Genomic DNA, 57,671 nt, shown 5'->3' with positions numbered 1-57,671 from the left:
GGTACGGCATAACGGCAGTTGCCCCTGGCATCCGCAGCCTTATGGCCACGTTCCTGATTGCCAATAACGCAGATTGTAGAGTTTCACGGATACCGGAAGCAACCATGCGCGGTCAGCGAGCACCAGAATAGCAGAAGACCGGACACAAATAGGTACTTACCGATAAGGCATCACTATAACACTTTGTACCGTATTACCAATGCCATCAGGCCGAATTAATCCTGCTCAAGGACGTAGGCTGAGGCATCCAGCCCTTCCTGGTTGAGCAGCCGAACCAACTCGTCACGGGGCATTCGTATCTCCAGCAATGGCTGTCCGTTGTCATCATACGACTCGGACTGAACCACGCCCATGGCATACAAGCGCGCACGTAACCGCCCATTACCAAAACCCAGTGGAACACAGTCATGAACAATATCACCGGCTAAGAGTTCAGCAACGGCCTGGTGCACCAACTCCAATCCCTGCCCATTCATCGCAGAGATCCAGACACGACGCGGTCGCCCCTGTTCATCCCGGTCAATGTGAGGTTCAACGCCCGGCATCAGGTCAATTTTGTTGTAGACATCCAGACGTGGCAGTTCATGGGCACCAATTTCTTCCAGCACCAGAGACACCTGATCCATGTTCTCCTGCCGCTCCGGATCATGACTGTCGATCACGTGCAGCAGCAGATCAGCACCGGCTGATTCTTCCAGAGTTGCCCGGAAAGCCTGCACCAATTTATGAGGCAAATGACGTATAAAACCTACCGTATCGGCCAGAATGACAGAACCAAAATCCGCCATCTGAATCTTACGCAGTGTTGGATCAAGGGTGGCAAACAGCTGATCCGCAGCATAGACATCGGATGCGGTCAGCACATTAAAGAGTGTCGACTTGCCCGCGTTGGTATAACCCACCAGTGACACCAAAGGTATCTCTGCCCGCTTACGGGAACGCCGGCTTTGATCCCGCTGACTCTTTACCTTCTCCAGTCGGCGATGAATCGATTTGATTCGAGCCCGCAGCAATCGCCGATCCGATTCCAGCTGGGTTTCACCGGGTCCACGCAGACCTATCCCACCTTTCTGACGTTCCAGGTGAGTCCATCCACGTACCAACCGGGTACTCATGTGTTCCAGCTGTGCCAGTTCGACCTGCAACTTACCTTCATGGGTGCGGGCCCGCTGGGCAAAGATATCGAGGATAAGCCCTGTCCGGTCAACCACCCGACATTTCAGCTCACGCTCCAGGTTACGTTCCTGGCTGGGACTCAGTGCGTGGTTAAACAGGACAACATCCGCCTCAGTCGCAATCACATACTGACGGATCTCTTCCAGTTTACCGATACCGACAAAATAGCGGGGGCTGATGTTACCACCCGGTACCGTTAAAAATGCGGCTTCTTCAACACCGGAGGAACGCACCAGTTCACGAAATTCGGAAGGATCTTCCCTGTCCTGGTCGTTGTAGCATTCAGGGTGCACCAGGACCGCTTTTTCACCACCTTCATGGCGCTCGAAAAACAAACTACAGCTCCTGATTAATCAATGGGTAGGCGCAATATGCACGCACTGACCGGTACTCGGCAACAACAAAAAACCGGATACCGTAAGAAACGGTATCCGGTTTTTTGTAAATCCTGTTAGGAGAGGTACGGAACTCGCCCGGGCGATTGGTTGGAAACAGCTCGAGATTCAGAGAGCACCAGACCTCAGGATTCAGTCCTGAACGTCTTGTCCGGGTTCCTGCATGGGCAGACGAACGGGACGACCGGGAACCACAGTGGAAACTGCGTGCTTGTAGACCATCTGGCTGACAGTGTTCTTCAGCAGGATAACGAACTGATCGAAAGACTCAATCTGACCCTGCAACTTGATGCCGTTAACCAGGTAAATGGATACGGGTACTCGCTCTTTGCGAAGAACGTTGAGGTAAGGGTCTTGTAGGGAATGCCCTTTTGACATTTCCGTACTCCTTCTTATTTATCGAATTATTTAAAGCCTGTGCTCTAGTCCGGTAAGACTGTATACCTAGAGTAGCATGTTCTTCCTGTTCAGACAGGAAATTGATTACGCTACATACAGTCTGCAAGGGTCGAGCAACCTTAGGTCAGGCACCTTATACGTACAATAAGTAATACTAGCTACTGCATGGCTACCTTGCAGAGGACATCCAATAGCACGTAAGCTGCCAGCCCTTCAGCTGATCAACCTTCCGAAAAAACCTTATCCTCTATGTGAGGTTAGGGGTGATGACTTTCAAGGCGTCATCCACCAGATTCGGTGACAGGCTGTCGAGCCAATGAAGATCAGGCCAGCTCCGCAACCAGGTCAGCTGACGTTTGGCCAGTTGCCGTGTTGCGATCACACTACGTTCGACCATCTCTTCGAATGTTAGTTCCCCTGCCAGATGCTCCCATGCCTGCCGGTAGCCGACAGAGCGAATCGCTGGCAGCTTGCTGTCCAGGTCACCGCGGGCATATAAATGCTGCACTTCTTCCATAAAGCCCTGTTCAAGCATCTGGTGAAAACGCAGCGCTATCCGTTCATGTAAAACCTTGCGTTCTTCAGGGGCAACCGCCAGATTGACCAGGCGATAGGGGAAACCTTCATGCGTCTCCTTATTATCAGCCTGCTCGGCACGCAGCTCTGTCATCGTCCGGCCACTGACCAGATACACTTCCAGTGCACGGGACAACCGTTGCGGATCTGTCGGGTGAATCCTTGCCGCCGAGACAGGATCAACCTCTGCCAGCCTCGCATGCACAGCAGGCCAGCCCTTGCGTTCTGCCTGTGCATAAATATCCTGACGAACCTGTTCATCCGCCCCCGGCAACTCCGCCAAACCATCCCGCAAGGTTTTGAAATACAACATCGTGCCGCCGACCAACAACGGAATACGCCCTCGCCCGGTAATCTCTTCGATCTCTCTCAACGCATCCTGGCGGAACTCTGCGGCAGAATACGGCTCGGACGGATCACGAATATCTATCAGCCGATGAGGTGCCTTGGCTAACAATTCGGCATCCGGCTTGGCAGACCCGATATCCATTCCGCGATACACCAGGGCGGAGTCAACGCTGATGATGTCACAAGGCAGCTGTTGCGCGAGCGATACCGCCAGATCCGTTTTCCCGGAAGCGGTTGGCCCCATGAGGAAGATGGCGAAAGGTTTACAACGTTTAATCATGAACAATAAACAGCATATATGCCGAACTTACAAAAACAGCTGGCAGTATAAATAAAAAAACGTCGCCCTACACCCAAAAAAATCCAGAAAAACACTATAAAGCATCACATTAAAAAAACGCTCCCCCATAACAAACAACCCACAAACTTTTGTAATAAATACTGCCGTTTTTGTCATTTATTCGATCATATGATCTTTATATTATGAAAGCATGCAGTAATGTTAACGATTAATTCAAGGATAAATATGGACAAGATAAGCACGGGACAGCAGGATATAAGACCTGAAAAAACACCAAAAAAACAATATCAGGAACAAGCAGGAATCCTTTACACCAGTACAGCCCCCAAAAAAGCCCCTCAGAAATATCTTTTAGATAGAAAAATACATGACACCTTTATTAAGGAAATCACTGAGGCAGTGCTAACAGATGAGGTGCTTTTGGGATTTATGGACGCCTACCACTTGGAACTGCCTGATTCTATTCACCAAAAAATAGTAGAACTTAATAAAGACGCATTAAAGGTTGTACGCTGTAAATCCCCGTCAGTAGAGTCCATTGTCCAGATAACAGACCAGATCACGAAATCGATCACCGAGGCATTAAGGCCTGAGCATGCACAAGAAGATTGGCTTACTGGCTTTCTGGCCATAACCGACAAGTTTATTGAACTCATACCATCACCCGAAAATACAAAAGTCGTTCATCCAACACTCTGTCTCCTGAAATACATGATAGAAAAAGGTGACATAGATTCTTCTGCCGCGTTAGTAGAACTCTACAAAACCCGTGGAGACTTACTACAGATGCATGCTGACCAACAGCTATTCCTCAATCTGTTAAACATACCAGCAGCCACTCGTGATAACGGAACACAAACGAGTGCTGAACTGCCCCATACCGCCGCCAGAGCACAAACTTTTTCACACATAGCTGTTGGAGATAGAGAAAGTCAGCCTTCATTACCGCCAGATACAACAGATGCATCAGCACCCCCTATGCTCGATAGCAAAATACATGACACCTTTATTAAGGAAATCACTGCGGCAGCGTTAACAGATGAAGTGCTTTTGGAATTCATGAACACCTACCACTTGGAACTGCCTGATTCTATTCACCAAAAAATAGTAGAACTTAACAAAGACGCATTAAAGGTTGTACGTTGTAAATCCCCGTCAGTAGAGTCCATTATCCAGATAACAGACCAGATCACGAAATTGATCACCGAGGCATTAAGGCCTGAGCATACACAGGAAGATTGGCTTACTGGCTTGCTGGCCATAGCCGACAAGTTTATTGAACTGATACCATCAACCGAGTATAAAAAAGTCGTTCATCCAACACTCTGTGTCTTGAAAAACATGAAAGAAAGCGGTGACACTGACTCTTATACCGCGTTACTAGAACTCTACAAAACCCGTGGACACATACTACAGATGCATGCAGACGAACAGCTATTCCTCAATCTGCTAAACAGACCAGCCGTCACTCGTGATAACGAAACACAAACGAGTACTGAACTGCACCATACCGCCGCCAGAGTACAAACTTTTTCACACATTGCTGCTGGAGATAGAGGAAGTCAGCCTTCATTACCGCCAGAGACAACAGTTATTACCATTAAAGAAAAAACAACCTCTGCGATGCCAGACAGCAATACCCAAAAAGAGAGTATCACAGAAGAAATACCGAAAACCAAAGCCTCCTCAGACGTAGATATAACCGCTCTCCCCATGTCCACAAATGAGCCTCTCCCTGTTCATTCTGAAATCCATATGAAAGAAGAAGAACAACCTGTGGTGAGAAAAAAGACCAAACAAACACCTCAAAAACCAAAATCAAAACCGATACCAGAAGAGATTATACCTTGGCTACCACCTGGTACACTCGGTGTCAGCGAAGTGCCCGCCCAAAAAAAATTACTAGAAGAAAAGGTGCAATCAACTGCACCAGAGAATCCAAGCAAAGGCGCCTTCAGGTATCACTTAGCCCAAAACAACGTGCTCAAGGCCATTAAAACCCTGAAACAAAATGATATAAACAAGCCAGTGGATGATGGCAACGAGCCAGAGCTACCACCACTATTTTATTTGATAAAAAACAAACCAGCCGATTTAACCAAAAAAAACTTAGACGCTTTAAAATTAAAAGGAGTAAATCTAGACACCCCAACTCCAATAACTCTTGAGGGGCAGAAGGTTTTGATAACTCCACTAATGTTTGCAATTTTTTGCACTACGGATTTGACCTACAAAGATGATGATAAGTATCGTAATCTTATAAACGCGATCATAAACCTCCTTTTCGCTAACGCCTCACCCAATGTAAAATCAGAATGTCCAACAAGCGGTTCTACATTCAATTTTTTGGAGCCAGAGATGAGCAAACAGATCTTGAAGTTTGAATTACCACCTTTAACGCTGGCAATATTAATAGGAGAAAGAACCATAAAAACACTGATGGGGCCATTGCTCAAAGCAGGCGCAAATCCTAATGAAGTATCATCTACCGGCATCTATCCATTGCTTGCTTTGTGCCATAGGCTGGAAGCAGACACTATTAAAATGCTGTTTGAAGAACATCCTGATCCAAATAAAATAAACGTCAATCAGGTATCGACAATGGATGAGAACGCACCTACAGCGCTACACATTCTGGTCGACTCCATATCTAGAGAATTAAAAAACAACGAATCATTTGAAAAACTATTTATCGACAGCTGGAATATTATTGGCACCCTTCATCGCTACGGCATAAATTTCGACACACACGCACAAGATGGCAAAACAGCCTCTCAACTGATGCAATATAAAATCGAAAGTCCTGAACTTCAACTGAAAGAGCATCAAACGCAACAACTTCAATTACTATTTAAACCAGAAACATACACATCCGAAAAAAAATCAGCCACTAAACTAACCTTCTCCACTACGACGTTTATTCAACAGCAACGACAAACACCATCAGTGTTAGAGACAGAAAGAACAACATCCAAAAAAACCCGGGAAGTAACATTACATCAAGACAGTATCACATTCGCAAAAAAACTAAAAAGAGGAGAAACACATGCTGCCATTAAACGGTTAAGCAAAAAGCATTTGCATGCACCGGTTGAAACAGAATATTGGCTACCGCCCTTGTTCGCAGTGATCACTAGCGAGAAAGGACTTAAAGAAAGCGATCTTGATTTATTCATTAATAAAGGAGTGGACATTAATAAAACTGCAACTGTCTTTTTATCCGGGTGCGAAGTCACCATCACTCCACTTATGTATACGATCTATTGTATCCATTTTTTAACGGTGGCGCATACTGGGCAAAGTAAAGCACTGCTCGAAGCCATCCCCCTTCTACTAAAGAAGGGGGCTGACCCAAACCAAATTTCCCAGTGTCCAGGGCAAGAAATATTAAGTTACAACGCCCCTTGCTCTCTAACACCGATACTGCTTGCATTTATAATAGGTCACAGAGACATTATAGAAATTTTATTATTACACGGTGCAGACATTAATGTAACCTCATTCGAAGAAAGTGCCCCCATACATTACCTTTGCGAAACACTCAGCGCCGACCTCACTGAAGATTTCTGTAAAATATATGAAAAAATAAAAGATGAAAAGGGAGTAAAAACAGAAGCGATTGATACAAAACTACCAAAACAAGATGGGGATGAATTACTCACCCCTATTCATCTTATAATAGATCGCTTATCAAGCGACATTAATAAAAACCAAAACAATATTGATACTTATATTTATCTGGCTGAAAGAATGATCAACAGTCTTAAACCGTATGGACTGGATCTTACTATCAAAACAAAAAAAGGTAGAACAATAGCCGAGTGCGCCCACATCTGTTTTGATGAAAAAACGTATATCTCAGCGGATCAATGGAAAAGAATATGCAGAATGCTGGAACTTAAAGACACAAGCCGACCAGCCGCTGAGCAGCCACTTAAAACTGAAGCCAAAAAAGATACAACCACAGATACAGGACCCACGAAAAAGTAGTCACCCTTTGTACGGGACAAAAAAACAACGATGCCAAAAATAGTATGGAGAAATGACGCTCACTACCGGTAAAGCGTATAGCCCCTAACCTCCGCACAGCTCCCTGAGTGATTTGACGCCATGGGAATATCTGGCTAAATCCGTGCAGCCGGAAAACTCTAATTTAAGGTGCCACTAAAAAAGGGATGTTTACACCACCCCTTTGCAAAAACAGAGTCAGACCAAAACCATATTCTCTCTGGCTCTAAGAAATCTTGAGCTTTGGCATACTACTGGCGCACATCAATAACTATAAAGGTCATATTCGTGGGTTTCTTTAAAACCCACGTCTCTTAAATAAAATATGATTGTCCTGTTGTTTCTCCTCAACGGTCCTCTAAAATCGCCTCCCATTTCAACAGGAGAGGCCATGGCCAACTTCAATACACACCTCAGTCTTGCCGGCATTGGCAGTGGTTTACTCGCCAGTGCAACGATAGCGGCCGGGGTATCGACAACCAGTGAAGGCATGGTGCTCTGGCTTACAGGCACCCTTGGTGGCCTTCTGCCAGATGTCGATGCTGATAATTCCTCGTCCCTGAAAGTGGTGTTTAACTGTATTGCCCTGCTGTTGACGGTGGTGATTATTATGCGTCTCAGTCACACCCAACCTTTGACACAGGTCTGGTTGATCATCGCAGGCGTCTATCTCTGCCTGCGCTGGCTCGCATTACCGCTATTTAAACAATTCACGGTACACCGCGGCAGTTGGCATTCGCTGTTAACAGGGCTGACGCTCAGTTTACTGGTGACGGATATCGCCTGGCATGTGATCGGTGTCAGCGCCACCTTTGCCTGGCTACTGGGCATTTTTCTGGGAATTGGTTTCCTGATTCATCTACTGCTGGATGAGATCTACGCGTTTGATATTTCCGGCACCCGATTCAAACGTTCTTTCGGATCCGCCTGTAAACCGATCCCAATCAGTCAGCCCATTGTCTCGGGTGTTTTATTGTTATTCTGTGCAGTACTGACAGCATGGCTTCCACCACTTGCCGTGCTGAAAGCCAGTCTGGCCACGTTCAAAGCGATTCCACTTTAGCGTCCACGCAGAAACAGTTTGTCCAGTTCATCCAGAGAGAGTTGCGTCCAGGTCGGGCGCCCATGGTTGCACTGGCCACTGCGTTCTGTATGTTCCATATCCCGTAGCAGTGCATTCATTTCCGGCACCGTTAGACGACGATTTGCCCGTACAGAACCATGGCAGGCCATTGTCGCCAGCAACTCATTGATATGGGCATCGATCCGATCACTGGAACCATGCGCAGTGAAGTCTGCAATCACATCACGCACCAGCTTTTCGACATCAGCACCGCGCAACAATGCAGGTATCTGTCGCACGACCAATGTTTCAGGCCCCATACGCTCAAGCACAAAACCGAGACGACGAATCTGTTCGTCATGCTCTTCCGCGGCATCCGCTTCCCGACTGCTGACGGCCAGCGAATCCGGCACCAGCAACGGCTGTGTTTTAATTCCCTGCTCATGCCAGGCCGTTTTCATACGCTCATAGGTGATGCGTTCATGGGCAGCATGCATGTCTACCAGTACCAGACCATGCTGGTTCTCAGAAAGGATATAAATACCTTTCAGCTGGGCAACAGCAAACCCTAACGGCGGAATATCCTCATCATCACCAGCAGGCAGTGAAACTGAAGTTTGTCCAATCACGGGATCACTGGATGCTTCAGCAGGCTCATGCAGATTACGGTAGGCATTCAATTGCTCACGCACCGGCATCGATTCAGGTTTACGCTCTGCTGAAAAGCTGTAACTCTGGCGCGCAGGCGAAGCACTTCCACCAGCAGACAACGAAGACGAAGCAAAAGAAGAGGCACCAGAAGACGGTTGCTGCAACACCATCCGTTCCTGTCCACTGAATTCACCGGCATCAATCCCACTGATCGTTGCCGACGGGGACTGCACAACCGGAGGCAACTGATCTTCCGGACGCACTTCCGCCAGCACCCGGTTAAGCGTGCTGTAAAGGAAGTTATGCACCATACGCCCATCACGGAAACGCACTTCATGTTTTGTGGGATGGACGTTGACATCGACCTGCGCCGGATCCAGTTCCAGAAAGAGAACAAACACCGGATGACGACCGCCGTACAACACATCACGATACGCCTGTCGTACGGCATGGGCGACCAGCTTATCCTTAACCGTACGACCATTGACGTAAAAATACTGCAGATCGGCCTGAGCACGGGAAAACGTCGGCAGGCCTACCCATCCCCAGAGACGCAGGCCCGAGGCTTCAATATCGACCGCCACAGCATTCTCGATAAACTTTGCCCCGAAAATACTGGCAACGCGCCGTTCTTTTTCTGCCTGGGTTTTCGCCGGTCGTAGCTGGTGAATCACACGCTGGTTATGGCGCAGGGTGAACCCGACATCGTAGCGGCTCAGCGCCAACCGGCGTATGACTTCCTCCAGATGGCTGAACTCCGTTTTTTCAGTACGCAAAAACTTACGTCGCGCCGGCGTATTAAAAAACAGGTCACGGACTTCAACGGTAGTACCTACCGGATGCGGCGCAGGCTTCTGGATCGTTTCCATGTCACGGCCTTCGGCAAACACCTGCCAGCCGGATTCCTGCCCTTCAACACTGGATGTCAGGGTCAAACGAGCCACGGAACTGATACTGGCAAGTGCTTCCCCTCGGAACCCCAACGTTCCTACGGCTTCCAGGTCTTCCAGTGCGCTGATCTTGCTGGTCGCATGTCGACTTAGCGCAAGCGCCAGATCATCCTGGGGAATACCGTGACCGTTGTCGCGAATCTTGATTTGTTTAACACCACCGGCTTCCACATCCACTTCCAGACGGTCAGCCCCTGCATCCAGGCTGTTCTCCAGCAATTCCTTAACCACGGAGGCCGGACGCTCCACCACCTCACCGGCGGCGATCTGGTTGGCCAGGCGGGGGCTTAACAAATGGATTCTGCGCATGATACTCGGCAACGGAAGCACTCTATGAATTCAGCCCAACATTATGCACCACTGATGGCGGGAGTCGTAGCGCAAGCCGGAAAATTTCCTGACCGTTCAGCGCCCGAGGTATTTGTCCTCATTGAAGGTTCGCACAATATCAGGCGCAAATACGGTAGCAGCTGTTACTACAGTGCCATTCAGGAATCCTTCAGGGAAAGCCAGCATAAAAAGGTATGGGGTTATATTTGCCAATGAGGTATGCAGTAATTCGGCGCCCGGCCAGAATGACAATCCGATCAACACGGTGGCACTGACGATAACCGACAAGATCGCACCGATAAAACCACCGCCTAACATGTAGGCATACAGATTCGCAGACGGCAGTTGATCAATGATCCAGAGTATCAGACGACTGATGGTTGCCGGCAGAATGACAATTAACAACAGGTTAACGCCCTGTACATACCCATCAGACAACCCCAGCAATAGCAGACCGAACTGGGCAATACTTCCGGCAATCACCGCAAGACTCCAGCCAAACAGCACAACAACCGCCGTGATCCCCAACATGTGAATGGTAATGCCCGACCCCGATAATCTGACACCCAGTATCCAACACCCGAGCAATAACAGCATGGCGGCATAAAGACAGTGTTGTCTTGATGCTTTTGCCTGCAGTGCGCGCCATGGAGCAAACCTGAGAGCCAGCAACAAAGCAGCCACGACAGGCATCATGGCACCGTAAGCCAGGCTCCCTGGAATCAGCGTTTCATCAACCAGCATGTTTAATCCATTTAATGGTCTCTACAACCATCCTACAGGCATACAACGGTCATTCTCCTGACAGCATTCTCGTTTTGATGCAGCACTCTATCAGCCCATCAACCCAACGCCATGCCACACCAGACAGCATGAATCATCATAACGTTACTATGCCTGACCGGGCTGTCATGAATTTTTTAAGGAAATAGCTCACTAACCAGATAGACCCACTATCTTGTTGTCTCAACAAGGGCAATCTGCCTTAAGAACATTAGAGCACCGTTTTTAGCGTAAAAAACGGGTCACGTTCATTACCCCGGAAAGGAGGTGAGCCTTATGATATTCCGTCTTTTACGGCCAGAAACGCTATTGCTTGTTTTAGTTTTTTCTCTCACTGGCAACGTGAACGCTAACCTCGTCATCCTGCCACCCGGAGGCAGCCTTTCACTGGATGAAGTCCATGGCAACCAGATACAAACAACCACCATTTACTGCAATGCTGATGATCTTAATGAGCGTAATCGTTTTTCCATTCGCCAGGAGGGATCCCACTACCTGGTATTGATGGACAATGAGATCGCCGAAACCTGCTATTTCTTCAGCGATGCTCTGAAAACAGTCAATAAACTAACAGCCCATATGAATTCATGGGACATTGAGCCAGCACGTTGCAGCATCAAACAGGAAGGCAGCCACTACCTCATCATGATTGACAAGAATGCGGCAGAAACCGTCTATTTCTTTAATGATGCATCTAAAACACTGCAGAAATTACGTGAAACCGGCATCTGTCGTTGAGACTCTTTTTTGCGCATAAACCAGGCATTCAAACCTGTAATTCAGCTTATTGGTTAGCTCGTCCAACAAGCAGTACAAAACACCAGAATACGAATATTAAATAGCATTAATCACTGCAATAAAAAACCGGAAACAGAATACTCACCAAATAATTCAAAGTAGTCATAAATACTCATTACTCCGATTAGAAGTGACTTGATAACCTGCCCGCACAGGTAAAATACCGTTGTCAGCCATTGCCTGCGGCGGATCGAATCATACCAACCGATATTCCGAACCAGACACGATCAATACCAGCCCCAATCAAGGCTGGCGGTCGTGTATACGTCGTTATGATCGGCTCAAATCAGACATTGCCAAATTGCCATGAAAAAACAGAGCTTTTTTGAAGTGCTGTTGGTCATACTGCTCATCACCGCTGTCGGGCAGATGACCAATACGATCTATGTACCGGCACTGCCCATGATGGCCAATGACCTGCAGGTGCTTCCATCGCAGGTACAGGCGGTTATGGCGTTCTATTTGATTCCTTACGGGCTGTCGCAGTTTATTTATGGGCCGTTGTCTGATCGCCTGGGCCGTAAACCCGTTATGTTGATGGGACTGATTGTCTTTCTGGCAGGTTCGATCATGGCCGTCATGTCGAGCCGGTTTGAGTTCCTGCTCGCCGCCAGTTTTATCCAGGGCATGGGCACTGGCACCGGTGGCGTCATGGCACGTACCGTTATGCGTGATCTGTATTCCGGCCGCGACCTTCAGATGGCGAACAGCTACGTGAGTATGGGTCTTATCTTTACACCGCTGGTTGCACCACTGCTCGGTGGTTGGCTGACCGAAAGCTGGGACTGGAAAGCAAACTTTGTATTTCTCACACTGTTCGGCGCTGCAGTCTGGATTGCGGTCGCAGTGATGTTCCGGGAAACCTGCCCGAAGCAACCTGCCCGTACCGGGGTTATCCGCAGTTACAGGATCGTCCTTGGGCATGAGCAATTCCAGGGTTTCATCCTGTGCCTGATTGCGACCTTTGCCGGTATTGCCGTGTTTGAAGCCGCCTCCGGCGTCCTGTTTGGCAATGTTCTCGGCTACGATGCCAGAACAACGTCACTGTTGTTTATTGTCCCGATTCCGGGTTACCTGCTGGGTTCCTGGCTGGCGGGCAAACTGGCGGACCGACTCAATATGAGTCAGGTCATGCTACGTGGCATTCTGTTACTGCTGGCCGGTGCTGTTGGTCTGTTATTGCCGGGGCTGTTTGGTCATATCAGCGCGGTTGCCCTGCTGATTCCCGGTTTTCTTTATTTCATGGGTACAGGCATCGTTTTCCCAACTGCTACAACCGGTGCGATTGAACCCTTCCCGACCATGGCGGGTGTCGCCGGCGCGGTGTTGGGCGGTCTGCAGAACCTGGGGGCGGGACTGGTTACCCTGGCGGCCTCAATGGTGCCGATGCACAACCAGGTACCGCTGGGCATTATCCTGCTGGTCCTGAGCCTGATGGTAACGTCCGTGTACCTGCTGAGACTGCGAAGTTCCGACAACAACCTCCCTATGGCTGCCGGCGGTTAAGCGTTCGATCACGATAGCCTTGCCAATAGGCAAGGCTATCTTCATGCAATGTTTCCGTCAGGACTGGGTCTGTAGCAGCAACTTTCGGCTGAATAGCCAGTGCAGCGCCTGCACCACCAAAGATGTCAGCATAATCATGACGGCCACCGAGGCCAGCATGGTATCCGGCCCGTACAGGAAGACCACCGCTGATACCGTTGTCATCGCATTCACGAACAGGTACATGAGATATCCAGGAAACCGGTACCGGACAAGGCCCGGTTCGGCATGACAATATGGCCTTTGTAAACCGGCCTGGTCAGCAGACAACGTCGGCTTCCTTCGGAAACCAACCGACAAAGGAAACCTGCCAATTTCTGCAAGCAATGCAGAACAGGCAAAAGAGGATTAAACCGTAGCTGGAAAAAGCGATTGGTATAACTTTGTGATGAAAGATGTCGTTGCAATGACAGTAATATGACGCCATCGTGACAACTCTGGGCAATAACCTGGGAAAATGAAGATTAATCGAGCGCCAGGCGTCCCGTTATTCCAGCTATAAAAAATACAGCCGATTTAACCATGACAGAAACTCTATTCATTAATTAGAAATGTCGTATTATGCAGTCTGCTATTTTTAATACCTTGATTCTTAATAGCCTTCCTATCTTTGGCATTCTATTTCTGGACTGGCAGAGTGCCGACCTGATCCTTCTCTATGGTATTGAAACGCTATTCATCCTGGTATTTGGGAGTATTGCTATCTGTCGATTGCCTGTTGACTGCAATGGCGCCGGTTTCCTGAAAGCGTTCGGCGTGTGTTTTTTTCTGCTCCATTTTGGCACGGGTGCAGTGATTATATTCTTTTTATCTCTCATCTTTTACGTGTCAGCAGAGAGCCAGGCTGAGTTATTGTGGTTATGGATTGCCATTGCGGCGTTGGTTTGGCATCAACTCAGCGCCATCAGGAATGCAGATCCCGGAAACCAACCCATCGTTAAAGTATTCACGATTGGACTTGTGCCATGGACGCGAATTATTGGCTTTTTGCTGGCATTTTTCTTTGTGATAGGGAAACTGGAAGAATGCAAAGTGTCCAGCTGTGCAATGCTTGAGAGCTTCATCACACCAGGACAGGAAGTCGAGTTTATCAATAATTTCTTTATGGTGACCCTTTTAACCATGAAAATCATTAATGACCTGATTGTTGATAATTACCAACAGAATAAAGTCACTAAAAGCGAAGACGTCCAGACATAACTTCCCAAAAGGACTACCGTGTTTCTCCCTGGAAAAACAATCCCAAAGGGAAACACGGTATATCACTCTCGATAATCAGGGAATTTCCAGCAATTGCCCAACCTGGATATGGTCAGCCGTCTTGATACCATTGACCCGTCTCAGGCCTGACATGGATACATTGTATTGGGTCGCAATGTCCGACAATGTATCACCGGATTTCACCCGGTGCTTACGTGGCCTGGACGATGCCACCAGCGCTCCTTTGCTTTTCTGCTGCGCAATCAGGGTTCCCAGTGGCGGCTGATGGTGGAAGAAGCTGCGAATACCGGTGTAAATGGATCGTGCAATCCGCTTGCGGTGTGTCTGGGATTTCAGCTTACGGGCATCTTCCGGATTGGTGATAAACCCGGTTTCCACCAGCATGGAGGGGATATCCGGTGATTTCAGTACCACAAACGCGGCCTGCTCAACCTGCTTCTTATGCAGACGGTTCTGCCTGCCCAATTCGCTGAGCACCATCTTGCCTGCCTTGATACTGCGTGTCTGGGTATCGGTCATGGAGAGATCCAGCAGGACACTGGCCAGCAACCCGTCCTTGTCGCCGAGGCTGACGCCTTCCTCTCCGCCGATCAGGTCGGAATTGTTTTCCTTGTTGGCCAGCCAGCGCGCTGTTTCCGAAGACGCGCCCCGCTTGGACAGGGTAAACACCGACATACCACGTGCACGGGGCTGCACAAACGCATCGGCGTGGATGGAAACAAACAGGTCAGCCCCGCTGTCCCGTGCAATTCTGGTTCGTTCCCGCAGGGAAATATAATAGTCACCGGTTCGGGTCAGCTTGGCCTTGAAGCCTTTTTCCCGGTTGAACAGTGCCGCCACCTCTTTGGCGATGGCCAGTGTGACTTCTTTCTCCCTGGCCTTGCCATGGCCAATGGCGCCGGGGTCTTCTCCGCCATGGCCGGCATCAATGGCAACAATAATATCCCGTCCCTGGACCGGCGCCGGAGCAGACTTTGCCGGCACTGCCGGTTTGGTTCCGGCCTTGCCCCTGTCGAACAGGTCTACCACCAGGCGGTGTCCATAAGTCGAGTTTGGCGTCAGGAGAAAACTTCTCGGGCTGACGGCTTCATTCAGATCCAGAACGATACGCACATCGTTATTGTTGCGTTTTGCCCATCGCACCTTGCGGATAGGGGTATTCGTGAGTGTCAGGCTTGAAAGTGACTGCTTCAGGGAGGAACCATCCACATCAATGACAAGGCGGCTCGGATTGCTGAGAGAAAAGATCTTGTGATTAACGGAACCGGTGAGATCAAACACCAGCCGTGTTTTTTCCGGTGAGCGCCACAAGCGAGCACCCTCGATGTTGGCGGCATTGGCTATACCCGCCACCAACAACAGCAAGACAATCAGGCTTGTGTTTGCCAGACGTCCTAGCATACCTCCTCCGCCAACATTCCCTGTCCGTCCGCTATCGCTTTACAGATAGTCCGCCCATGTCCGGTCTGCGGGTCTACCGTGACAATCCGCGCCTCCGGAAGGTATTCGATAGATAATATAACATCGGCGGCGGGAAGGAAGCCCTTACCACGATCCGGCCATTCAACCAGGCAAAGGGAAGGACTGTCGAAGTAGTCCCGAACGCCCAGAAAATCGAGTTCCTCCGGGTCTCCCAGGCGGTAGAGGTCAAAATGGTAAACGGATGCCTGTTCCATTTCATAAGGCTCAACCAGGGTATACGTTGGGCTTTTGACGGCGCCTTCGTAACCGAAGCCTCGCAATACGCCCCGGCAGAGTGTTGTTTTACCGGCCCCGAGATTGCCCTGCAGATAGACAGTGCCATGGCCCTGACAGGCTTCCGCCAAAAGACGGCCGAAAGCCACCATGCGAGCTTCACCGGCAAGAGTCAGTTGAATTGTCTCAGACATCGTATTCGACACGCTTCCCATACCATCACCTTAACCGGGAAGGATACCATTGGGAAACCTGTGTAAAAACGCCGTATTTGTCACGAATACCCGCCAACAGCCCACTTTTTGTTCCTGACATCAGGCATTGGCCAGCTGGTTAATTCGTCGGCGAATATAGGGCAGCAAATCCGTGGCTTTCATACCGATCTGCCCGGCATCAGCCGCACAGTCGTCTCCGGCAGCGGCATGCAGCCAGACGCCGATCTTTGCCGCCTGCGCCATGTCATAACCTTGCGCCAGCAGGCTGCCGATCACACCACTGAGGACATCGCCCATACCCGCCACAGCCATGCCGGGATTGCCGGCACCGCACAAGGATACCGTTTCACCGTCATAAACCAGCGAGCCCGCACCTTTCAACACCGCGACACCACCACATTGCTGCTGCAACTGTCGGACAGCGGCAAAGCGGTTGGCCTGTATTTCCGGAATGGGTTCCTGCAGAAGCCGACTGGCTTCGCCAGGGTGTGGCGTCATCAGTAATGAACAAGAGGGACTATCCAGAAACCGGTCATCTTCAGCCATCAGATTCAGGGCATCCGCATCGGCCAACACCGGAAGGTTGGACTGCAAAACAACAGCCAGCAGCGCTTTACTCCAATCGGATTGTCCCAGCCCCGGACCAACAACAATGGCTGACTTACCCGTCAGCAAGGCACGCAATGCATCAGCGTTGCTGATACCACGGGCCATGATTTCAGGACAGCGGGCATTGATGGCATCAACATGCTCCTCCCGTGTAGCCACCGTCACCAGACCTGCACCGGTTCTGAGTGCAGCCTCTGCGGCCATCGCAACCGCTCCCCCCATACCTTCATCACCACCGACAACCAGCAAATGGCCATGACTGCCTTTGTTGGCATCCGCCAGCCTTGGTCGTACACAGCCTGCCAGTTCCTGCTCCCTGAGCAGACGCGATGCTGGCTGTTCCTGTGTGTATATTTCATCTGGCACCGCGAGAGAAGCAAAGCAGAGAGTACCGCAATAGCGAGGCCCGGCACCTGTCAGCAGCCCCTGTTTCAGACCGATGAATGTGACTGTCATCGCAGCCTGTACAGCAGCCCCCAGGGCCGCACCGGTATCCGCTGACAGTCCTGAAGGAATATCCACGGCAAGAACGGGACGATTGGCCTGATTGATCACCTGGATGGCTTTCAGGTAATCCCCTTTAACTTCACCGTTAAGGCCAGTCCCCAGCATGGCGTCTACCAGCACGGAACCGGTGATAGTCACGTTTTCACTCCAGGACTCTACGGTTCCGCCCAGATCACGGAACCAGTGCCATGCACGCTTTGCATCACCGCCCAGGTCATCAGGGTTCTTCAGCGCAATCACCCGAACCGGAAGGTAACGCTGCCGGGCCAGACTGGCTATCACATAACCATCACCGCCATTATTACCTGCGCCACAGAAAACCTGCAGTGTTCCACCGCGAGACAAGGTCGGCCAACGTTCCAGCATACGGTCAAACGCCGCCTGTCCGGCCCGTTTCATCAGTTCAAAACCGTTGATGTGGTGATCATTGATGGCGACCGCATCAAGATGCCTGACCTGTGCGGCGGTATACAGCGCTTCTGGTAACCACTTATCCATGGGGAAACCCGCCCTTTTCGTAACCCTTTTACTCATTATATCCGTTACCGACATCTGGCAGATGTCCTGTTCATTTTTACTCAGGCTTCATCCCTGGAAACACCGGCACCGTTGCCATGCACCGGTTCCAACCTTAAGACTTGACGATAACATGTCAGCACCTCTCCCTTGACTTTCTTTAGGTGTGCATCTAAATAGCAATAAGTCTCACTAGAGAGAAGAAGCGTTGGGTAAGTGCCTCCGCAGGTGTCAGTATGGAAATTCTTTTTTTATTGTACTGAAACACTGTCTCTTGATTAATGGCTGTCTATCACATTGACAGATACTGACCTCCCATCCACACCTATTGATTCTGGTTTTTTATTCTTTTGAGCAACGGTTGTTATTCGATGCACGCTTATGTCTTCACGCACAGCGTCAAAAACGGCGTTTTCCCCATAGCCAATGATTCATCATTCTCTGTCATGATTCCTAGGCATATCCTAATGCCCTATCAAATGCAGAACGAATGGATACACATGAGATATATAAAGTTATGCTCAAATCAATTCGCTTTCTCATAACCCTATTGGTTATATTTTTTTCAAGTAACAGTTTTTCTTCTTTGTGCAGTGGAACTTATCATGCGGCCTGCATAAGACTGTGGTCTAACATGTATGGCGACAGGTATTTCCACAAACCAGGTTATTTTGACCCGGCAGCCTATCATGTGGAAGTTAAGGAAATCCGCATAAACTATGGATTCAAGGCCGTTTCACGATACAACGGCAAAGTACTGAGAAGTGGCAAGCATACCATTGATGGTACTGAGGCAAGGTATCGCTGGGACATTCAATACGACGACAATTATGATGACTTTGAATCCGTGTGTCTTTATAAAGCGAAATCCTACCAGGGCGCGCGATACTGCACGAATAACGACACCAAGAAACTGCCCGGAAATTTTCTGAACAAATCCCTGTCCATTAATATCCCCCAAGATATGGGTTACGTCGTTTATCTCTATGTGGATGACAATTACAAAGGCCATGAGACGGAATTGCAAAGCAGTCGTTCCAGCCTGCCGGCAAACATCAATTCCCTGAAGATCGATAAAAACCTTTCCAGGTATGACCTGGCCACGCCGTATTACCTGGTGCCTGTCACGGATAACTATTTATACAGTCGTCATACGCTTTCGATAGAAAACAACAATTACCGTTTGGTCGCTCACGGTGAAGATTCCAGCCTGCTGACCCTCTCCCTGCTGGATGATGGCGAAACGGCCGTATTTACTGGCGGCGACGGCAACAGGCTGTGCCGATTATCCGAGCAAATACAGGATCCGGAGTTAGCCTGTCAGTGGGAAATAAAACTCGTCAGCCCAACAATTTTCCAGTTTATCAACAGGGACAAACGGTGGTACCTGACATTAGCCAGTAATAACAAAATCACCCTGAGCCTTGACAATAACGCAGCAACACACTGGAAACTGAAACGTCCGGATGAAGTCATTTCAGCGGAGGAACGGCAGCAACAATACCATAAGAATCATATTACCACCCATCCGACCGCCCCGTTTGTCCCGGAGCATAAAAGAACCGCAGACTACCAGCCTGAAACCAGCCACCAGCTGAATCGGTTTGACTGGACGACACAGGAATACAAGTATGTTGAATATTACGGTTTGTCCAACCCGGAGGAAAAAGATCAACTGTCGCCTTTTTACCTGCACAATCTCGGGCGTTACCCTTTCGCTGCCAGCCCAATCAATCCTGACACAGTGCCTGATTTCTCGCCTGACAGCGGCTGGGAACTGGTCAAGCACCACCTCGGCTATTACCCTGACGAGGTGACGCCGGTGGAGCAGAAATCCTATGGTGTGCCTTACATCCTTCTCTACAACAAGAAAACCAGCAAATTACGGGTATTGGTCTTATATGATTACGATCCGGACATCTACAATACGGCCGTCATAGAGCTGAAACATAATGGCAGGAATGAGCGTGTCTCAACCAACCTGTTTTCCCCCTATTCACACTCGAAACTGGACGAACCGGCCAGAACCAGCATCAGCAAGATGGTGACCCTTTACAGCAATGAGGAAGTGCAATGGCTGTTTGCTGATTTTGAAATAGGCTATGATCCCTGCATATCCTGTTACGCTTCAACCCTGACGCTTGAAATATCCCCTATCGCCAAAGGCTCCAACGTACTCACTGGTCGAATGTTAGCCAATGACGTGCCCATACGAGACAGCAACGGCCTGGTTGATGCTGACTTTCTCACCGGATACACGAAAGGCACAGGCATAGACCATCAGGTCGGCGCACTCACCTATAAGAGTTATCAAGCTTTAGAGCGTGATTTCGCCAACCAGAACAGCACCTACGCCGAAGCGGTTATAAAACAGAATACCTGGCTGAATACGACGCAATCAGCCACAGCACTGCAAAAAACCGCGGAGGCGCTTGGCATTGCGGCCTCATTGGATCCGGAACCCATCACCCACGCCATGTTAACCGGCCTGGCCGGTATTGTGGATTTTGCCAATTTCAGCGTATCGCCCGAGATTATCGGCTTCAACATGCCTCCCCCCATGCCCTCTGTTATTGTCGGTGAGCTGGCCTTACGGGGTGAGACATCCTTTGAAGGGGATGTTCCGCTTGTTCATCTGGCCGTCCCTGGTTCAGCGCAGGCCATTAACGCGCACTACCTGCCAATGCCCTATGAGGACATGTATCCCGTTTATAATGAGGAACTCGGTGTGTTCGCCATGATCACTACACCCAAAATCGCGGTTTTTGAATCAACCATCAGCAATCATGGTTATAACTGCAATAGTTCCTGTCATCCGATGTATGTGATTGGCGACTTTTATTACACGATCAACCCTGCTTCAGGCTTCATGCCCGGTGACCTGGATGTCTACATCGCGATAGAACAGACCCAGGAAGGCATACGCACCGCGATAACCCCGTTCGTCCCTGTCGAGCAATGGCGGAAACTGACGGTGCCGGATAGCGTGCATCACAACATAGGCTTTAACCTGAAAGTCGTCGTTGCCCGACACGGCCTTGTGGAGCTGGATGACTTGTCAGTCGTAGACACTGACCCGGCGATAGCCAACCACCTCAGCATTTACACCTACCCCATTACCATATTCGCAGACAGGTCAGGGTCACGTTCCAGTTTCCAGGCCGGCACCCCCGTTAATTCAAGTATCTCCTATCGACAAAAACCGTTCTATTTAGATCCGGGGGATCTGAAAAATCAGTTTTGCCCGGGGAGCAAGTACAAGGCGAAATCCGTTTCACTGCCGGAGTTATGAGTTCACAGACGTAAATCACATACCAGAATCAGGCACAGTACAGGCAATCTGCAGGGTGCCCTTCACGGGTAAATCTCCAGCATCCGGTCAAACGCCGCTTGACCGGCCCTCCAGATGCCTGGCCTGTTCAGCGGTATACGATGCTTCTGGCAACCACTCAAGGTATATGAGAAATGCTCAGCGTGTGACGTTCAGCAATCCGGCTGGCGGTAAAAAAGGTAACCAATGAGCAACAGAGCAAATAACACAGTGGCAATGTAAATGAATTCTGCGCATACAAGCCGGATAACCAAATACCGAATGCCGTAAAAAGCGCAAAGCCAATATTATAGGCAAGCGCAAAACCACTGCATCGCAGATGTGTTGGGAAAGAGTCCAGAATCACACGGCCAAAAACACCGCGCCCAAACGCTGCAAAAACCACAATGGAAATAATAAACACCCAAAAAACAAGGCCAGACGGTGAAAATTTAATGAATAAACCTAAACCACTCAATGCACATGTCATCATTGCACTGACATGGATAATCCATTTTCGCCCCACCAGATCAGACAATTTCCCTCCAAGAATAATAAACGGGATACCAATCGAGAGGCCAAGCACAAAAATGCACAGGAAATCGCGTCCGGACAATCCAACAACAGAGGGGAACAATTTATAAATAGACAGCAGGCAGGCTAATGCACCGGCATCTTTCAACGAGATACCGATGCCTATCAATACCTCCCGGTAATAACGAACCAGCACTTCAATGGGGGGAGAGTTGGCTCTACGGGAATAACGAGGTGCATCAAGAAAAACACGGGATTCCAGAGTGCACAGCCGGATAGCATAGGCTATCCCCCCCATCGCTCCACCAAACAGAAACAAGAGCCACCAGCCCCCGGCGATAATATCTGCATCCGATAAAAACAATATCAAAAGATGACTACACAGAAATCCTAACAGATAGCCAAATTCACACCCTGCGGCAAACTGTGCCACCACACACCCTCTGTTGTGATGGTTACTATTCTCAGAAACAAAGACATACCCGAGGGGTATTTCTCCCCCCGCCGAGATTCCCTGCAGTACTCTGAAAGCCATGAGCCAGATGTACGACACAATGCCCTGACTACGGGCATCCGGCAGCAGGGCAATACCCAGTGTGGCCATTGACATCAACATGAGTGAATAGAGAAATGTTCTTTTACGACCCAGACAATCCCCCAAATAACCAAACATGACGCCACCCAGGGGACGCGCGATATAACCGGTCACCATCAACCCCACGGCAAGGTAGTCCCCTTGTTTGGCCAAAGGCAGAAAAACAGCGGAAAGGTAATCCGACAGAAACAGGAAAATAGAGAAATCGTACATTTCAATCGCACCGCCCGCAGCCGTGGCGATGATGGGGTAGCGGTAATCACCTTGCATTAACCCATAATTCCTGTCATTGGAAAGAATTGAGAAATATAGTCATTTTCATATTTACCCACACTGAAATAACCCAGGGATTTTTTAGGAACATTTCAAACACAATGTAGAGCCACGTATGTCGTAAAATACGAGTGTGACATGACCTCTCGAATAAAAAACACCGCAGCACAACCATCCGTCAGGCCTGCGAAAGAAAACAGCCTCTCACCCACGAACAATCTGAAACCCGATAGTGCATATTCCGGCTATTCAATCCCTCATTTAGCGCTTACCCTATATCCTTCGCTTTCATTGCATTACCGCTATCAAAACTCCGTGACCGATTCAGCCCAGCAAAACAGAACCTCCCCAGACATGCCCGACCTGGCCAATACCATCAAACAGTGGGGGCGTGAACTCGGCTTTCAGGCAGTGGGTATTACGGACGTTGACCTTGGCGAACACGAACAGCACCTGCAGTCCTGGCTAGGCCGTCATTTCCACGGCGAAATGACCTACATGGCCGACCACGGTAACAAACGCTCCCGTCCGGCTGAGCTGGTACCCGGCACCCTGCGGGTGATCAGCGTCCGGATGGATTACCTGCCGGCGGATACTGACGCCATACGCATTCTGAAAGACAGCAGTAAAGCCTACATTTCCCGCTACTCACTGGGCCGTGATTACCACAAAGTGATCCGTAAGCGCCTGCAACAGCTGGCGAGCCGTATTGAAGAGCAGGTGGGTCAATTTGGTTACCGGGCTTTTGTCGACAGTGCCCCGGTGCTGGAAAAAGCCATCGCCATGAAGGCAGGGCTGGGCTGGATTGGCAAAAACACCCTGTTGATGAATCACAAGGCAGGGTCCTGGTTCTTCCTGGGCGAACTGTTTACCGACCTGCCGTTGCCTGTGGATAAACCCCAGGAAACCACGCACTGCGGCAGCTGCTTTGCCTGCCGGGACGTTTGTCCGACAGACGCCATTGTCGGCCCTCACCAGCTGGATGCCAGACGCTGTATTTCCTATCTGACCATCGAACTGAAAGGATCAATCCCGGTTGAGTTCCGCAAGGCCATTGGCAACCGGGTCTTCGGTTGTGATGACTGCCAGCTGATCTGCCCCTGGAACAAGTTCGCCAAATCCACGACAGAAACGGATTTCCTCCCCCGTCACAAACTGGATTCAACGGATCTGGCCGATCTGTTTCTCTGGACAGAAGAAGAATTTCTGGACCGCACCGCCGGTTCCCCGATTCGCCGTACCGGGTTTGAGGGATGGCTGCGAAACCTGGCTGTCGGGCTCGGCAATGCGCCCGGCTCCGATAACGTCATAGCGGCCCTCGAAGCCCGGCTTGATTATCCTTCCGAGCTGGTTCGAGAACATGTCCAGTGGGCGCTGTCACAGCATAATACGGCCGTTGTCAGCCGGTCGGTTCCTGTGAATGCCGTGGACTTGGACGCGTGAAATAGTCGAGGAACTGTTCCCTGAGCGTGAGTTTGCTGATCTTTCCGGTCGCCGTGTAGGGCAACGCCTCTACCCAGACAATATCATCAGGAATCCACCAGTCCGCCACCTTGCCCTGGTACCAAGATGCCATTGACGCCTTGTCCGCCTGTTCCCCCTTGCCAGTCGCAACGAGCAGAGGGCGTTCGCCCCAGCGTTCGTGAGGTACTGCTATCACAGCCGCCGCGGTCACCCCTGACTGACCCATGGCAATGTTCTCCAGCTCGATGGAACAGATCCATTCCCCTCCCGACTTGATCAGATCCTTGCGCCGGTCAGTGATCATCAGGTAACCGTCGGTATCAATCGTGGCAATATCGCCAGTACGAAACCAACCGTCCCGGTCGTGGGACTCTGCCGTCGTTTCTGACAGGTAGTAGCGGGAACACACCGTCGGAGCCCGAACGCAAAGCTCACCCATCTGTTGACCATCGTGAGGCAACTCATTGCCCTGCTCATCGACTATTTTCATTTGCACACCAAACAGCGGTGTGCCCTGCTTGAGCGCCAGCGTGTCGAGTTCTGCCTGCGATTTATCACAAACCGCCGCCCTGACCCGGTTAAAAGTGCCCACCGGACTCATTTCAGTCATCCCCCAGCCCTGATTCACGGAAACGCCGTATTGCTTCATCCGCTCAAACAGACTGGCCGGACTGGCTGAGCCACCCACACCAATCTCCTGCAGACAATCAATACGCTTGCCACTGGTTTCCAGGTAATCGAGTAAAGCCAGCCATATGGTGGGCACCCCGATACTGCAGGTGACCTGTTCGGTCACAATCAGTTTCTGCAACATTTCACCGTCCGCCATCTTTGGCCCGGGCAGCACCAGTTTGGCCCCCAGCATCGGCGCGGCATGGGGCATCCCCCAGGCGTTGACATGAAACATCGGCACAACCGGCATCACCACGTCATGATCCGACAGGTTCAGGCCGTTGGACATGGCCACCATAAAACAATGCAGCAGGGTAGAACGATGACTGTAGAGCACCCCCTTGGGATTGCCGGTTGTACCCGAGGTATAACACAGGGAACTGGCGGTATTTTCATCCAGGTCCGGCCACTCGAAGTCCTCTGGCTCGTCAGCAATCAGGGTTTCATAGGCAATGGCGTTTTTCAGCGATGTGGCTGGCATGGACGACGGGCTGGTCAGCACCACATAGCCTTCTACGGCCGGTAAATCCGGCTGCAGTTTTTCCAGCAGGGGAACAAAGAGAGGGTCGATAAAAATCCAGCGGTCTTCGGCATGACGGAGAATATAAAGGATCTGCTCCTCAAACAGCCGCGGATTCACGGTATGGCAAATCGCCCCGGAGCAGGAAATCCCGTAATAAATCTCAAAATGGCGAAAATCCGTCCAGGCCAGGGTGGCAATCCGGTCGCCCTCTTTCATGCCAAGACGTTGCATCGCATTAGCCAACTGCCTGACCCGCCGGAAACAATCCCGATAGCGATAACGATGAATGCCATGATCCTGTGTCACAGAGACAATTTCCGAGGAAAGGTACACCGTTTCGGCATGCTGCATGATCATCGTTACAAGCAGCGGCTGGGCCATCATAAGACCTTTCATACAGCAGGATCCCACAGGTTAAATGCCCATAAACATAGTCTATGGGCATTGGTTTACCGGCTATTTCATCCTGCGGTTTTCAGTGATGTTCCTCGATGGCCTGTCAGTATCGTCGCACCCAGTCCAAGCACTAGTACGATCGCCACGACATAGAAGGCATCGCCGTACGCCATGATGGTTGCCTGCTCGGTCAACTGCCGGGCAATCAAACCCACCTGCTGTGAAAAACTCAGTTGTGGCATGGCAGCGGACAGCGTATCCAGCCGCTGTTGGGTCAGATCACCATACATCGGCAGGGTTTCACTGAGACGGGCAGCATGCAACGTCGTGTGCCGCTGAATGATTGTCGCCAGCAAAGCAATACCTATGGCGCCACTGAGATTCCGTGATGTATTGAACAGGCTTGAGGCCGACGGCACATCCTTCGGCAATATCTTCTCCATTGCCAGCATGGACAGGGGAATCATAATAAATGGTTGTCCCAACGCCCGGATCAAGAGGCTGAGCCGGAACTGGTCACCGGCATAATCGCCCGTCATATTGGTGTTCAGATACATGCTGAATGCCATCAGGACAAACCCGAACGTTGCCATAATCCGTGGATTGATCCGCTTCATCAGCCGGGGCACCATAGGAATCAGCAACAACTGCGGCATGCCGCCCCACATCAGCACTTCACCGATCTGCAGGGAGTTATAACCCTGCACCTGCGACAAATACAGCGGCAGGACATACACACTGCCATACATCCCCAGTCCCAGCCCCATATTGGCTAACGTGGCCATCAGGAACTGCCTTTGTCCTAGCAGGCGCAGGTTCAGCAGCGGGCGTTCACGGGTCAATTGCAGCCAGGTAAAAGTCACCAGCGAGACAGCCGCAATCAACGCCGTCCAGATAATAATGTCGGAGCCAAACCAGTCTTTACGGTTACCTTCTTCCAGGAAATATTCCAGCGTCGCCAGCCCCAGCGAGAGGGTAAAAATGCCAGGCCAGTCCGCCTCACGCAGCTTGTTCAGCTGCATCGGCTCTTTATCCAAACTGGCGCTGAGCGTGAGAAACATGATAATGCCAGGCACCAGATTAATGTAGAAAATCAGGTGCCAACTGAACGTCTCTGTTAACCAGCCTCCAAGACTGGGGCCAATAGCCGGAGCGAAAACCGCAGAAAAAGAAAACAGTGCCATTCCCTTCGCCTGCTCAGAGGCCGGCAGACGGAGCCGCACCAAACTGAAGGCCAGCGGAATCAACGGCGCCGCACCAATCCCCTGCAGTACCCGGAACAGGATCATGGATTCCAGGCTCCAGGCCAGACCGCACAACATTGATGCTGCGACAAACAGCACAATGGTAAAACGCATGTAAGTCCGGAACGACAGCACCTGCACCAGCCAGCCACTGAGCGGAATCATCACGATCTCCGCGATCATATAGGCTGTGGATATCCAGGAGCCCTCTTCTACCGACGCCGACAATGCCCCCTGGATATCCGCCAGCGAGGCATTAATGATCTGGATATCCAGAACGGCAATAAACGCACCGAGGGCAGCGCCATAAATAGCCATCCAGTCACGACGGCTGGCTTGCTCAATACCCTGCGACATGCTGCTCTACCACAGGGGCGACGTTATTGTGGACAACCTTCATTCCACGGATAGATACCGGCTTATCCTGGGTATTGAGAGACGCTACCACTGACATCCCTGCCCGCAGTTTACCGGCCAGCGGTTGATCCGCCGGAATCGCGATCTTCACCGGAATACGCTGAACAATCTTGGTGAAATTACCTGTCGCATTCTCGGGAGGAAGCAGACTGAACTTCGCACCACTGGCAGGCCACAGGCTGTCGATGTAGCCTGTCACCGGCTGGCCGGGGAAGGCATCGATTTCCAGGGAAACCGGTTGTCCCCGGGTCATGTGAGCGATCTGGGTTTCCTTGAAGTTGGCGGTTACCCAGACAGTGTCCGCGGCCACCAGCCCAAACAGTACCTGTCCCGCCTTGATCAACTGACCATCCTTGACCTGACGCTGGCCAATAATGCCATCACGCGGCGCCCGGATGATGGTTTCACTCAGCGCCTGCTGTGCCAGATCCTGCCGCACTTTGGCCTGTGCCAGTGTTGCACGGGCTTCCTGCATTTGGGTATCCAGCACGGTCAGCTGGCGACGGGACGATTCCAGTTGCGCCTGGCTTTCTGCCAATGCGGCACGGGTGCGCTCATTGGCAGTGATGGCGTTATCCAGATCATCCTGGGATGCAAACTTCTTACGATGCAATTCCTTCGCACGCTTCAGTTCAGCGGCTGCCAGCTGTTGTTCAGCCTGCGCGGCCGCAACAGATGATTCACCAGCCGTGATAACGGATTCCTGCAAATACCGTTGTGCGGCCAGCTGGTCAATGCCGGCCTTTGCCGCTGCAACTGCCGCCCGGGCTTCCGCCAGATCCAATTGAAAATCTGTGTCGTCTATTCGGGCCAATACCTCGCCCTCATGGACGGTCTGGTTATCCTGAATCCAGTCAGCCCGGGCAAAACCACTTTGCTTGGCGCTGATATAAATGATGTCTGACTGCACATACGCGTTATCAGTGGATTCCTGGTATTGACCAACCTGCCACCAGTAACCTCCACCGATGAGCAAAGCCAGCGCCATCAAAGCAATAGCCACCGACAACCGGATGTTTTTTAGCATTCAGTTCTGCCTCGGATATGAAATGTAAGGGGAGAAAAAAAACGCAGCCGCCCGGGGGGAGTAGGTGTCAAAACGCAAAGTGCGGCTGCGAATCAATGGGTAGCGGCTATCCTACCATTGTTGTTTGTCTGGGATTAGAATGCCCAAACTCAAAACAGTGTTTCCTGAATGCAACAACCCACCGACCTGAATGAAGCCCTGATTTTTGTTCGTGTCGTTGAAGCCGGCAGCCTGACTGCCGCTGCCGAACGCCTGGCCATGCAGAAATCCACCGTTAGCCGTAAATTGACGGCGATGGAGAACCGTCTGGATGTCCGGTTGATTCAACGCAGCACCCGTCGCCTGATGCTGACGGATATTGGCGCTGAACACTACGAACGCTGTCGTCAGATCGTGCAGGCGTTTGAAGAAGCGGAACAGGCCCTGCGCCGCGTGCATGAAGAACCTTCGGGAAACCTGCGACTGGTGATGCCGATTGAATTTGGCCAGCGCTTCCTCGCCCGCGTGATAGCGCGGTTTCTGAAGCGTTATCCACAGGTTACCATCAAGGCAGAACTGACCAGTCGTCGTGTGGATATCATCGAAGAAGGCATCGATCTGGCGATTCGCATCGACCCGGGGCAGGAGCCAGACCTGGTTTGCCGGAAACTGGTTTCTTCCCCCATATGCCTGCTGGCTTCACCTGCCTACCTTGCACAACACCCGCCTATTCAACACCCTGCCGAACTGGCGAAGCATAACTGCCTCCGCAACAGTTCAGCCCAGACACACCAAACCTGGCAATTCCAGCGGGGAGAAGAGCAGGTTGAGATCGTCCCAAAGGGCAACCTGATATTCAACAACATCACCGCTATCCGGGAAGCCTTGAAAGAACATGCCGGCATTGGCACTGTTCCCAGCCTGATCTGTGATGAAGCCATCCATCGTGGTGAACTGGTTGAGGTTTTGCCTGACTGGCGACTACCGGCAGGTACTATCTATGGCCTGTACATGCCACGACGATTCATACCACTTGCCCTGGAAAAACTATTGGATCATTGCATGGAAGAGATTCAGTCGTTCGATACCGTGCAGCACAACACGCGTCGACAATCAGAGCCAATCACCTGATTGCCAATAAAGGGTAGAACGTAGTGTTCTATTAACCTTGTAAAAACAACCTTTCTGAATAACTTTCCTGTCGATAAAAACATCCTCCTTTCCAATTAAAAAAGACATTATTTATCAATTTTTCTTGATGAATTTATAGATCGGAAAATTCATACGTCATTTTGTGTCTATAATTTTCCCGACTTATGGCTACTGATTGATCAGCGACCTCGTGCACGTTCAGGCCTGTCCCTGTTACGAGAAAGTCATCATCCAGCGACGCTGTTCTGTCCATTCACTGATCGCCCTCTGTTCCCATGCTTTAACCATCCCCTTTTCTGGCTGCGAGAGTAATATCATGGCCACTGCACCGACCGGCGCACCAAAACGATTGTCTATTATGTCCATCGCCCTGATGACAGCTGCCGCTGTTATCAGCCTCCGAGGGTTGCCGATGATGGCAAAAGAAGAACTGACCATGTTCTTCTATATCGGTTTTGCCACCATTATGTTCCTTTTACCTGCCGCCCTGGTGTCTGCCGAACTGGGCAGTGCGTTTTCAAGCCAGGGAGGCGGCGTCTACACCTGGGTTGAACAGGCATTCGGCCCCCGTGCCGGCTTTATTGCCATCTGGCTGCAATGGATACAGAACGTTGTCTGGTATCCCACCGTCATGTCCTTTGCGGCGGCGGGTATGGCTTATCTCATTGCCCGGCCCGATCTGGCGAACGAACGTTATTATGTCGGTATCTTCTGCATCATTTTCTACTGGCTATCGACCTGGCTGACATTCAAGGGAACCGATGTTATTGCCAAGGTCACCAGTAGTAGCTTCCTGATCGGTACTATCCTGCCAGGCATCGTCGTTATCATTCTGGCGCTGATCTGGATCGATCAGGGGAATCCCATTGCGTTCGAGCATTTGTCCGCCAGGGATGCAGGACTCATTGCACTTGAAGGTGGCAAGGTTCACCCCCGTTTCTGGCCCGAGTTCAACAGCTTCGGCAATATCGCCTTTCTTGGTGGCATCATCCTGCTGTTTGCGGGGGTTGAAGTCCATGCCGTTCACGCGAATGAGATGGCCAATCCGAAAACCGAATTTCCCCTGGCCATGCTGATTTCTGCGGTGATTATCTTTGCCCTGTTTACCCTGGGCTCACTGGCAATCGCATCTGTTATGCCTGCCAATGAAATCGACCTGCAGTCCGGTTTGATGGCCGCTACCCATATCATGCTCAGCAAAGTGGGACTGGCAGACTGGAACCGGCTGTTTTGTGCCCTGCTGGCGATTGGCGCATTGGGTGGCGTCATGTCCTGGATCAGTGGCCCCAGCAAAGGCCTGCTCTGGACGGCTCGCCTCGGTCACCTGCCACCGGCATTGGCGAAAACCAACGAGCAGGGTATTCCCAGTAATATCCTGCTACTTCAGGGCATACTGGTTACTATTCTGTCGTGTATTTACTTTGTCTTTGACAATGTCAGTGTCGCCTTCTTCCTGATCAGCGTCATGACCATCTCCCTGTATCTCATCATGTACATGATGATGTATGCAGCCGCTATCCGCCTGCGTTTCACCAGGCCGGATATGGAACGCCCTTACAAGGTACCTGGCGGCAACGGCGGCATGATCATAATTGCCGGTCTCGGATTCCTCGGCGTCCTGTTTGCCTTTATTGTCTCGTTTTTCCCACCCAATAACCTGCCCATTGGAAATCCCGACACCTATGTGATGATTGTCGTAACGGGCACAGTCGTCTTCACCGGCATGGCCTTTGTCATCGACATGTTCAAGAAACCTTCCTGGCGACAAGCGTCAGACCAATAAACACCTGTCTTTTATCGATCGCATCATTGTTCTATTTACAGGAACCTGTCATGCCTCTTCATCATCGCTCTTGTGAAGTGAATGTCTTCGCCACCAGCTTTGGTTCCAATGTCGATCTGGAGCCTTTGTCCAAATACAAGCTGCCGGAAAAGAGCACGAATTCACGTTTCATCAAAGATTTCATCCGGGATGAATTGCTGCTCGATGGTAATGCCAAAATGAACCTGGCCACCTTCTGCCAGACGGATGTCGAAGAAGAAATCCACTACCTGATGGATCTTTCCATCACCAAAAACATGATCGACAAGGATGAATACCCGCAAACGGCCGAGATTGAACAACGCTGTGTGCATATCCTGGCAGATTTATGGAACTCGCCGGAATCCGCCAGTACGATCGGTTGTTCAACAACCGGTTCCAGTGAAGCCGCCATGCTTGGCGGGCTGGCGCTGAAATGGAAGTGGCGGTTGAAACGCCAGGCCGAGGGCAAACCCGCGGACAAACCCAACCTGGTTACCGGGCCTGTCCAGATATGCTGGGACAAGTTCTGCCGCTATTTTGATGTTGAACAGCGCCAGATACCGGTTAAGAAAAACGAAGTCGGCATCACGGCGGATCAGATTGCCGATTTCTGCGATGAAAATACCATCGGTGTCGTTCCCACCCAGGGGCTGACCTACACCCTGGCGTATGAACCGGTCAAAGAAATCTGTGATGCACTGGACAGACTGCAACAGGATAAAGGTCTGGACATTCCTGTGCATGTTGATGCGGCCAGCGGCGGTTTTCTCTGCCCCTTCATTGACCCGGACCTGGTATGGGATTTCCGTCTGCCCCGGGTGAAGTCCATCAATGCTTCCGGCCACAAGTTTGGACTCAGCCCCCTGGGTGTCGGTTGGGTCGTCTGGCAACATGCAGCGGATCTTCCGAAAGAGCTGATCTTCAATGTGGACTACCTTGGCGGCAACATGCCGACCTTTGCCCTGAATTTCAGTCGTCCGGGGGGACAGATTGTTGCCCAATACTACAATTTCTTGCGGCTTGGACGGGAAGGCTATTTCAGTATCCACAACAATTGTCGTGAAGTAGCCAGGGCATTGACCAAACGAATCGAAGCAATGGGTCCCTTCACCATACTTTATGACGGCAGCAATGGTATACCCGGACTCTGCTATACATTGCAGGACGAGGCTGCCAGTCCTTTCACACTGTATGAACTAAGCGACCATATTCGCATGCGCGGCTGGCAAATTGCGTCGTATAAAATGCCTCTTGGGCGGGAAACAGAGACTATACAGCGAATTATGATCCGCAACGGCACCGGTATGGATATGGCAATGATGCTGGCAGATGATCTGGAAAGAAGTATCGCCTATCTCAACAAGCATGGCAGCAAGGCAGCGACCCACAGCACCTCATTTGCCCACTTATAATCGCCTGCCCGATGTATCGACTTTACGTGATGTATGGCTGTACAACACCAGCCATACATCACGTACTACAAAACAGCAGTATTAATTACCAAGGGACAAAATCGCCATATTGATTAAGGAACTGCCCATGATGCTCCGACTCCAAACCGGCAATGGTCGTGACCATTGCTGCAATACTTTCGCCCACTGAAAGTTCTCCATTGACACCGCCCATATCCGTGCGAACCCAACCGGGACAAAGACAAACGGCAGTGAGTTCCTGGTAGGTATAATCCAGCACAAAGCGTCTCACCGACATGTTCAATGCCGCCTTCGAGCTACGGTAATAGACACTGCCTTCTGCTGTCGCAAGCTCAATACTGCCCGCGCTGCTGCTGATAAAAACGACTTTGTGGATCGCACTGCGCTTGATCTGCGGCAGGAATGCCTGGGTCAATATCATCGGCGCAACCGCATTGGTTTCCAGTGACTTTAGCCAGGTGGCAGCGTCATAGGCCGTCTCGACTGAGACCAAAATCCCTGCGTTATTGATCAGAATATCAATACAATAATCCGCATACTTTTCTGACAGCCTGGCCACCGCGTCATAATCACAAATATCCAGCGCTTCAATAGCAATGTGTGAGAACTTTTCCGCCAGTGCCTGAAGTTCCGTTGCCTTTTCAGGTTCACGACAGGTGGCAATAATTGTCACGCCCTGTGCCGCATAATGGCGGACAAAACCCAACCCAAGTCCACGGTTTGCCCCGGTGATAAAGATAGTTTGCATGGCCAGTCCCCGTGCATTACTGCCAATCAACATCATGCATCGAGTGTAGATGGCGCGGAAAAACCCGGCCGATTTATTTCCAGCTGTCTTGCTGATTGATTCCCGTCAAGAAACAGCATTGATGGTTCTGCTATTTCTATGCAAGACAGCCTTACCCGGCTGCGCAAGCCGCGTCTTCATGCCTGCAAACACCCCTGCGGCATGAAACAGATAACACGGTTATTACAAGACCACCCGCGGCAATTCACGACTACACCCTGACTTTTCTCGTATCGTTTCGGAGGCTTCATGAAACGAGAGCAGTGGGCATCGCGCACCGGGTTTATTCTTGCCGCAGTCGGTTCCGCCATCGGGCTGGGCAATATCTGGCGTTTCCCCTATATGGCCTATGAAAATGGTGGCGGCGCCTTTCTGATTCCTTACCTGGTCGCCATGCTGGCAGCCGGTATCCCCTTTATGATTCTGGAGTTTGGCCTGGGCCATAAATACCGGGCATCTGCTCCAATGACGTTTGCACGCCTGCATCCACGTATGGAAATCCTGGGCTGGTTCCAGGTGATGGTCGCCGCCGTTATTGCCTGCTACTACATTGCGGTCATTGGCTGGTCGCTTTCCTACCTGATGTTCTCCTTTACCCAGAGCTGGGGAAATGACGCCAACGCCTTTTTCTTTAGCTCTTACCTTAAGCTGGGCAGTGATAACAGCCCGACATCGCTGGGTACACTGCAGTGGTCGATCGTCATACCGTTACTGGTCGCCTGGAGCTTCAGTTTCTTTGCAACGTTTACCGGGATTCGTGGCGGCATTGAACGACTCGGCAAAGTGATGATTCCCCTTCTGTTTATCATGGTTATCATCCTGACCGCGCGGGTACTGACACTGCCGGGCGCCGCCCATGGTGTTGACTGGCTGTTCCGGCCAGACTTCAGTGCACTGCTCAACACACGGGTCTGGGCAGACGCCTTTGGTCAGATATTTTTCACCCTGAGCGTCGGCTTCGCGATCATGATCGCCTATTCCAGTTACCTGCCGGAAAAATCCGACATCAACAACAACGCCTTCATGACGGTGTTTATCAACTGCGGCTTCTCCATGCTGGCAGGTATCATGATTTTTGCGGTACTGGGTTATATGGCCGCTGAACAGGGCAAACCGCTGACAGAGGTGGTCAGCTCCGGCGTTGGGCTTGCGTTTGTCACCATTCCTACCGCCATCAACCTGCTGCCCATGCCCTGGTTGTTGGGTCCGCTGTTCTTTGCATCATTGCTGGTTGCCGGTGTCAGCTCACATATTTCGATCATGGAAGCCATCACCTCGTCCGTTATGGACAAAACCGGCTGGAGTCGGCGTAAAACTGCCAGTCTGCTGTGTGGCGGCGGCGCGTTAATCTCCCTGGCCTATGCCACCAATGGCGGTTTGTTGTTACTGGATATTGTCGATCACTTCATTAACAACTTCGGCATATTGGGCAGCTGTCTTGCAGAATTGATCTGTCTGTCTCTTCTGTTGCGCCTTGACGGCATGCGCCACCATATCAACCGGTTGTCAGATTTTTCGATCGGCCGGTGGTGGGAATTCTGCATTCGCTATCTCTGCACTGGATTGCTTGCGGTACTGGTTATCAGCAACCTGGTCACAGACCTCACCGCCAATTACGGTGGTTATGCCGACCATGAAATCCTCTGGCTGGGATGGGGCATGCTGGGCACATTGGCGATCATCGCCATCGTACTCGCCACCCAGTTTAATGATGCAACAATGACCGCGGAGGCCTGATATGTCTGCAGCAGCCATTATCATGATGTTATTCGGCCTGGGCATTACCTGGGGCGGCGCAGCGATTTGCCTGAAACGGGCAATGGTAAAAGCTGAATAAATTCTCCTTTCCGGGGGCCCTGCGCCCCCGGGTTTGCACCAGGGTATTGTGTTGCAGTCAGCGCCATCCGCATATATGCCCCTGATTTCCATGAAAAACGGATTCATTGTCTGGCCTGCCTCGAGCACCATGGATCGGGTGACATAACGCAATGGTTATGGAAACACTGACAAGCCCCATGAACCAAGACTCACTTCAACTGTCCACCGGATAGGCAGCAATCAGGGCAACAGTAAGTAATCGAATCATGGTTCCGGGCATAGCTTCGTCACAAGCACCTTCATCATCAGTCACAACAACCACGCAGACTAACGGCAGCGCTATCACTTCTGCTGATGAGACCGTGACACCCACACTGCCCAGCGTCGCAACATCACACTATTTACCACCGACAAGCGCCAAATCTATAGGCGATTACACCATTACCCATAGCCTGGAAAATACCGGGGGAGAACCAGAAAACATAGACACCGTGGAATCCACGGACACGGCTCTTTCACTACTGGAACAGGCTCCAAAAGCGCCTGCACTTCTGCACGGATGGGAACGATTTAGTACGAATATCCAAAAAATCGGGGATCAATTTCAACGCGCCATCAACACTAGCCCCGACGTTGAGCGCGAAAAATCGCTACAAGATTGGCGTAAGAGGGCCCGGGTACTTTTGTCGATTATGGATACACAACATGAAAAGCAGACAGAGGAGGAGCAGGATCCGCAGGTTAAGGCGTCGAAAACCGAATGCTACCTGGCGATAACCCAATGGCTCAAGTCCTATCTCCTGCTCTGTAACGTCAACCTGCTTGAGCTTGAACCCTACCCGAAATCACCCGCGAAAAACCGTGACGAATACATTAAATGGTGTTTTGCAGTCGCCTCGGCAGCTAACGAGGGAACCCAAACGATTACCAAAAACCCCTCATTCGAATACCAGTGTTATATCAGGGCGCTCAATGCCGGTTGCGAAGAAGCCCGGTTATTTATTATCAGGGACCATTTGCTGGGTGAACTCTATCAGCTACCAAACCCATCGCCTCGTCGATTGCTGCCAAGGGAAGCAGAAAGGCACCTCAAAATAATCGCAAAGAGAATGTCTGAAGGGAAAGCCCCTCCGTCCAGACCCGCCGGGCTGAATGCTGAACACTATCAAGTCATCCTTGATCTGGCACGTCTTATACAAATGGATGGCAGTGAGAAGGACAACGAAAGAGAGAGACTGGCGAGCCAATGGTTGGCCCGCGAGAATGTCGAGATAAAACTACTGGTGCCCATGCTCTACCTTCGGACAACATTTGGTCGTCAGGATCTTGACAGAGTCCGTCAACATCTGGAGACCATTAGTCAGCCATGCAAAAAACCCGCCTTCTGGCCGGTCTACCAATACTGGCAGGCTGAACTTGACCTGGCGTTTGATCCGGTAACAGAGGTAGGCAGGAATCTCATGGAACAACGGACAGCAACACACGATCACCTTCCTGCGGCCATGGAGAGTCTGCTTGACCATTGTCAGTCTCAAAAGAATAGAAATCTTGCCTGTTTTTTATTGGCGCTTGAACGAACAGTGTTTGAAAAACTGACAACAAGCTTGCTGGATCAGATATATGTCACCTATCTGCAAAATGCCAAAAACCTGAAATCCGCAAAGGTCCACAGCATTAAGTTAATAACTTTATTAACCAAAAACACATACAACATTTCATTGGCATACAAATTTTATAAGTTTTGGCAAGGCATAGGTGTTGAAGGATGGCATTTGGAAGCAGGGGATGATGACCAAAGAATATATATAGCACTGGCGCATAACAGAGGTATAGCAGCAGGCGCCATCATAAAGGCTGGAAAAGTTGAGCAGGCTACCGATGTTTTGAGCGTTTTGTGCCATCAATACGAAAATGAAGACCTGCCAGGAGGCGGCGATTCCGTTTCAAACAAATGCCCCACTTCAACAGTAAACATCAATGCAGCGGGTGAAAACAGGTGCATAGTACCGAAATATGTCAATGAGCTTGGAAAGTATTTTCCTTTTGTCAGCGATCCCCAGTTACTGGTTCTCTATCATTTCGGCTGTTTCTTATTGCATGGAGAGGCTGATGACCGTCTGCTGGAGTGTGCCATGGAACAAGATCCATTGGCCGTCCGCTACATGCTTTTAGCATTGAATCACTGCTGTGAAAAGTGGGGCTATAACGCGTTAATTAATAAATTACTGGAGATTACACAGGGTAACGCCAGACTACTGGAACCCTGGCGGCGTGATGCCGGGCTTGGCACTTTTATTGATCGCATGACCGAATCCTTCAGCCTAAAATGGCCGGAAGCCTATTGTCAGTTATTACATTCTGTCTCGACATGGATTGATGATTCCAGCAAATTAATCAAAATTTACCAACAGATAGCAAAGCGGAAAGCGCTTCAGGGTAAAACGTCTGACAGTGAATGGCAGGCTCGAAAGCAGAAATGCCTGCAAAGAACCGGCCAGCCGTTACCTGAAGTGACAGATCAACACAGGGTCTTGCGTTGCAACATGCCGGATTATTATCTGGATATCTATGAGAAAGGTATCAGGTCGAACCATACAATGAATATAAGCTACGAGTTTGAGTCATTGATGACTATTGCAGACCTGCTTGAAAACAACAATGACCCTGCAACCTGGTTTGCCTACTTTTTCAGAATTTCTGTGTATCTTTCGAAAAAATATTTTATGCGTTCCTTTGATTTTCATGATGAAAATTTTAATCATGAAAGCGTCATAGCCGCGGCTACAAGAATCGTTGCTGCTTATGACATTTCAAAACATATACCTGCCAAAATCAGCAGATTGAATCAGTCACTGATGCTTACCATAGCGTCCAGGGTAGAACGTTTCCTGAGGAGTCTGCCTGACAATGAGACTCTGGCGGAGTCCAGGCAACACATAAATGAAAAAATAGAGGCTATACGAAACACGGCAAAGACAGCAATACCCCATCAATTTTCATGCCCGCCGACAGGTATTGCAGAACAGGGTATTGATACTGCAGCATCAACCCTGGCGACAGATGATCAATATCCGAACAACACATACAAAAAATCAGACTTGTTCAAGAATAGTGATTTTATTACTGAGCACTCGCTGGCTCCAAAAATACGGCAGTCCCGATCCTTTCCAGAGACCATGGCATTATTTCAGCAGCTTAACGATTCGGATAACTTCAATTCAGGAAGATTTATCACATTGTTGCTCAATATTGCGGACACTTCACCGGAAAATGAGCATATTACCCATATAATGGAAAGGCTGTGCTTTCTTCTCGACAAATTTGAAATGGATTGCAGGCGGGCCGCAACATGTTATCTCCCATATGTTGCCTCCCTTGACATACTGGACTTCATAATGACATATCGTGAATCTATACCCGAGAAAGAACAGGAACGTTTAAGCGCTGATGTAGAAGTGCTTAAAACAAAACTCTGGATCGTAAACCCCCGCATTGCTGCTGACTCTAGAATACCTGAGGCACTCTTTTATGAAGACAATAAAAAATCAGAAACGATGGTCAAGAACTGCAAACTGGAAACCTCCAATAAAAGTTTTCAGGAAATTCTGAAAGAAACAAAAATTCATACTCTAGCCAATGCAATAGCAATAATGACTTTTGTTCGTTCTTTTCAATATCTTGAGCAACCTGACACAACATTCAATCCTGACGAATTTGACAGTCATGTTGAAATCGCCACATTAATGCATTTATTGATAACCGACCAGTTCTCTGAAAAAGAACTGAAAAAAATATTTAAAAAAAAACCTGACCCAATCATTAAGACAACGTTAATATGGCTTGCTATTGAATCCAGAAAGCTATCTACAGAAAAATTACAGGCAATCATCAACGAGCAATTGGTACAGTCTCCGATAGAATCGGATTTTTTAAGTGGCCTGATAGCCACTGCCCCTGATACGACTGTCAAACTATTTTCCAGACTTCACACACATCTAAAGACGCGTATATCCTCCCACATAAGGTACGCAATGGCCTTGAAGTACTTCTCAATAAACAGGCCTGTTCTAGCTTTCTATTTGCTCGTAGTCGATTCCATGGCATCTACCGATCTCGCAGCCTTGCTGTCCTGGCGCCACCCGGATGACGAACACATCAAGACGGATATTGCTCGTATCAAGGCAGATCTGGCGTTAGAAGCCCGGGAGATTAATATTGAAGCGGCCTGCCGCCTGCTGGATTTTCTGCTGGAGCAAAAGCAGCAAACGCAGGGAGAGGTTGCCCCTGACATCACTGTGTATCAATGTTGCCGGACAATTCATGCACGGGTTTTCACCACCTCCGATGAGAAGATACTCTACCAGGGGTTCACACTCTTTCTCGGTATGGGATGTGAGAAAGACGAGAAGAAAGGAAAAGAGCTTATCAACAGAGCCCTGGCCTCAGACTCCCCGATTCCGGCGCTGCGAACAGCCTGGTACCTGTTGAAGGGATTCATCCCCGAGGAAGTTGTCGATCAGGATTGTCTGAGTCTTTTTGCCGAAAAAATGCTAGATGAACGTTGGCACAATCATCAGCAGGTTTTCTTCACAGAATTCTTGTTAAGTCTGGGGTCAGATGGTCTGAATCAGGTGATTGAGGCGCTTTCTGGCAAGTTTAAGAAGATCCCATTTAGAAATGAGAGTAATAAGTTACTCATCGCTGAACAACTGAAACAGAAACTCACGACCTGGCACAATTATTCCAAGGGAAGCGTCTTGCAGATCCAGTCTGAAGAAGGAAGAGTCACTACTGCTACCAGAACCAGCAGACCACCTCAAGCAGCCGTTAGACCCAAGACAAAGCCTCGAAAGAGCCAACCAGCACACAAAAAGGGAAAAAAGAAAAAGGGAAGAAGTGGAAGAAGTGGAAAAACAGAACAGTCCGCTATTACTGTGCAGCAAACCGAAGGAGCACAGCAGCCCCCTGCTCCAACAGATCCAACACGCACGTCCCTGAAGATATTGGAGGAGCTGGTCGGCAAGAACCAGGGAAATACTGTCAGCGAAACCGACGGTATGGAAATGACCCGTCAACTTGAAACACTTCACCAGCAAAACAGGATCAGAACGCTGGACAAAAACATGCTGTCTCGCTTGGCCGAGATGCTTCCATGGACATCGCCGAGACTGGGCGATGTGCTTGCCGCTCATCTGGAAAACATGACAGATCCGGATGCCAAAATGAAATATGCCAAAGATCGTCTTGAGCTATATGAACGCTACATCACTCAACAGCCAACGGTAACTGACGAGGATACCAGCCAGGCACAAGGCGCCATGGCTATACCACCGGCAACGGTGAACCTGCTCAAGCACCCGATGCCACCTGACATTCAGGCACTGATTCAGAACACGACACAAGATCACCTTGAAACGCTGTTTTCGAAGCACCTGCCGAACATGACAACAGATGAACTAAAAATGGCAATTCAACATTCGCCAGACTTATTTCAGCGTTACCTCATGCAGACCGAAAGACCTGATATCAGGTGTGTGAATAAAATATGGGCGTCGCTCAACCGAGACAGTCAGCCGGATCTGCTCATACGAGCAGGAAAAATAGTGATCGACAACCTTTTCAGCACCGATATGGATAGCGCCCGGAAAGCATTCGAAGACGCGAAACTGACCGATGAGAACAAGGATCAGGTTTTTGAGAAACTGACAACAACATCAAGGAAAGCATTACTCGAGGGGGGAGTACCCAACAGTCTTGTTCGCATTTATAAGAGTCGCTGTAAGCAACTCACCGTTGCCGAGAAACGGGATGAAGAAAAACATTTTTTTAATTTTGCCAGGAATGAGTTGGCCAATAGAGGTTTAAAGAAAAAGTGGACACTATCTAATAAACATTTCAATCTTCTGCTCAATTACGAGATAACCGATGGCACAGCCCAAGAGATAGAAAATAAAGAAACAAAATTTAATGACTTGAAAGACGCAATAAAAAAACAGGCAAAGATAGAAGTCAAGCTTGCAACAAGTCATGCTCAGCAAATCGGATGTATCAGAGCCCGGGCAATATTGGACAAACTCAAGGAGATGGATCCAGAGGAGATGGATTCAGAGGATGAGTAACCTGAAATCACTCAAACGTTCCACCTGGCGAGACAAAGAGTGTCCTGCCGATGAATGGCTGGTTAAGTAGCCAATCCTCTGTTTTCTCAGCTCATCGACCCACACGCTGCGAACTGCTGGCAACAATATATAAGATGACTTTTGCACACTGACTTATCAGGCAATAAACGTCAGCATACGGATTAAAAAAACAGCTATGCCAAGTGTTACCATCGATACATGACCTATCGCTTTGAGCGCTGTCTACGTCAGACAACACACAACAGGATATCAATTTAAATGACAGAAGAACTGTTTCTGGGTATTGATGGCGGCGGCACCTCCTGCCGGGCCCGTCTCTGCGACATTCACGGGCAGGTTCTGGGTGAAGGGCTGACCGGCATTGCCAATCCCCTCTATGGCCTGGATCAGGCCTGTAACAACATTCTGTCGGCTACCCGCCAGGCGCTGCAGCAGGCAGGCCTGCAAGAAAACGACATGCAACGTATTGTGGCCGGTTTCGGTCTGGCCGGCATCAACCGCAGTAATGAATGCCATGCCGTCATGCAGTGGGGGTTTCCCTTTGCATCGATCAGTATGCGCAGTGATGCCTATACCGCCTGCCTCGGCGCGTTTGACGGGGGAAATGGCGCGATACTCATCATGGGAACCGGTTCCTGTGGTTTCTGGATTCGTGATGAGGCATCAGGCAGTGTAGGCGGCTGGGGATTTCCGGTGTCGGATCATGCCAGTGGTGCCCGGCTGGGTCTGGACGCCCTCAGCTATGCCCTGCGAGCCCACGAAGGCATTGTGCCAACGACGCCATTATGTTCAGCGCTGATGGCCCGTTTTGAGCATTCGCCGGAAGCGATCATTGCCTGGCAGACGCATGCCCTGCCCAGAGATTATGGGGCTTTCGCACCGGTTGTCTTTGAATATGCGGATAAGCAGGATTCTCTGGCCATACAGCTGTTACAGGCTGCAGCAGAGGATGCCGCAGCCATAATCCGTACGTTACTCGATAAAGGTATCGGACATTGTGCGCTGGTCGGAGGTATCAGCCGCTTTATACGACCATGGCTACCTGAAACGCTAGCACCTTATCTAGTCGCCCCGAAGGACGATGCCTTATCAGGCGCACTCATAATGGCCCGGGAGAGTCAGAAACACTTCTGATGATGGTCTGACAACAATCAGCAGGCGAGAGTTATACGGAACAGTGCACCGCCCAAGTCTGAGTCATTAATAGTCAGGGTGCCGTCATAATGCTCAATAATATCGAGCACCACTGCCAACCCTAATCCCTGCCCCGGTGTCCGGCTGTCTGCCCGGACACCCCGTTGAAGGATCACATCCCGTCGATCTTCCGGCACACCGGGGCCATCATCTTCGATAATCAGCTCCAGTCGTTTTTCCTCTCCGGACGCCTCACAATTTCTAACCACCCGGGCACTGACCCGGACCTGCTGAAGACTCAGGCGCCAGGCATTTTCCAGCAGGTTGCCAAGAACTTCCATCAGGTCCTGTTCATTCCCGGTAAACAGACAATCCTCGCTGATGTTGACGTCAGCCTGAACTTGCTTGTCCCGATAGACCTTGTCCAGCGTATTCCGGATACGCCCGACAATCTTCGCCACTGACACCTGGTTTCGAACCAGCGACCGCTGTCGTGTCACAGCCCGCTGCAACTGATAACCGACAATCTGGTTCATCCGCTGAACCTGTTCATCAATAGTTTCCTCCAACTCCGCCAGCCCCTGCTGCGTGATCGTTTCACGCTGCATGTGAAGGGTATTACCCGTACTTTGTAAAACGGCCAATGGTGTTTTCAGGCTATGGGCAAGGTCAGCCATAGTGTCACGATAACGCTCTCTCTGGCGCTGTTCATTACGGAGCAGACGGTTCAGTGCGTTGGTAACCCGAGCTATTTCCAGGGGATAGTACCCAGTCAACTGGTCATTCTCACCGGATTCAATATCTTTCAGACGGGCAACCAACTGCTTGATGGGAATCAAACTCCAATACATCGCCAGCCAAAGCACCAGCAACATCAAACCACCACGTACGGCAGACCAGAACAACAGCTCACGCTTGTAGTATCGCAGACTCTGATGATATTCCTGGGCGGGTTTTATGGTGACAAAGATCAGGGGCATGGATTCACTGCCCGTTTCTAATACAAGATCAATGTCGTATACAAAGTAACTGCCACCCTCGCCCTCTATCAGGTCAAAGAAATTTTCATGTTCGTTATATACGGGTTGATAGGGCAAAGGTTCATCCAGCGTGGAACGGGAACGCCACAACAGCTCACCCTTCTTGCTGTAGATCATGCCAAGTACCCGGGATTCAACCTGGTTGAATTTCTCATCCGGCAGTTCCTGCGGCATGATGAGCCGCCCATCCCTGATACGCGCAGCGGTCAACAGTACGTTGGAGTCAGCTGACAGCTGACGCTTAGTGGTATCAAACATGAAGTTTTTGAACGACTCGATATCTGTCACGGCATTGACTGCCCAGACCAGAATCATGGCGACACCGAATGCCAGCAGCACACGGAATTTGAGCGAACGTCCTACGAACATGACAGCTTGAACAGGTACCCCTGCCCCCGAATGGTATCAATCGGACTCTCATCACCTGACCGGGTCAACTTGCGCCGGAGGCGTCCGACCAAAACTTCCAGCACATTGCTGTCCCGATCATCATCCGCATACAACTGCTCCATCAGGGTGGTTTTGGACACCACCTGCTGGCCATGACGCATCAGGTATTCCAGGATTTTGTACTCATAAGCGGTCAGTACCAGTTCAGCGTCACCATTCCAGGCTTTCTTGGCTGACAGATCCAACTGGTAAGGTCCCGCTGTAATCTTGGGATGGCTGAATCCTGATGATCGGCGAATCAATGCATTCAGCCTGGCCTTGAGTTCTTCAAACTGAAAGGGCTTGACGACATAGTCATCACCACCGGCTTCCAGTCCGTTCACTTTATCTTCCCAGTTACCACGCGCAGTGAGGATCAGGATGGGATAGGTACGACCTCGCTGACGCAGGGTTTTGATGAGGTCGATGCCATCCATCCCGGGCAGGCCCAGATCGATAATGGCGACATCAAACGCATATTCATCGCTGAAAAACAGGGCTTCCCGCGCCTCCGGTGCGGCATAGACCCGAAATCCCAGGCTTTCCAGCTGATAACCCAGGTGGTGACGCAGTAAGTCATCATCTTCTACAAGCAATACGTTCATGACTGCGTCCTCAATAAACGACAATGTTTGAATGATACGCCTGTCCTGAAGACAGGTTAAGCGAAGGAAAGACATCGGGCCTGCCCGGCAGGCCCGATCCACATCACGATCAGAAGTGGTAGTTGGCAGAGAGGAACCAGGTATCAGAGCTCTTCAGCTTGGAGGAGCCCAGCTTGCCTGTGTCACGATCCTTGACGTCAACCTTCGCATTGTGACGCATGTAACGATATCCACCCTCTACCGAGAAGTTTGAACTCAGCTTCTGTACGATACCGGCCTGCAGCCCCATGGCATAACCCATGTCACTGTCACGACTCACGCCCTTGGACTCATGTGTCAACTTGGTGATACCGGTTGTCGCACCGGCAAACAATTGGGTGCCCGCAGAACCAATATCAAAGGTCTTGTCCAGAGATACCGTCAAATTCTCCTGCCGAGCCTTGTACTGACGATAGCTGTTGGATGCATTGTCGTACGTTGCATAGAACCGGTAGCCATCGTTCTGCTGACCAACCCGGATACCATACATACCATCATTCTTGATGATATTGTCGAAATTGTTGTTGGTGCCTTTCAAACCCTTGGGGGTCTGCATGTCAGCACTGTGGGAACCGGCTACCAGTCCGACAAAGGTATCAGCCTGTACAGTAGCAACACCCATGGCAGTAACACCGGCAAGCGCAATGGCTGCAATCTTTTTCATGGTCGTTCTCCTCGTCTGTTCTTGAGTGCTGGCTGGCATGGTCAGGGACTGCTGTGCTGATGATGCCGTGTCCAGCGTGGTGCGTTATTACGTCTGAACTCGGGAACAAGAATACGGGAGGGTCACTGAACCTGACCTGAACACAGGGGGCCGATGGCGTAAGGAGTCTGTAAAACCGCGTCATCAGACAGTAAGAGAGAAAGGAAGCAGCAGCGGAGGAAACACGACGGCATTAAAAAGGCTGGAAAACCAGCCTTTGAGAAAATCACTTCATCTGGATGAAATGGTCGCGATAATGGCGCATTTCGGCAATGGATTCACGGATATCATCCAGCGCCCGGTGAGACCCGCTCTTGACCAGGGTGTTGAACACATCAGGACGCCAGCGCCTGGCCAGCTCCTTCACCGTACTGACATCAATATTGCGGTAATGGAAATAATCGTGGAGATCGCGCATGAAGCGATGCATGAAACGACGATCCTGGCCAATACTGTTGCCACACATCGGGCTGACCCGGGGGTCGACATATTGACGGATAAAATCCAGGACCTGCCGTTCCGCGTCCTGCTCGGTGATGGTACTCTTCCTGACCCGGTCGGTCAGGCCGGTCTGGCCATGGGTTTGTGTGCACCAGTCATCCATTGCGTCCAGCACCGCGTCTGGCTGATGCACCGCAATGACCGGACCGACCGCCAGCTCATTGAGATCACTGTCGGTAATGATCGTCGCGATCTCAAGGATGCGATCAGTGTCCGGATCAAGACCGGTCATCTCCAGATCGACCCACACCAGGTTGTCTGCTTGTACCATTAAACTGCCTATCAGGTCTTTAGTTGATTCATAATCGATGGTTCATCATAATCTGCACTTTTGGCACCATGCAAACTACATGTCCCTGTATCTGCCATACTTCCTCAGGCTTCAAGCCTGCCCACCTGAAAATCCGGCATATCTTCTTACAGTCTAAACCATGTCAAAACGAAGACTGAACCGCAGACAAAATTGGCGCATAAAAAAAATCCAGGATGAACGTGCAGAGCGGGCAGCACGCCGGGAGCAACAGAGCCTGGAGCAGTTGAACGCCAGTGATCTCGGACCCGAGACAGAAGGGTTAGTGATTGCACACTACGGCGTACAGCTTGATATAGAGCCTCCCAACGAACCTGGAAACACCTTTCGATGCAACCTGAGAGCAAACCTGCCGGCCCTGGTGACCGGTGATCGGGTAGTCTGGCGGTCTGGCAAGGACAAAACCGGCGTTGTTGTCGCCCATCTACCAAGAACCAGTGAATTGGCGCGTCCCGACCAGCGGGGCCAGCTAAAGCCCGTTGCCGCCAATATTGACTACATTGTGCTGGTGATTGCGCCGGTTCCGGAGCCCCACAGCAATTTAATTGACCGCTACCTGGTGGCAGCAGAGTCTGTGGGTATTGAGCCGGTCATTCTGCTGAATAAGACGGATTTGCTGGATGACACCAACACAACGGCGATAAGGGATGATCTTTTAAAGGTCTATCGCGATATCGGCTATCAGGTGCTTGAGGCGTCCACCGTGACAGACCACGGGCTGGATGCCCTGAAATCGCTGCTGTTAGATCACACCAGCGTTTTTGTAGGTCAGTCCGGCGTAGGGAAATCCTCCCTGGTTAACCTCCTGATGCCCGGCATTAACGCCAAAGTGGGTGAATTGTCCGAAAGTACCGGCAAAGGCACCCACACCACCACCGCGGCCCACCTGTTCCACATGCCTGATGGCGGCATGTTGATCGACTCTCCCGGGATTCGGGAATTTGGCCTCTGGCATATGGAAGCCGATGACGTGATCCATGGTTTCCGGGAATTCCATCCGTTCATTGGTCACTGCAAGTTCCGGGACTGCCGCCATGAGCAGGAACCCGGCTGTGCGATTCACAAAGCCCTGGAAGAAGGACACATCACCCCTCAACGCATGGCGTCCTGGCGACATATTGTGCGATCACTTCAGGAAGGCAACTGACACGTTGCAGAAAATATGAAGGACGGCTGCCAGAAAAAGCATTTCTCTGACTGGCAGCCACGCCATACGGCGTTACAGGGGCGGTTTACAGGGCTTCAAACTCATCGTCCCGCAGTTTCGCCGTGCCATCGGGCTGCATCACCCACACCTCCCGGTGAACCACGCCATTGGCCTTGTTCATCGTCCACCGAGCTTTCAGTACCGCGCTCTGGTCATCCAGCACATCGATCTGCGTATCACTGTAGGTCACGTCCGCAAAACCGTCATCTACCAGTTTCTGCCAGAATGCCTGGATTTCCGCCGTTCCGTTATACGTGCCAAACGGCTTGGCATGCATCACCGCCGATGGCTCATACTGGGCCGCGCAACCGGCCGCGTCACCGCGGTTAAACGCAGCCCGCCACGCATCACTGCCAGCCTTGGTTGCCGCTAAAACTACGTTGCCTTGATCTGTTGTTTCCATTGCTCTTTACCCCATCATTGGTGCGGGGAAGTATAGGTTGCCGCACCGGGGAAATATAGGCAGTCAGGGGTAGCGAACCGCATTCACAGCGTTGAATAGCTCGACAGCAGCTCCCGCCAGCGCCCAGCTCAATTCCCCGCCATGAATCAGGCGTGGCTCGTACCGATCCGTCAAACCACTGCGCAGCGCCTGATAAAAAGTGGGGGATGCATTCAGGACATCGGCATAGAAACCGATAATGACGACCGGTTGTTTCTGATCGCCGACAGGGGCGAGCTCTGAGAGCATCTTGCCGATATCCTGAGCGGTTTCGAAAACGAGCTGCCTCAGGGCAGAGACATCGCTGTCATTCAACTGCCAGAGACCGGGCGCTGTCCCCATTTCTGCCAGTACACCGCCCAGTTCATTCCGATTAGTATCCTGATAACGCTGCCGGAGTTCCGCATCGCTGTAATGGCGCCCCTGTTTATCCCAGAACTGCCGGACTGCTTCAGCCAGGTGTTCCGTCCCCTGCTCACTGAACAGGGTCTGACTCCCTTTTTTACCTAACTGGAAAAAACCACCAGCCGGCGTTTTGGCCGGGTCATCAGCAAAACTCTCACGGACCAGCATCCCGTCATCACGTTTGAAAAAACCGATGGAATAGGTATCCGCATAGACAACCAGATCGGTCGAAGAGCTGGCCGTATGATCACGCACAACCTCCATGGCCTGCAGGATCAGTTTGCTGTCAGTGACCCCGTACATCGCAGCAATCGTACGACCATCACTCTGAAATGCCGTATCGACCGTCTGCTCAAACTGATGCAGTGCCTGCCTGCCAGCAACCGGGTCATAACCTGTTGCCTTGCCATCCACTGCATTCAACCCTGCAAGCGCGTAGAGAAATGACAATGATGTCACCTCCAGCTGGCCTGCCTGCTCAAGTCGTCGTAATTCGGGTAACGCTTTGCGGATCAGGTGGTCTGCCAGCCAGCCCGCATGTTGATCCGTGTCTGCGAAATGGTGAAAAGCAATATTGCCGTAATGGCCTGTATAGTCCGCCACGGTTTTTGAATCCGCAGTTTCCGTCAGCACGACCCGCCCTGTCGCCCGGTCAACCAGCCAGAGATCCCCCCGGGCATTACCGCCCAGAAAAGCAAACAGGTAATCCGCCGCCTGAGCGCCGACAGGAATGACCGTCAGCAAAACGCACATTACGAGTTGTCTTAAACCGGGTATTCTGATCATAGCTGGGTACCTGCTGTTCTCCGGCGCCTTGTGGAGCCTGTTTCATCATCCTTCAGGATGTTTGACCACAGGGGACGGCTAGTGTTCCCCCATCTCCGGGAGCGTGCGCCTGAAACATAGTCCATCCCTTTCCCGGTGCAACCTGTAATATTTGCAGCAGGCCATGGCTGCAGTACAATCAGACGCCGATAATTCGCCGGAAATGACAACGATAATGAGCAGCCAGCCTCGCCTGCCGCCATTGGCGGAACCGGAAGACCTGCAGCCCCTGCTGGGCTCCAGTGACTTACTGATTATTGACCTCTGTAATCGGGCGCTGTATCAGCAGGCTCACGTCCCCGGCGCCATTCATGTACAACCCGGTGAACTGGTTTCCGGCCAACCGCCAGCCACGGGCAAATTGCCAGCGCTGAATCAGCTCGAAGCCCTGTTCAGCCGCATCGGCTACTGTCCTGACCAACATATCGTTGTCTATGATGATGAAGGCGGTGGCTGGGCCGGTCGGTTTATCTGGACACTGGACCTGATCGGCCATAAAAAGTGGTCGTATCTCAACGGCGGCATGCGGGCCTGGCTGGAGGAAGGCTATCCCCTTCAGGCCACACCCAACACGGCGACACCGACCGAAGTCAGCCTGATGCTCGACGAATCCCCAAGGATTAACGCCGAGCAGATCATTGCCACCCTTGGCAATGACAACACGGTAATCTGGGATGCCCGGTCTGCCGCGGAATACAGCGGCGAGCGAACCTTTGCCATGCGGGGCGGTCATATACCCGGAGCCATTAATTTTGAGTGGACCCAGGCAATGGATCCAGCACGCAACTTCCGGCTCAGGACAGACCTGAGCACCGTTCTGGAACAGCTGGGTATCGGCCCGGATCAGCAAGTCATCACCCATTGCCAGAGCCACCACCGGTCGGGTTTTACCTACCTGATTGCCAGGATACTGGGGTATCCGTCCATCAGGGCGTATGACGGCTCCTGGTCAGAATGGGGCAACAGAACCGATACCCCGGTTGAAACCGCTTGAAGTACAATCGCCACGAGCCGCTGCAAGCATCATGACAAACAACGCCGACAAGGCCTACGGATGACAGAGACCGCCGTGACAGACAACAGTAGTAACAACAGCCCTTTACCCGACCGCCTGTTTGCAGCGGTCCAGACTATTCTGCCTCACCACCTGATTTCCAGAGCGACTCACTGCCTGGCTGAGTGCCAGGTTCCCTGGTTCAAGAATGCCTTCATCCAGTGGTTCATCCGCCAGTACGACGTGAATATGAGTGAAGCGCAGGAGGAAAACCCGAAAGCTTACCCCCATTTCAACGATTTCTTCACCCGGCCGCTCAAGCATGGTGCCCGTCCCATGCCCGCTGACAGTCATGCGATCATATCGCCGGCAGACGGCGCCATCAGCCAGCTGGGAGACATTCGCTATGGTCGCCTGTACCAGGCCAAGGGCCATGATTTCAGTTTGACCGAACTGCTTGGCGGCGACAGTGCACTGGCGACAGAATTCACCGAGGGCAAGTTTGCGACCGTGTACCTGTCCCCCAAGGATTACCATCGGGTGCATATGCCTGCCGGTGGCACCCTGCGTCGGATGATTCATGTGCCTGGGCGTCTGTTCTCCGTTAACCAGGCAACGACCGAAAACCTGCCCCGGTTATTTGCCCGGAATGAGCGGGTGGTCTGCATTTTTGATACAGACAAGGGGCCCATGGCGGTGATCCTGGTAGGCGCCATGATTGTCGCCAGCATTGAGACGGTCTGGTCCGGTGTCGTAACACCACCGCGCAGAATTCTGAAAACCTTCGACTATACCGAAGCCGCTCGACAGGCCATCCACCTCAACCGGGGGGATGAGATGGGCCGCTTCAAGCTGGGTTCCACAGCCATTGTCCTGTTCGGCAAGGGGCAGATGAGCTGGCTGGATGACATGAAAGCCGGCGATGTCGTGCGCATGGGTCAGGCGATCGGCAACATCAACTAACCCAAGTAGAACATCATACTGAAAGTCAATATCCGGTTTTCTTCACAGGTCGTGAAGAAAACCGGATATTGATAGGAAATAAAAACCCGTTAATAGCCGCCTGAACGCCAAAAAAACTTCAATACAGCACTAAAATTCAATATTTTTTATTACATTTTTTAATTTAATTACAGAAACAAACACATACTCATTTTGTCTTACATACATACACTTATTTTAGACATTCCCGAAAAACCATGAACCCAGCCCAACCACCACGTATTCAACAAACAGGACAACCCATTCATTCACAGACAAAAGAACAAGGAACAGATGTAGATTACAGTGAAGAAAAATCTTTTACAGGATGGATAAAAAAAACAATTTCATTCTTATTTAACATATTTTGCTGTTGCTGTGCTTCAACAAAAATCAGCGATAGACAGGTCAATGAAACAAGAATATCCAGCCAAACTCATGCTGCAAGCGCTCGCACTTCTCATAGAGAAGTGTCCACAGCAAGTCAGCATTCTAGCAACAGTACACCTGATGACTTACAAAGTTTGGATGCTAAAATCAGCATCAGCACACTACCCCCGCCATCAGAAACGAATGTAATTCCAGTAGTAAGAGAAATCATCACGCTATTGGAATTTGCAGAATATAACTCAGAAACTGGCATTGAAACTAAAGCCTATGAATTGTACACAACACCAGACAATGAGTTAGCTCAACATTTCGAGACAGTTAACACCAGGAAATATAAAAAACTTTACATTAAAGCGATATTAAAAATAAAAAAGGGAGAGAAAGCAAGTGATGTAATTGCATGGCTTCATAACAAAATAAATAAAGACACATGGCTTAGAGAATTTGACCATATTGATAAAAGAGAAATAGATATATATTCCCCAAAATATACAACCTTGGCAGTTGGCTCACAATTTAATGATCCTTCAGGAATAAAGTTTGATCGGGAGCAAACTCTCTTTGCCGATTTTTATAATGCAGACCTCCAAGGAAGCATACATCAAACCATAGATGAATTGACAGGCTCACAAGAAAGATTCAGTAAAATATGTATAACACTACTTCCAGGCTTTCCTTTCAGTGATCCTAAAAAAAACGTCATACTATTCACTAAAATATTTAACTTATTACGCCCGGGGGGGGTTCTGACAATATTCTTCGGTGTGGCTGAGAAGGGACAATCTTATTCAAATAAAGATTTTGTTAATCATGTGCTCATACCTTCAGGGTTTCAGGTATCGGACGCTGTTAATGCACCAGCTGAAACTATCGCTACTCCATTAAGCAACATCCAATATTCCAACCAATTAGAACAGATATGGCGTGAGCAAAAAGCACTATCCCAACCGTTAAATGATCAGTGTATCGGTGTCTCTCTAATCGTAAAAAAACCGTACATCATTAACCCGTAGTTAATAACGATTGCTATCACACAGCCTATAATAATTTTTCTTTTTAATCGCTATAAAAAATATCATCCAATACGGTCGTACCATACGCCTATACTGTATTCCGCGCTGATGTCATCAGGAAGTACAGCCATGTCCCTGGTCATCAAGACCGAATGCAATGAGATCGATTGGTACCAGGCCGCAGAGATTTACGACCAGGTTCGGATGGGAAAACGGTCTCCTGATTTGCTGGAGCGAGCGTTTCAGCAAAGTCTCGTCACCTCCCTGCTCTTCCTGGATGACCAGCTCATCGCGCTGGGACGTGCCATTTCCGACGGTATTTACCAGGCAGCTCTCTGCGACATCGCGGTACGACCTGAGCGGCAGCGTCAGGGTTATGGCAAGCGCATCGTTAACAGCCTGATGGAACAGTTGGATGTGGATAACATCATTCTGTTCACCTCACCCGGGCAGATGGGGTTCTACCAGCAATTTGGCTTCCATCCCCTGAAAGCCGGCATGGGCTGGTTTCGCCATCCGGAAGAGCGTCGCCAGGGCAAGGTGATCGACTAAATCCCATACTTACTAGCAGGAATAATCGCCTTCCAGCTCCCTCGCCAGTTTCTGCAGGAACTGATTCAGATACTCGGTATTGTGCCTTGCCAGTTTCCGACCGGCTTCCGTTTTCATCGTGTCAGCCAGACGCAACAGTTTCAGGGGAAAGTGATCAATACCAAAGTTACGGTCATCCAGCTCGCGATTATTCGCCCAGGGATCTTCCGGGTTAAAGATATGACGACCGAGTTTGCCGGAAGTATAAAACACCCGTGCCAATCCTATGGCACCCAGAGATTCCATCCGGTCGGCATCCTGAACCACTTCCGCCTCCGGCGTTTCCGTTGGAATATTGGCCGAAAAACTATGCGCCTCCACCGCATGCGCCACAGCGGGTATCAGCGACGCAGGAAACGCCAGTTCCTGTAGAATTTCACAGGTTCTTTCCGCAGCCAGCCTGGAAGATGCTGAGCGCTGGGGATGGTCCTTGGGCAGGGAAACAATATCGTGAAAATAACAGGCCGCCAGAACGACCAGACGATCCATCTGGCGTTCATCCTCCGCCATGATCAGTTGGGCAGTTTTCCAAACCCGCTGAAAGTGGGAGAGATCGTGGGAGTGGTCATCGGTTTCATGATGGCGCAGGTAATCCACAAAACGGGATTCCCAAAGCGCCAGTTGTTCATCATCAGTGTAAGCAGCCATCAGGAACTCAATCAGGGTTTAAAACGGCGGCAGTTTACCAAATTACTGCGTTTTATGCCGGGAGCGTCCTGACAGGAACTCAGCCAACATGACCCAGTCAGCCATGAAACTGTACAGCGGATAGCGGAAGGTAGCCGGCCGATTCTTCTCAAACACAAAGTGCCCAACCCAGGCAAACCCGTAGCCCACAACCGGCAGGGCCAGCAGCCATACAAGTTCGCCTGAAACCAGGGAATAGCCTAGCAATGCCAGTACCAGAAGACTGCCCACATAGTGCAATCCGCGGCAGACGGGGTGACTGTGTTCGTTCAAATAGTAAGGATAAAACTCGCGAAATGTGTGGATGGATTCCTCAGCCATAACCGGTTCTCCGTGTTCTTGTTATTAAGGGTATTGTTATGGGGAAACACGCGGCACCGCAGGCGCCGTGCGCGCTGACGGATTGAGACTATACTCTGGTGGCGCTGTCGTCCAGACCTGATATTCCATGGCAAAAAAACTGCGGTAAGAACACCTTTGCAACGATTCAGAATCTTGTTTTCCCTGTTGCTATCACTGGGAATAGCCCTTTTGTCGTCTGGATACGGACATGCGGCAGACAAACCTGTTCACCTGCGGCTGGGCACCTTGAGCCTGCAATCCGGCAGTGTATTCCAGCTTGCAAAGGATTTTGGTTATTTCGATGAAGCAGGATTCACTACCGAATTTCTGATCTTTCCTTCGGCCCAGAAAATTGCCCTTGCTGTCGCCTCAAACGATGTGGATATCGGGCTGACAGGCATCACAGCAGCCGTCTTCAACCTGGCCGGGCACGGCAAGCTCAAACTGATAGCCGGGAATTTCCGGGAAGAACCCGGTTGGGAAGGCTCAGCCATCGTCGTTTCCAACAAAGCCTGGAGCGAAGGGCTACGCCACCCCAGGCAACTGGCGGGCCATAGTCTGGCTGTCACCGACATCGGTTCTACCCTGCATTACACAGAGGGTCGAATTTCCGAAAAATATGCCTTTCCTTCTGGCAGCATCAAGCCAATACCCCTGCACAGTTTTCCTGAAATATTGACGGCACTGGCCACAGACCGGGTGGACAGCTCAATCGTTCCCGGCATGCTGGCACACGGCATGGAAAAGAAAAACAACGGACACATCATCGGCTGGGTAAGCGAAGAATCCCCCTGGCAAGTTACCGGGCTTCTGGTGTCATCGCGCCTGCTTGCCAAGGATCGCGAGACTGTTGAGAAATTTCTTCGCGCCTTTCGAAAAGGCAGCCGTCTTTACAATGAAAACTTCAACCAGGTATCACCAGAGGCGAACCTCAAGAATCTGGCCGACGGAAAGCGACCTCTACGCCAGGTGACCGAAAGCATGCAGCGCTTCATCGCTCCGGTAATGACGGCAGAACAACTGGTGCGTTATCCCCTCTATATGGATAGCGATGCCAGGCTGGACTTAAAAAGTATCGATAAACAACTGAACTGGTATCAGGAACAGGGAATGGTCAACCGCCAGGTCACACTGGATCAGGTGATTGATAAACCATTGGTTTCTGCCTTCACCACACCATGAATAAACCGACTAACATTGCACTGGATGTCCAGAAGCTGAGCTTTTCCTACGGTAACCGTTTGGTGCTGGATAATCTCAACATCGGTTTTCCCGAGGGAAAAACAACCGCCATACTGGGACCTTCCGGCAGCGGCAAAAGCACACTACTGAAATTAATCGCAGGCCTGATCCAGCCAGATACTGGTAGCATTAACCCTGTCCCTCATACATTGGTTACGGGCTATGTATTTCAGGACTTCTGCCTCCTGCCATGGCTAACGGTGCAAGACAATATTGCGCTGGTTCTGCGTCCACACAGGCTATCCTCCGGCGCCATTACAGAACGTATTCAAGAAGTCTTAACGCTGACTGGTCTGCTGCCTTTTGCTGATGCATTTCCTTATCAGCTATCGGGTGGCATGCAACAGCGCGCAGGTCTGGCCCGGGCCATGGCCATTCATCCGTCTCTTCTGTTGCTGGATGAACCCTTCTCGGCTATCGACGGCCAAACACGCGAGTTATTAATTGGGGAATATCAAAGACTCTGCGAACAATGGCCAATAACGCGCATCCTGATCACCCATCAACTGGACGATGCCTTTGATCTGGCAGACCAGCTGTTGCTGCTAAGTTCACGGCCTGCGCGGGTTCTCCATTGCATGGATTTGCCAAATTCGATCTCGCCCACACAACGGGACAGATTGAGAACCAACATCTGGCAGCATCTGCAAAAAGAAGTACAGGCCAGTGATCAACAGATAGTGAGGTCACTCATTGATTGAGAATAGAAACCGAGGATGGCTGATCTCACTACTAAGCCTGTTTGTTGGCTTATCAGTATGGCAGTGCGTCAGTATCCTCGGGGAAGGAAGCTTAATCCCGTCTCCTTTGCAAATACTGGCAACATTTTATGACTTATTGCTCTCCGGTGAGTTGGGACGCCACACCATTGCTTCACTGGGCAGATTGCTACCGGGTTGGTTATTGGGCATAGGTATTGGTGCAACACTGGGCATATTGCTGGCTGTATCACGCCGACTCTTTTATATATTCATACCCTGGTTGGCGTTGATTTTTCCAATACCCAAAATCGCACTTTTCCCACTGTTTATCATTTTGTTTGGTATTGGAGACAGCTCACGCATCATTACCATCATGGCAGGCGTACTTTTCCCAACCCTGTTCTGTGTATATCAAGGCGTTAAAGCCGTTCCCGGTAATCTTGTGGATATGGGCTGGAGTTTCCAGCTTTCAAAGAAAACGATTATTCGACATATCATTCTGCCAGGTGCCTATCCCGGCTTATTTCTTGCCTTTCGACTGACAACCCCTATCGCGCTGATCGTCCTCGTCGCTGCGGAAATGCTAGGCGCACAGGAAGGCATTGGCTCATTGATCCTGGCCGCCGGTGGTATGGCACAAATGGATATTCTATTTGCAGGGGTATTGGTACTCAGCCTGATTGGACTAAGCGTGATGGTATTCTGGAACTGGCTGGAATCACGGGTAATACACTGGCAATCCAATGTCAGCCTGTTCCGGTAATCATCAGTTTCTATTAGTGTGGCAATAAGGCCTGAGGCTTGGAGTTCTACAGCTATCTGAAAGAGGTTTTAACCCGCCTGCCTGCGGCAGAAACTGTTGAGGATATCGACCATTACCTGCCTTGGAATATCCAGCCTGCAAAGTCAATATGAGGGGAAATGACCGCTTACCACATAAGCATGTTCGTTCTGATGTTTCAAATTTGAATCGACCGGTCTTTGCGCTCGCCTGTCAATGGTGTCAGAGAATTCGTCTCTACAGAGGCTGAGGAATAGTGGTAATACCAATCGTTCTTTCAAAATCCTGGTATTTGCTCAGTGTTACTGGGGAGCTGGGATATTTGACGTAGTTAGAAAGTACGATTGGTATGATCAGTTAGAGTTATACATTCAGGCCACTTCACGATAGGCAGCCTTTAAATTTGTCCAAACAGTAATCGCACCAAAAGTGTGAGGGGAGTCAGATAGCAAAAAACCCCGTAGCAAATGCTACGGGGTTTCTGATTTAAGCGCTTGACGGTGACCTACTCTCACATGGGGAGACCCCACACTACCATCGGCGATAAAGCGTTTCACTTCCGAGTTCGGGATGGAATCGGGTGGTTCCACTTCTCTATTGCCGTCAAGCAATTCTGTGGCAAACCGTCATCTGGACGTTTTGCGAAATTCAAAGC

The 57,671-nt window shown here is 50.5% G+C and carries 44 protein-coding genes, 1 rRNA gene and 1 pseudogene; 23 read left to right on the top strand and 23 right to left on the bottom strand.

Annotation, left to right across the window (positions count from 1 at the left end):
- Positions 1-215: 215 nt before the first annotated feature.
- From hflX to miaA, 3 genes are all read right to left on the bottom strand, one after another.
- Positions 216-1,511 carry a ribosome rescue GTPase HflX gene (gene hflX, locus AC27K1_RS00230; protein ID WP_487147403.1) on the bottom strand — a complete coding sequence of 432 codons (1,296 nt, stop codon included), beginning with the start codon at positions 1,509-1,511 and terminating at the stop codon, positions 216-218.
- A gap of 192 nt (positions 1,512-1,703) precedes the next feature.
- The gene (gene hfq, locus AC27K1_RS00225) at positions 1,704-1,949 is read right to left on the bottom strand and encodes an RNA chaperone Hfq (RefSeq protein ID WP_345196773.1); all 246 of its coding nucleotides are present in this window, start codon (positions 1,947-1,949) and stop codon (positions 1,704-1,706) included.
- A 268-nt stretch (positions 1,950-2,217) separates the two neighbouring features.
- Entirely contained in the window at positions 2,218-3,174 is a 957-nt protein-coding gene (gene miaA, locus AC27K1_RS00220; protein WP_487147401.1) for a tRNA (adenosine(37)-N6)-dimethylallyltransferase MiaA, read from the bottom strand.
- A 246-nt stretch (positions 3,175-3,420) separates the two neighbouring features.
- On the opposite strand from miaA, the gene AC27K1_RS00215 reads away from it, so the two are divergent.
- Together AC27K1_RS00215 and AC27K1_RS00210 are read left to right on the top strand one after the other, a co-directional pair.
- Entirely contained in the window at positions 3,421-7,185 is a 3,765-nt protein-coding gene (locus AC27K1_RS00215) for an ankyrin repeat domain-containing protein (protein WP_487147399.1), read from the top strand.
- A 409-nt stretch (positions 7,186-7,594) separates the two neighbouring features.
- Complete coding sequence (locus AC27K1_RS00210) at positions 7,595-8,266, top strand: metal-dependent hydrolase (protein WP_487147397.1); 672 nt, start codon at positions 7,595-7,597, stop codon at positions 8,264-8,266.
- On the opposite strand, the gene mutL is transcribed toward AC27K1_RS00210, so the two are convergent.
- Both mutL and AC27K1_RS00200 read right to left on the bottom strand, forming a co-directional pair.
- Positions 8,263-10,176: a DNA mismatch repair endonuclease MutL gene (gene mutL / locus AC27K1_RS00205; RefSeq protein ID WP_487147396.1), complete on the bottom strand. Its 1,914-nt coding sequence runs from the start codon at positions 10,174-10,176 to the stop codon at positions 8,263-8,265. The genes AC27K1_RS00210 and mutL overlap by 4 nt on opposite strands.
- A 96-nt stretch (positions 10,177-10,272) precedes the next feature.
- Positions 10,273-10,941, bottom strand: coding sequence for an energy-coupling factor ABC transporter permease (locus AC27K1_RS00200; protein ID WP_487147394.1), 669 nt, complete (start codon positions 10,939-10,941; stop codon positions 10,273-10,275).
- A gap of 315 nt (positions 10,942-11,256) precedes the next feature.
- Between AC27K1_RS00200 and AC27K1_RS00195 the strand changes: the two genes are divergently transcribed.
- Together AC27K1_RS00195 and emrD are read left to right on the top strand one after the other, a co-directional pair.
- Positions 11,257-11,718, top strand: coding sequence for a hypothetical protein (locus AC27K1_RS00195; protein ID WP_487147392.1), 462 nt, complete (start codon positions 11,257-11,259; stop codon positions 11,716-11,718).
- A 366-nt stretch (positions 11,719-12,084) separates the two neighbouring features.
- Positions 12,085-13,284 carry a multidrug efflux MFS transporter EmrD gene (emrD, locus tag AC27K1_RS00190; protein ID WP_487147391.1) on the top strand — a complete coding sequence of 400 codons (1,200 nt, stop codon included), beginning with the start codon at positions 12,085-12,087 and terminating at the stop codon, positions 13,282-13,284.
- 57 nt (positions 13,285-13,341) lie between these two features.
- Here emrD and AC27K1_RS00185 read toward each other — a convergent pair.
- A pseudogene (locus AC27K1_RS00185) lies at positions 13,342-13,509 on the bottom strand (hypothetical protein); the annotation flags it as partial.
- A 375-nt stretch (positions 13,510-13,884) separates the two neighbouring features.
- Between AC27K1_RS00185 and AC27K1_RS00180 the strand changes: the two are divergent.
- Positions 13,885-14,523, top strand: coding sequence for a DUF6498-containing protein (locus tag AC27K1_RS00180; protein WP_487147389.1), 639 nt, complete (start codon positions 13,885-13,887; stop codon positions 14,521-14,523).
- 75 nt (positions 14,524-14,598) lie between these two features.
- Here AC27K1_RS00180 and AC27K1_RS00175 read toward each other — a convergent pair whose 3' ends face one another.
- From AC27K1_RS00175 to AC27K1_RS00165, 3 genes are all read right to left on the bottom strand, one after another.
- A complete protein-coding gene (locus AC27K1_RS00175) occupies positions 14,599-15,945 on the bottom strand; it encodes an N-acetylmuramoyl-L-alanine amidase (protein ID WP_487147388.1) in 1,347 nt (448 codons plus the stop codon).
- Positions 15,939-16,433: a tRNA (adenosine(37)-N6)-threonylcarbamoyltransferase complex ATPase subunit type 1 TsaE gene (gene tsaE, locus AC27K1_RS00170; RefSeq protein ID WP_487147387.1), complete on the bottom strand. Its 495-nt coding sequence runs from the start codon at positions 16,431-16,433 to the stop codon at positions 15,939-15,941. The genes AC27K1_RS00175 and tsaE overlap by 7 nt, the downstream gene beginning before the upstream one ends.
- A gap of 120 nt (positions 16,434-16,553) precedes the next feature.
- The gene (locus AC27K1_RS00165) at positions 16,554-18,068 is read right to left on the bottom strand and encodes an NAD(P)H-hydrate dehydratase (protein WP_487147386.1); all 1,515 of its coding nucleotides are present in this window, start codon (positions 18,066-18,068) and stop codon (positions 16,554-16,556) included.
- A gap of 652 nt (positions 18,069-18,720) precedes the next feature.
- On the opposite strand from AC27K1_RS00165, the gene AC27K1_RS00160 reads away from it, so the two are divergent.
- Complete coding sequence (locus tag AC27K1_RS00160; RefSeq protein ID WP_487147385.1) at positions 18,721-21,378, top strand: hypothetical protein; 2,658 nt, start codon at positions 18,721-18,723, stop codon at positions 21,376-21,378.
- A 157-nt stretch (positions 21,379-21,535) separates the two neighbouring features.
- Here the strand turns inward: AC27K1_RS00160 and AC27K1_RS00155 are convergent, their stop codons facing one another.
- Entirely contained in the window at positions 21,536-22,795 is a 1,260-nt protein-coding gene (locus AC27K1_RS00155) for an MFS transporter (protein ID WP_487147384.1), read from the bottom strand.
- Positions 22,796-23,152: 357 nt separating this feature from the next.
- Between AC27K1_RS00155 and queG the strand changes: the two genes are divergently transcribed.
- The gene (gene queG, locus AC27K1_RS00150; protein ID WP_487147382.1) at positions 23,153-24,241 is read left to right on the top strand and encodes a tRNA epoxyqueuosine(34) reductase QueG; all 1,089 of its coding nucleotides are present in this window, start codon (positions 23,153-23,155) and stop codon (positions 24,239-24,241) included.
- Here queG and AC27K1_RS00145 read toward each other — a convergent pair.
- The 3 genes from AC27K1_RS00145 to AC27K1_RS00135 all read right to left on the bottom strand — a co-directional run bounded on the left by AC27K1_RS00145 (position 24,198) and on the right by AC27K1_RS00135 (position 28,541).
- Positions 24,198-25,853 carry a long-chain fatty acid--CoA ligase gene (locus AC27K1_RS00145; protein ID WP_487147381.1) on the bottom strand — a complete coding sequence of 552 codons (1,656 nt, stop codon included), beginning with the start codon at positions 25,851-25,853 and terminating at the stop codon, positions 24,198-24,200. The two genes, queG and AC27K1_RS00145, sit on opposite strands and share 44 nt — an antisense overlap.
- A 65-nt stretch (positions 25,854-25,918) precedes the next feature.
- Positions 25,919-27,454, bottom strand: a complete 1,536-nt coding sequence (locus tag AC27K1_RS00140) for a DHA2 family efflux MFS transporter permease subunit (RefSeq protein ID WP_487147380.1) — start codon at positions 27,452-27,454, stop codon at positions 25,919-25,921.
- Positions 27,438-28,541: an HlyD family secretion protein gene (locus tag AC27K1_RS00135; protein ID WP_487147378.1), complete on the bottom strand. Its 1,104-nt coding sequence runs from the start codon at positions 28,539-28,541 to the stop codon at positions 27,438-27,440. Before AC27K1_RS00135 ends, AC27K1_RS00140 begins: the two co-directional genes overlap by 17 nt.
- Before the next feature lie 168 nt (positions 28,542-28,709).
- Between AC27K1_RS00135 and AC27K1_RS00130 the strand changes: the two genes are divergently transcribed.
- The 3 genes from AC27K1_RS00130 to gad all read left to right on the top strand — a co-directional run bounded on the left by AC27K1_RS00130 (position 28,710) and on the right by gad (position 32,888).
- Complete coding sequence (locus AC27K1_RS00130; RefSeq protein WP_487147377.1) at positions 28,710-29,651, top strand: LysR family transcriptional regulator; 942 nt, start codon at positions 28,710-28,712, stop codon at positions 29,649-29,651.
- A 337-nt stretch (positions 29,652-29,988) separates the two neighbouring features.
- Positions 29,989-31,455: an amino acid permease gene (locus AC27K1_RS00125; RefSeq protein ID WP_487147376.1), complete on the top strand. Its 1,467-nt coding sequence runs from the start codon at positions 29,989-29,991 to the stop codon at positions 31,453-31,455.
- 50 nt (positions 31,456-31,505) lie between these two features.
- Positions 31,506-32,888: a glutamate decarboxylase gene (gene gad / locus AC27K1_RS00120; protein WP_487147374.1), complete on the top strand. Its 1,383-nt coding sequence runs from the start codon at positions 31,506-31,508 to the stop codon at positions 32,886-32,888.
- Positions 32,889-32,973: 85 nt separating this feature from the next.
- On the opposite strand, the gene AC27K1_RS00115 is transcribed toward gad, so the two are convergent.
- On the bottom strand, positions 32,974-33,657 hold the full coding sequence (locus AC27K1_RS00115) for an SDR family oxidoreductase (protein WP_487147373.1): 684 nt from the start codon (positions 33,655-33,657) through the stop codon (positions 32,974-32,976).
- A 288-nt stretch (positions 33,658-33,945) separates the two neighbouring features.
- Here AC27K1_RS00115 and AC27K1_RS00110 point away from each other — a divergent pair, with 288 nt between their 5' ends.
- The 4 genes from AC27K1_RS00110 to AC27K1_RS00095 all read left to right on the top strand — a co-directional run bounded on the left by AC27K1_RS00110 (position 33,946) and on the right by AC27K1_RS00095 (position 42,788).
- Positions 33,946-35,433, top strand: a complete 1,488-nt coding sequence (locus tag AC27K1_RS00110) for a sodium-dependent transporter (RefSeq protein WP_487147372.1) — start codon at positions 33,946-33,948, stop codon at positions 35,431-35,433.
- 1 nt (position 35,434) lies between these two features.
- Positions 35,435-35,533, top strand: coding sequence for a MetS family NSS transporter small subunit (locus tag AC27K1_RS00105; RefSeq protein ID WP_395176697.1), 99 nt, complete (start codon positions 35,435-35,437; stop codon positions 35,531-35,533).
- Between the two features lie 247 nt (positions 35,534-35,780).
- Positions 35,781-41,633, top strand: coding sequence for a hypothetical protein (locus tag AC27K1_RS00100; RefSeq protein WP_487147370.1), 5,853 nt, complete (start codon positions 35,781-35,783; stop codon positions 41,631-41,633).
- A 279-nt stretch (positions 41,634-41,912) separates the two neighbouring features.
- On the top strand, positions 41,913-42,788 hold the full coding sequence (locus AC27K1_RS00095) for a glucosamine kinase nucleotide-binding domain-containing protein (RefSeq protein WP_487147369.1): 876 nt from the start codon (positions 41,913-41,915) through the stop codon (positions 42,786-42,788).
- A 17-nt stretch (positions 42,789-42,805) separates the two neighbouring features.
- On the opposite strand, the gene AC27K1_RS00090 is transcribed toward AC27K1_RS00095, so the two are convergent.
- The 4 genes from AC27K1_RS00090 to orn all read right to left on the bottom strand — a co-directional run bounded on the left by AC27K1_RS00090 (position 42,806) and on the right by orn (position 46,376).
- Positions 42,806-44,197, bottom strand: a complete 1,392-nt coding sequence (locus tag AC27K1_RS00090) for an ATP-binding protein (protein ID WP_487147367.1) — start codon at positions 44,195-44,197, stop codon at positions 42,806-42,808.
- Complete coding sequence (locus tag AC27K1_RS00085; RefSeq protein WP_487147365.1) at positions 44,188-44,862, bottom strand: response regulator; 675 nt, start codon at positions 44,860-44,862, stop codon at positions 44,188-44,190. Before AC27K1_RS00085 ends, AC27K1_RS00090 begins: the two co-directional genes overlap by 10 nt.
- Before the next feature lie 109 nt (positions 44,863-44,971).
- A complete protein-coding gene (locus AC27K1_RS00080; RefSeq protein ID WP_487147364.1) occupies positions 44,972-45,565 on the bottom strand; it encodes a hypothetical protein in 594 nt (197 codons plus the stop codon).
- Between the two features lie 265 nt (positions 45,566-45,830).
- The gene (gene orn, locus AC27K1_RS00075) at positions 45,831-46,376 is read right to left on the bottom strand and encodes an oligoribonuclease (RefSeq protein ID WP_487147362.1); all 546 of its coding nucleotides are present in this window, start codon (positions 46,374-46,376) and stop codon (positions 45,831-45,833) included.
- Positions 46,377-46,536: 160 nt separating this feature from the next.
- Here orn and rsgA point away from each other — a divergent pair, with 160 nt between their 5' ends.
- Entirely contained in the window at positions 46,537-47,562 is a 1,026-nt protein-coding gene (rsgA, locus tag AC27K1_RS00070) for a small ribosomal subunit biogenesis GTPase RsgA (RefSeq protein WP_487147360.1), read from the top strand.
- A gap of 85 nt (positions 47,563-47,647) precedes the next feature.
- Here rsgA and AC27K1_RS00065 read toward each other — a convergent pair whose 3' ends face one another.
- Together AC27K1_RS00065 and AC27K1_RS00060 are read right to left on the bottom strand one after the other, a co-directional pair.
- Positions 47,648-48,025: a YybH family protein gene (locus AC27K1_RS00065; protein ID WP_487147359.1), complete on the bottom strand. Its 378-nt coding sequence runs from the start codon at positions 48,023-48,025 to the stop codon at positions 47,648-47,650.
- A gap of 63 nt (positions 48,026-48,088) precedes the next feature.
- Complete coding sequence (locus AC27K1_RS00060) at positions 48,089-49,255, bottom strand: hypothetical protein (RefSeq protein ID WP_487147358.1); 1,167 nt, start codon at positions 49,253-49,255, stop codon at positions 48,089-48,091.
- Between the two features lie 163 nt (positions 49,256-49,418).
- On the opposite strand from AC27K1_RS00060, the gene AC27K1_RS00055 reads away from it, so the two are divergent.
- The 4 genes from AC27K1_RS00055 (at position 49,419) to AC27K1_RS00040 (ending at position 53,224) form a co-directional block, all read left to right on the top strand.
- Positions 49,419-50,288: a sulfurtransferase gene (locus AC27K1_RS00055; RefSeq protein WP_487147356.1), complete on the top strand. Its 870-nt coding sequence runs from the start codon at positions 49,419-49,421 to the stop codon at positions 50,286-50,288.
- A gap of 60 nt (positions 50,289-50,348) precedes the next feature.
- On the top strand, positions 50,349-51,251 hold the full coding sequence (gene asd, locus AC27K1_RS00050) for an archaetidylserine decarboxylase (RefSeq protein WP_487147354.1): 903 nt from the start codon (positions 50,349-50,351) through the stop codon (positions 51,249-51,251).
- Positions 51,252-51,487: 236 nt separating this feature from the next.
- Positions 51,488-52,672: a hypothetical protein gene (locus AC27K1_RS00045; protein WP_487147353.1), complete on the top strand. Its 1,185-nt coding sequence runs from the start codon at positions 51,488-51,490 to the stop codon at positions 52,670-52,672.
- A gap of 129 nt (positions 52,673-52,801) precedes the next feature.
- A complete protein-coding gene (locus AC27K1_RS00040; RefSeq protein ID WP_487147352.1) occupies positions 52,802-53,224 on the top strand; it encodes a GNAT family N-acetyltransferase in 423 nt (140 codons plus the stop codon).
- 12 nt (positions 53,225-53,236) lie between these two features.
- Here AC27K1_RS00040 and AC27K1_RS00035 read toward each other — a convergent pair whose 3' ends face one another.
- Positions 53,237-53,911 (bottom strand): phosphohydrolase, encoded by a 675-nt coding sequence (locus tag AC27K1_RS00035; protein WP_487147351.1) that lies wholly within the window; start codon positions 53,909-53,911, stop codon positions 53,237-53,239.
- 42 nt (positions 53,912-53,953) lie between these two features.
- Positions 53,954-54,271 carry an Mpo1-like protein gene (locus AC27K1_RS00030; protein WP_487147350.1) on the bottom strand — a complete coding sequence of 106 codons (318 nt, stop codon included), beginning with the start codon at positions 54,269-54,271 and terminating at the stop codon, positions 53,954-53,956.
- A gap of 210 nt (positions 54,272-54,481) precedes the next feature.
- Between AC27K1_RS00030 and AC27K1_RS00025 the strand changes: the two genes are divergently transcribed.
- From AC27K1_RS00025 to AC27K1_RS00010, 4 genes are read left to right on the top strand one after another with little or no spacing between them, the layout of a single operon-like run.
- Positions 54,482-55,474 (top strand): ABC transporter substrate-binding protein, encoded by a 993-nt coding sequence (locus AC27K1_RS00025; protein WP_487147349.1) that lies wholly within the window; start codon positions 54,482-54,484, stop codon positions 55,472-55,474.
- On the top strand, positions 55,471-56,235 hold the full coding sequence (locus AC27K1_RS00020; protein WP_487147347.1) for an ABC transporter ATP-binding protein: 765 nt from the start codon (positions 55,471-55,473) through the stop codon (positions 56,233-56,235). Before AC27K1_RS00025 ends, AC27K1_RS00020 begins: the two co-directional genes overlap by 4 nt.
- The gene (locus AC27K1_RS00015) at positions 56,228-56,998 is read left to right on the top strand and encodes an ABC transporter permease (RefSeq protein WP_487147346.1); all 771 of its coding nucleotides are present in this window, start codon (positions 56,228-56,230) and stop codon (positions 56,996-56,998) included. The genes AC27K1_RS00020 and AC27K1_RS00015 overlap by 8 nt, the downstream gene beginning before the upstream one ends.
- Positions 56,999-57,036: 38 nt before the next feature.
- Positions 57,037-57,150: a transposase domain-containing protein gene (locus AC27K1_RS00010; RefSeq protein ID WP_487147344.1), complete on the top strand. Its 114-nt coding sequence runs from the start codon at positions 57,037-57,039 to the stop codon at positions 57,148-57,150.
- A 358-nt stretch (positions 57,151-57,508) separates the two neighbouring features.
- On the opposite strand, the gene rrf is transcribed toward AC27K1_RS00010, so the two are convergent.
- Positions 57,509-57,624 (bottom strand): 5S ribosomal RNA (rrf, locus tag AC27K1_RS00005).
- Positions 57,625-57,671: the final 47 nt, after the last annotated feature.

It is taken from the genome of Kistimonas ophiarachnellae (genome assembly GCF_057552235.1).
This window is presented reverse-complemented; position numbering and strand designations above follow the sequence as displayed.

What these genes read in the sequence shown, in the direction of transcription:
- queG (WP_487147382.1), top strand. Translation starts at nt 23,153, where the DNA reads ATGCCCGACCTGGCCAATACCATCAAACAGTGGGGGCGTGAACTCGGC.
- miaA (WP_487147401.1), bottom strand. Translation starts at nt 3,174, where the DNA reads ATGATTAAACGTTGTAAACCTTTCGCCATCTTCCTCATGGGGCCAACC.
- asd (WP_487147354.1), top strand. Translation starts at nt 50,349, where the DNA reads ATGACAGAGACCGCCGTGACAGACAACAGTAGTAACAACAGCCCTTTA.
- orn (WP_487147362.1), bottom strand. Translation starts at nt 46,376, where the DNA reads ATGGTACAAGCAGACAACCTGGTGTGGGTCGATCTGGAGATGACCGGT.
- AC27K1_RS00045 (WP_487147353.1), top strand. Translation starts at nt 51,488, where the DNA reads ATGAACCCAGCCCAACCACCACGTATTCAACAAACAGGACAACCCATT.
- AC27K1_RS00090 (WP_487147367.1), bottom strand. Translation starts at nt 44,197, where the DNA reads ATGTTCGTAGGACGTTCGCTCAAATTCCGTGTGCTGCTGGCATTCGGT.
- AC27K1_RS00110 (WP_487147372.1), top strand. Translation starts at nt 33,946, where the DNA reads ATGAAACGAGAGCAGTGGGCATCGCGCACCGGGTTTATTCTTGCCGCA.
- AC27K1_RS00020 (WP_487147347.1), top strand. Translation starts at nt 55,471, where the DNA reads ATGAATAAACCGACTAACATTGCACTGGATGTCCAGAAGCTGAGCTTT.
- AC27K1_RS00155 (WP_487147384.1), bottom strand. Translation starts at nt 22,795, where the DNA reads ATGCAAGGTGATTACCGCTACCCCATCATCGCCACGGCTGCGGGCGGT.
- AC27K1_RS00095 (WP_487147369.1), top strand. Translation starts at nt 41,913, where the DNA reads ATGACAGAAGAACTGTTTCTGGGTATTGATGGCGGCGGCACCTCCTGC.
- tsaE (WP_487147387.1), bottom strand. Translation starts at nt 16,433, where the DNA reads ATGTCTGAGACAATTCAACTGACTCTTGCCGGTGAAGCTCGCATGGTG.
- AC27K1_RS00030 (WP_487147350.1), bottom strand. Translation starts at nt 54,271, where the DNA reads ATGGCTGAGGAATCCATCCACACATTTCGCGAGTTTTATCCTTACTAT.
- AC27K1_RS00175 (WP_487147388.1), bottom strand. Translation starts at nt 15,945, where the DNA reads ATGCTAGGACGTCTGGCAAACACAAGCCTGATTGTCTTGCTGTTGTTG.
- rsgA (WP_487147360.1), top strand. Translation starts at nt 46,537, where the DNA reads ATGTCAAAACGAAGACTGAACCGCAGACAAAATTGGCGCATAAAAAAA.
- AC27K1_RS00145 (WP_487147381.1), bottom strand. Translation starts at nt 25,853, where the DNA reads ATGAAAGGTCTTATGATGGCCCAGCCGCTGCTTGTAACGATGATCATG.
- AC27K1_RS00140 (WP_487147380.1), bottom strand. Translation starts at nt 27,454, where the DNA reads ATGTCGCAGGGTATTGAGCAAGCCAGCCGTCGTGACTGGATGGCTATT.
- AC27K1_RS00040 (WP_487147352.1), top strand. Translation starts at nt 52,802, where the DNA reads ATGTCCCTGGTCATCAAGACCGAATGCAATGAGATCGATTGGTACCAG.
- AC27K1_RS00135 (WP_487147378.1), bottom strand. Translation starts at nt 28,541, where the DNA reads ATGCTAAAAAACATCCGGTTGTCGGTGGCTATTGCTTTGATGGCGCTG.
- AC27K1_RS00065 (WP_487147359.1), bottom strand. Translation starts at nt 48,025, where the DNA reads ATGGAAACAACAGATCAAGGCAACGTAGTTTTAGCGGCAACCAAGGCT.
- AC27K1_RS00160 (WP_487147385.1), top strand. Translation starts at nt 18,721, where the DNA reads ATGTATGGCGACAGGTATTTCCACAAACCAGGTTATTTTGACCCGGCA.
- gad (WP_487147374.1), top strand. Translation starts at nt 31,506, where the DNA reads ATGCCTCTTCATCATCGCTCTTGTGAAGTGAATGTCTTCGCCACCAGC.
- AC27K1_RS00055 (WP_487147356.1), top strand. Translation starts at nt 49,419, where the DNA reads ATGGCTGCAGTACAATCAGACGCCGATAATTCGCCGGAAATGACAACG.
- AC27K1_RS00085 (WP_487147365.1), bottom strand. Translation starts at nt 44,862, where the DNA reads ATGAACGTATTGCTTGTAGAAGATGATGACTTACTGCGTCACCACCTG.
- AC27K1_RS00130 (WP_487147377.1), top strand. Translation starts at nt 28,710, where the DNA reads ATGCAACAACCCACCGACCTGAATGAAGCCCTGATTTTTGTTCGTGTC.
- AC27K1_RS00165 (WP_487147386.1), bottom strand. Translation starts at nt 18,068, where the DNA reads ATGGATAAGTGGTTACCAGAAGCGCTGTATACCGCCGCACAGGTCAGG.
- hfq (WP_345196773.1), bottom strand. Translation starts at nt 1,949, where the DNA reads ATGTCAAAAGGGCATTCCCTACAAGACCCTTACCTCAACGTTCTTCGC.
- AC27K1_RS00200 (WP_487147394.1), bottom strand. Translation starts at nt 10,941, where the DNA reads ATGCTGGTTGATGAAACGCTGATTCCAGGGAGCCTGGCTTACGGTGCC.
- AC27K1_RS00115 (WP_487147373.1), bottom strand. Translation starts at nt 33,657, where the DNA reads ATGCAAACTATCTTTATCACCGGGGCAAACCGTGGACTTGGGTTGGGT.
- AC27K1_RS00105 (WP_395176697.1), top strand. Translation starts at nt 35,435, where the DNA reads ATGTCTGCAGCAGCCATTATCATGATGTTATTCGGCCTGGGCATTACC.
- AC27K1_RS00035 (WP_487147351.1), bottom strand. Translation starts at nt 53,911, where the DNA reads ATGGCTGCTTACACTGATGATGAACAACTGGCGCTTTGGGAATCCCGT.
- AC27K1_RS00100 (WP_487147370.1), top strand. Translation starts at nt 35,781, where the DNA reads ATGGTTCCGGGCATAGCTTCGTCACAAGCACCTTCATCATCAGTCACA.
- AC27K1_RS00080 (WP_487147364.1), bottom strand. Translation starts at nt 45,565, where the DNA reads ATGAAAAAGATTGCAGCCATTGCGCTTGCCGGTGTTACTGCCATGGGT.
- AC27K1_RS00215 (WP_487147399.1), top strand. Translation starts at nt 3,421, where the DNA reads ATGGACAAGATAAGCACGGGACAGCAGGATATAAGACCTGAAAAAACA.
- emrD (WP_487147391.1), top strand. Translation starts at nt 12,085, where the DNA reads ATGAAAAAACAGAGCTTTTTTGAAGTGCTGTTGGTCATACTGCTCATC.
- AC27K1_RS00125 (WP_487147376.1), top strand. Translation starts at nt 29,989, where the DNA reads ATGGCCACTGCACCGACCGGCGCACCAAAACGATTGTCTATTATGTCC.
- AC27K1_RS00060 (WP_487147358.1), bottom strand. Translation starts at nt 49,255, where the DNA reads ATGATCAGAATACCCGGTTTAAGACAACTCGTAATGTGCGTTTTGCTG.
- AC27K1_RS00180 (WP_487147389.1), top strand. Translation starts at nt 13,885, where the DNA reads ATGCAGTCTGCTATTTTTAATACCTTGATTCTTAATAGCCTTCCTATC.
- AC27K1_RS00195 (WP_487147392.1), top strand. Translation starts at nt 11,257, where the DNA reads ATGATATTCCGTCTTTTACGGCCAGAAACGCTATTGCTTGTTTTAGTT.
- mutL (WP_487147396.1), bottom strand. Translation starts at nt 10,176, where the DNA reads ATGCGCAGAATCCATTTGTTAAGCCCCCGCCTGGCCAACCAGATCGCC.
- AC27K1_RS00210 (WP_487147397.1), top strand. Translation starts at nt 7,595, where the DNA reads ATGGCCAACTTCAATACACACCTCAGTCTTGCCGGCATTGGCAGTGGT.